Annotated in this window: 51 protein-coding genes (2 of these 51 running past the window's edge); 23 read left to right on the top strand and 28 right to left on the bottom strand. The window is 61.8% G+C overall.

Going from position 1 to position 56,848, the window contains the following annotated elements:
* The 10 genes from ACILSR_RS09835 to ACILSR_RS09790 form a co-directional block, all read right to left on the bottom strand.
* A protein-coding gene (locus tag ACILSR_RS09835; RefSeq protein WP_395749588.1) for a fumarylacetoacetate hydrolase family protein crosses the window boundary here: on the bottom strand, positions 1–692 show its 5' portion. 190 nt of this gene lie to the left of the window's left edge; 692 of the gene's 882 nt are visible here — the first part of the coding sequence; its start codon is at positions 690–692; the stop codon falls past the left edge of the window.
* 278 nt (positions 693–970) lie between these two features.
* A complete protein-coding gene (locus tag ACILSR_RS09830; protein WP_395749587.1) occupies positions 971–2,077 on the bottom strand; it encodes a substrate-binding domain-containing protein in 1,107 nt (368 codons plus the stop codon).
* 24 nt (positions 2,078–2,101) lie between these two features.
* Complete coding sequence (locus ACILSR_RS09825) at positions 2,102–2,656, bottom strand: hypothetical protein (protein WP_395749586.1); 555 nt, start codon at positions 2,654–2,656, stop codon at positions 2,102–2,104.
* Entirely contained in the window at positions 2,653–3,159 is a 507-nt protein-coding gene (locus tag ACILSR_RS09820; RefSeq protein WP_395749585.1) for a hypothetical protein, read from the bottom strand. The genes ACILSR_RS09825 and ACILSR_RS09820 overlap by 4 nt, the downstream gene beginning before the upstream one ends.
* A 30-nt stretch (positions 3,160–3,189) precedes the next feature.
* A complete protein-coding gene (locus ACILSR_RS09815; protein WP_395749584.1) occupies positions 3,190–4,011 on the bottom strand; it encodes an HpcH/HpaI aldolase/citrate lyase family protein in 822 nt (273 codons plus the stop codon).
* Between the two features lie 76 nt (positions 4,012–4,087).
* A complete protein-coding gene (locus tag ACILSR_RS09810; protein WP_395749583.1) occupies positions 4,088–5,335 on the bottom strand; it encodes an MFS transporter in 1,248 nt (415 codons plus the stop codon).
* Positions 5,336–5,627: 292 nt separating this feature from the next.
* Entirely contained in the window at positions 5,628–6,257 is a 630-nt protein-coding gene (locus ACILSR_RS09805; RefSeq protein ID WP_395749582.1) for a hypothetical protein, read from the bottom strand.
* Positions 6,258–6,509: 252 nt separating this feature from the next.
* Positions 6,510–7,853: a DUF1501 domain-containing protein gene (locus ACILSR_RS09800; protein ID WP_395749581.1), complete on the bottom strand. Its 1,344-nt coding sequence runs from the start codon at positions 7,851–7,853 to the stop codon at positions 6,510–6,512.
* Positions 7,854–8,062: 209 nt separating this feature from the next.
* Positions 8,063–8,488: a type II toxin-antitoxin system VapC family toxin gene (locus ACILSR_RS09795; RefSeq protein WP_395749580.1), complete on the bottom strand. Its 426-nt coding sequence runs from the start codon at positions 8,486–8,488 to the stop codon at positions 8,063–8,065.
* 4 nt (positions 8,489–8,492) lie between these two features.
* The gene (locus tag ACILSR_RS09790) at positions 8,493–8,684 is read right to left on the bottom strand and encodes a hypothetical protein (RefSeq protein ID WP_395749579.1); all 192 of its coding nucleotides are present in this window, start codon (positions 8,682–8,684) and stop codon (positions 8,493–8,495) included.
* 124 nt (positions 8,685–8,808) lie between these two features.
* Between ACILSR_RS09790 and ACILSR_RS09785 the strand changes: the two genes are divergently transcribed.
* Together ACILSR_RS09785 and ACILSR_RS09780 are read left to right on the top strand one after the other, a co-directional pair.
* Positions 8,809–9,534 (top strand): sigma-70 family RNA polymerase sigma factor, encoded by a 726-nt coding sequence (locus ACILSR_RS09785; RefSeq protein WP_395749578.1) that lies wholly within the window; start codon positions 8,809–8,811, stop codon positions 9,532–9,534.
* Between the two features lie 53 nt (positions 9,535–9,587).
* Positions 9,588–12,509, top strand: coding sequence for a serine/threonine-protein kinase (locus ACILSR_RS09780; RefSeq protein ID WP_395749577.1), 2,922 nt, complete (start codon positions 9,588–9,590; stop codon positions 12,507–12,509).
* A 166-nt stretch (positions 12,510–12,675) separates the two neighbouring features.
* Here the strand turns inward: ACILSR_RS09780 and ACILSR_RS09775 are convergent, their stop codons facing one another.
* Positions 12,676–13,314, bottom strand: coding sequence for a tetratricopeptide repeat protein (locus tag ACILSR_RS09775; RefSeq protein ID WP_395749576.1), 639 nt, complete (start codon positions 13,312–13,314; stop codon positions 12,676–12,678).
* Positions 13,315–13,386: 72 nt separating this feature from the next.
* Complete coding sequence (locus tag ACILSR_RS09770) at positions 13,387–14,463, bottom strand: hypothetical protein (protein WP_395749575.1); 1,077 nt, start codon at positions 14,461–14,463, stop codon at positions 13,387–13,389.
* Between the two features lie 200 nt (positions 14,464–14,663).
* Between ACILSR_RS09770 and ACILSR_RS09765 the strand changes: the two genes are divergently transcribed.
* From ACILSR_RS09765 to ACILSR_RS09755, 3 genes are all read left to right on the top strand, one after another.
* Positions 14,664–16,430: a dynamin family protein gene (locus ACILSR_RS09765; RefSeq protein WP_395749574.1), complete on the top strand. Its 1,767-nt coding sequence runs from the start codon at positions 14,664–14,666 to the stop codon at positions 16,428–16,430.
* 530 nt (positions 16,431–16,960) lie between these two features.
* Positions 16,961–18,292, top strand: a complete 1,332-nt coding sequence (gene queG / locus ACILSR_RS09760) for a tRNA epoxyqueuosine(34) reductase QueG (protein ID WP_395749573.1) — start codon at positions 16,961–16,963, stop codon at positions 18,290–18,292.
* Between the two features lie 155 nt (positions 18,293–18,447).
* Positions 18,448–18,846 carry a hypothetical protein gene (locus tag ACILSR_RS09755; RefSeq protein ID WP_395749572.1) on the top strand — a complete coding sequence of 133 codons (399 nt, stop codon included), beginning with the start codon at positions 18,448–18,450 and terminating at the stop codon, positions 18,844–18,846.
* A 49-nt stretch (positions 18,847–18,895) separates the two neighbouring features.
* On the opposite strand, the gene ACILSR_RS09750 is transcribed toward ACILSR_RS09755, so the two are convergent.
* The 7 genes from ACILSR_RS09750 to ACILSR_RS09720 all read right to left on the bottom strand — a co-directional run bounded on the left by ACILSR_RS09750 (position 18,896) and on the right by ACILSR_RS09720 (position 25,599).
* A complete protein-coding gene (locus tag ACILSR_RS09750) occupies positions 18,896–20,290 on the bottom strand; it encodes a sensor histidine kinase (protein ID WP_395749571.1) in 1,395 nt (464 codons plus the stop codon).
* The gene (locus ACILSR_RS09745; protein ID WP_395749570.1) at positions 20,287–20,958 is read right to left on the bottom strand and encodes a response regulator; all 672 of its coding nucleotides are present in this window, start codon (positions 20,956–20,958) and stop codon (positions 20,287–20,289) included. The genes ACILSR_RS09750 and ACILSR_RS09745 overlap by 4 nt, the downstream gene beginning before the upstream one ends.
* A gap of 39 nt (positions 20,959–20,997) precedes the next feature.
* Entirely contained in the window at positions 20,998–21,621 is a 624-nt protein-coding gene (locus ACILSR_RS09740) for a hypothetical protein (protein ID WP_395749569.1), read from the bottom strand.
* 67 nt (positions 21,622–21,688) lie between these two features.
* On the bottom strand, positions 21,689–22,945 hold the full coding sequence (locus ACILSR_RS09735) for an NAD(P)/FAD-dependent oxidoreductase (RefSeq protein WP_395749568.1): 1,257 nt from the start codon (positions 22,943–22,945) through the stop codon (positions 21,689–21,691).
* A gap of 34 nt (positions 22,946–22,979) precedes the next feature.
* On the bottom strand, positions 22,980–23,768 hold the full coding sequence (locus ACILSR_RS09730) for an ABC transporter ATP-binding protein (protein WP_395749567.1): 789 nt from the start codon (positions 23,766–23,768) through the stop codon (positions 22,980–22,982).
* Positions 23,755–24,516 (bottom strand): ABC transporter permease, encoded by a 762-nt coding sequence (locus tag ACILSR_RS09725; protein ID WP_395749566.1) that lies wholly within the window; start codon positions 24,514–24,516, stop codon positions 23,755–23,757. The genes ACILSR_RS09730 and ACILSR_RS09725 overlap by 14 nt, the downstream gene beginning before the upstream one ends.
* A 12-nt stretch (positions 24,517–24,528) precedes the next feature.
* Positions 24,529–25,599, bottom strand: a complete 1,071-nt coding sequence (locus ACILSR_RS09720) for an ABC transporter substrate-binding protein (RefSeq protein WP_395749565.1) — start codon at positions 25,597–25,599, stop codon at positions 24,529–24,531.
* 150 nt (positions 25,600–25,749) lie between these two features.
* Here ACILSR_RS09720 and ACILSR_RS09715 point away from each other — a divergent pair, with 150 nt between their 5' ends.
* Positions 25,750–26,730 (top strand): DUF3500 domain-containing protein, encoded by a 981-nt coding sequence (locus ACILSR_RS09715; RefSeq protein WP_395749564.1) that lies wholly within the window; start codon positions 25,750–25,752, stop codon positions 26,728–26,730.
* Here ACILSR_RS09715 and ACILSR_RS09710 read toward each other — a convergent pair whose 3' ends face one another.
* Together ACILSR_RS09710 and ACILSR_RS09705 are read right to left on the bottom strand one after the other, a co-directional pair.
* Positions 26,731–28,113: a neutral/alkaline non-lysosomal ceramidase N-terminal domain-containing protein gene (locus ACILSR_RS09710; protein WP_395749563.1), complete on the bottom strand. Its 1,383-nt coding sequence runs from the start codon at positions 28,111–28,113 to the stop codon at positions 26,731–26,733.
* Between the two features lie 22 nt (positions 28,114–28,135).
* On the bottom strand, positions 28,136–29,590 hold the full coding sequence (locus ACILSR_RS09705) for a sulfatase (RefSeq protein WP_395749562.1): 1,455 nt from the start codon (positions 29,588–29,590) through the stop codon (positions 28,136–28,138).
* A 52-nt stretch (positions 29,591–29,642) separates the two neighbouring features.
* Between ACILSR_RS09705 and ACILSR_RS09700 the strand changes: the two genes are divergently transcribed.
* The 6 genes from ACILSR_RS09700 (at position 29,643) to ACILSR_RS09675 (ending at position 35,859) form a co-directional block, all read left to right on the top strand.
* Complete coding sequence (locus ACILSR_RS09700; protein ID WP_395749561.1) at positions 29,643–30,422, top strand: SDR family NAD(P)-dependent oxidoreductase; 780 nt, start codon at positions 29,643–29,645, stop codon at positions 30,420–30,422.
* 14 nt (positions 30,423–30,436) lie between these two features.
* Positions 30,437–31,513 carry a dihydrodipicolinate synthase family protein gene (locus ACILSR_RS09695; protein ID WP_395749560.1) on the top strand — a complete coding sequence of 359 codons (1,077 nt, stop codon included), beginning with the start codon at positions 30,437–30,439 and terminating at the stop codon, positions 31,511–31,513.
* 82 nt (positions 31,514–31,595) lie between these two features.
* Positions 31,596–32,489, top strand: a complete 894-nt coding sequence (locus tag ACILSR_RS09690; RefSeq protein WP_395749559.1) for an endonuclease/exonuclease/phosphatase family protein — start codon at positions 31,596–31,598, stop codon at positions 32,487–32,489.
* Between the two features lie 24 nt (positions 32,490–32,513).
* Positions 32,514–33,362: an amidohydrolase family protein gene (locus tag ACILSR_RS09685; protein ID WP_395749558.1), complete on the top strand. Its 849-nt coding sequence runs from the start codon at positions 32,514–32,516 to the stop codon at positions 33,360–33,362.
* A 17-nt stretch (positions 33,363–33,379) separates the two neighbouring features.
* Positions 33,380–34,246: a hypothetical protein gene (locus ACILSR_RS09680; protein WP_395749557.1), complete on the top strand. Its 867-nt coding sequence runs from the start codon at positions 33,380–33,382 to the stop codon at positions 34,244–34,246.
* A gap of 83 nt (positions 34,247–34,329) precedes the next feature.
* Entirely contained in the window at positions 34,330–35,859 is a 1,530-nt protein-coding gene (locus ACILSR_RS09675) for a sulfatase (RefSeq protein WP_395749556.1), read from the top strand.
* Here ACILSR_RS09675 and ACILSR_RS09670 read toward each other — a convergent pair whose 3' ends face one another.
* On the bottom strand, positions 35,860–36,696 hold the full coding sequence (locus ACILSR_RS09670; protein WP_395749555.1) for a helix-turn-helix domain-containing protein: 837 nt from the start codon (positions 36,694–36,696) through the stop codon (positions 35,860–35,862).
* 103 nt (positions 36,697–36,799) lie between these two features.
* Here ACILSR_RS09670 and ACILSR_RS09665 point away from each other — a divergent pair, with 103 nt between their 5' ends.
* The gene (locus ACILSR_RS09665; RefSeq protein WP_395749554.1) at positions 36,800–37,768 is read left to right on the top strand and encodes a 3-hydroxy-5-phosphonooxypentane-2,4-dione thiolase; all 969 of its coding nucleotides are present in this window, start codon (positions 36,800–36,802) and stop codon (positions 37,766–37,768) included.
* 90 nt (positions 37,769–37,858) lie between these two features.
* Complete coding sequence (gene dhaL / locus ACILSR_RS09660) at positions 37,859–38,485, top strand: dihydroxyacetone kinase subunit DhaL (protein ID WP_395749553.1); 627 nt, start codon at positions 37,859–37,861, stop codon at positions 38,483–38,485.
* Positions 38,486–38,682: 197 nt separating this feature from the next.
* Here the strand turns inward: dhaL and ACILSR_RS09655 are convergent, their stop codons facing one another.
* Positions 38,683–39,792, bottom strand: a complete 1,110-nt coding sequence (locus ACILSR_RS09655) for a substrate-binding domain-containing protein (RefSeq protein ID WP_395749552.1) — start codon at positions 39,790–39,792, stop codon at positions 38,683–38,685.
* 74 nt (positions 39,793–39,866) lie between these two features.
* Between ACILSR_RS09655 and glpX the strand changes: the two genes are divergently transcribed.
* The 8 genes from glpX to ACILSR_RS09615 all read left to right on the top strand — a co-directional run bounded on the left by glpX (position 39,867) and on the right by ACILSR_RS09615 (position 51,401).
* The gene (glpX, locus tag ACILSR_RS09650) at positions 39,867–40,931 is read left to right on the top strand and encodes a class II fructose-bisphosphatase (protein WP_395749551.1); all 1,065 of its coding nucleotides are present in this window, start codon (positions 39,867–39,869) and stop codon (positions 40,929–40,931) included.
* A 158-nt stretch (positions 40,932–41,089) separates the two neighbouring features.
* Positions 41,090–42,385 (top strand): tetratricopeptide repeat protein, encoded by a 1,296-nt coding sequence (locus ACILSR_RS09645; RefSeq protein WP_395749550.1) that lies wholly within the window; start codon positions 41,090–41,092, stop codon positions 42,383–42,385.
* Positions 42,386–42,556: 171 nt separating this feature from the next.
* Entirely contained in the window at positions 42,557–42,808 is a 252-nt protein-coding gene (locus tag ACILSR_RS09640; RefSeq protein ID WP_395749549.1) for a hypothetical protein, read from the top strand.
* 98 nt (positions 42,809–42,906) lie between these two features.
* Complete coding sequence (locus ACILSR_RS09635; RefSeq protein ID WP_395749548.1) at positions 42,907–43,761, top strand: hypothetical protein; 855 nt, start codon at positions 42,907–42,909, stop codon at positions 43,759–43,761.
* A gap of 16 nt (positions 43,762–43,777) precedes the next feature.
* Positions 43,778–44,617, top strand: a complete 840-nt coding sequence (locus tag ACILSR_RS09630) for an alpha/beta hydrolase (RefSeq protein WP_395749547.1) — start codon at positions 43,778–43,780, stop codon at positions 44,615–44,617.
* A 57-nt stretch (positions 44,618–44,674) separates the two neighbouring features.
* On the top strand, positions 44,675–47,284 hold the full coding sequence (locus ACILSR_RS09625) for a DUF4838 domain-containing protein (RefSeq protein ID WP_395749546.1): 2,610 nt from the start codon (positions 44,675–44,677) through the stop codon (positions 47,282–47,284).
* Positions 47,285–47,332: 48 nt separating this feature from the next.
* Positions 47,333–49,078, top strand: coding sequence for a GDSL-type esterase/lipase family protein (locus tag ACILSR_RS09620; RefSeq protein ID WP_395749545.1), 1,746 nt, complete (start codon positions 47,333–47,335; stop codon positions 49,076–49,078).
* A gap of 100 nt (positions 49,079–49,178) precedes the next feature.
* Positions 49,179–51,401 (top strand): NADP-dependent isocitrate dehydrogenase, encoded by a 2,223-nt coding sequence (locus ACILSR_RS09615; protein WP_395749544.1) that lies wholly within the window; start codon positions 49,179–49,181, stop codon positions 51,399–51,401.
* Positions 51,402–51,538: 137 nt separating this feature from the next.
* On the opposite strand, the gene ACILSR_RS09610 is transcribed toward ACILSR_RS09615, so the two are convergent.
* From ACILSR_RS09610 to ACILSR_RS09590, 5 genes are all read right to left on the bottom strand, one after another.
* Positions 51,539–52,441, bottom strand: a complete 903-nt coding sequence (locus ACILSR_RS09610) for a DUF1963 domain-containing protein (protein WP_395749543.1) — start codon at positions 52,439–52,441, stop codon at positions 51,539–51,541.
* A 32-nt stretch (positions 52,442–52,473) separates the two neighbouring features.
* The gene (locus ACILSR_RS09605; RefSeq protein WP_395749542.1) at positions 52,474–52,917 is read right to left on the bottom strand and encodes a hypothetical protein; all 444 of its coding nucleotides are present in this window, start codon (positions 52,915–52,917) and stop codon (positions 52,474–52,476) included.
* Positions 52,895–53,479 carry a nucleotidyltransferase domain-containing protein gene (locus ACILSR_RS09600; RefSeq protein ID WP_395749541.1) on the bottom strand — a complete coding sequence of 195 codons (585 nt, stop codon included), beginning with the start codon at positions 53,477–53,479 and terminating at the stop codon, positions 52,895–52,897. Before ACILSR_RS09600 ends, ACILSR_RS09605 begins: the two co-directional genes overlap by 23 nt.
* Before the next feature lie 87 nt (positions 53,480–53,566).
* Positions 53,567–54,085, bottom strand: a complete 519-nt coding sequence (locus tag ACILSR_RS09595; protein WP_395749540.1) for an exonuclease — start codon at positions 54,083–54,085, stop codon at positions 53,567–53,569.
* Positions 54,086–54,163: 78 nt separating this feature from the next.
* Positions 54,164–55,723, bottom strand: coding sequence for a hypothetical protein (locus tag ACILSR_RS09590; protein WP_395749539.1), 1,560 nt, complete (start codon positions 55,721–55,723; stop codon positions 54,164–54,166).
* A gap of 150 nt (positions 55,724–55,873) precedes the next feature.
* Between ACILSR_RS09590 and ACILSR_RS09585 the strand changes: the two genes are divergently transcribed.
* Positions 55,874–56,848, top strand: partial view of a hypothetical protein gene (locus ACILSR_RS09585; protein ID WP_395749538.1) — the 5' portion only. The gene runs 459 nt beyond the window's last position; 975 of the gene's 1,434 nt are visible here — the first part of the coding sequence; its start codon is at positions 55,874–55,876; its stop codon lies off the right edge, out of view.

The following is a 56,848-nucleotide window of genomic DNA, read 5'->3' as shown; positions in this document are numbered from 1 at the left end:
CGGCTGATGTAGCTGAGAAGCGTGGCCACGCCGAAGGCCATCTGCCGTGTGCTGCTGTTTTGCAGCAGGCCGCCGTTCACCTTCAGCCACAGGTCGAGATTTTGCGGATCGGCGATCTCATCCGGCGTCACCAGCCAGGGGCCGAGCGGTGCGAAGCTGTCCGCGCTCTTGCCCTTAACCCACTGGCCGCAGCGCTCCAGCTGCCACTCGCGCTCGCTGTAGTCATTGTGCAGCACATAGCCCGCCACATGCTGCATGGCAGCCGCCTCCGACACACGGCGAGCCACCTTGCCGATGACAAAAGCCAGCTCCACCTCCCAGTCTGTTTTCAAAGAATCCTGCGGGATGATGACGGGATCATTGGCACCGCAGAGCGCGGAGGTGGACTTGAAAAACAGCACCGGCTCCTCCGGCAGGCTCACGCCCGATTCCTTCGCATGGTCCGCGTAATTCAGACCCACGCAGATGATCTTGGACGGCCGCGCGATCGGCGGCCCATAGCGCAGCATGCCCGAAAAATGCGGCAGGCTGCTCTGCGTGGCGAGCCATTCGCGCAGCCGTGCGGGGCCATCCGTGGCGAAGAAAGCTTCGTCGTAGTCTTCGCCAAAAGCGCTGACATTGACGGGACCGTCGCGGTCGCTGAGAACACCGGGAATTTCCTGCCCCGGAGGGCCAATGCGGATGAGTTTCATGGAGTGCGTGCATTGAAGCGCAGCGCCGGTGCCGCTCAATCAGCGTCCACTTGTCTGCTGTTCGGACAAGCGGGTCCCTTCTCTTCGTATTGTAGTACCGGCTTTAGCCGGTCCGGATTCCGTGACGTAAACCGAACTTCCAAGTTCGGCCGGAGGGAACGAACTCGGAAGTTCGTTCTACGATCGGGGGCGCGTGGTCACTCGATTACTCATCACTCGGCGCACGCGCCGTGATCGAGGACGAGTTCGAGTCGGAGGACGATGACGATTCAGAGCCCTCACCTCTTCGCCAGCGTCTCCCCCGCCACCAGCGTGGGCATGATCAGATGGCTCTTTGCGACCACACTCTCACCACGCGCCATCTTGAGCACCACCTGGGAAAGCTTCTGCGCGAGCACCAGCGGAGGGATGTGGTAGTGCGTCGGCCGGGGCACCATGAACTCCAGGAAGGATTCGCTGTCCCGCGAGATGACGGACACATCCGCCGGAATGCGCAGGCCGCGGCAGGTGAGGCTGGACATCACGGTGAGCACATGGCGCGCATGGGCGATGAAAAGGCCCGTGGCCGGTGACTCCTTGAGCATGGCATGGATGCAGCGCTGAATGCCCGCAGGCGTGCCATCGTGCTCCAGCAGTTGCAGTGTGGCGCCGGGCGCTTTGGCACAGGCCGCGCGAAAGGCGGCCACCGTGTAGGCATCTCCCGCCCGCACACTTTTGGGAATGACGACGGCGAGCCGCCGGTGACCGCGGCTGAGCAGCTGATTGGCCGCGTGCTGGCCCATCGCATCGTAATCCGCATCCAGAGAAGGCAGCGCGATGCCTGGATGCAGCGAACCCACGAGCACGCAGGGCAGGCCCTGTTTCATGAACCATCTTTGCGCAGCGGCGGGCGCGCTGAAGAGCACCCACAGCGCCATGGTGGAACCCTGCGCCATGGCCGCAAGCGCCTTCTCCGGCTTGCGCGTGAAGCAGGCGGGACTCACCTGCACCTGCAGCTCCAGATGGTGCTTCGCGAGTTGTCCGCGCAGGCCGTCGATGAGCAAAATCGAAGCGCCGTCCATCTGCTCCAGCCGCACAGAGGTCAGCAGAATTACGCCGCGCCGCCTGGGCGTTTTGTTCTGCGTGGCGGGCGTCAGGATGCGCCGCCGCTGGCCCTGGCTGGAGGAGATGAGCTTCTCCTGCCCCAGGATGCCCAGCGCACCACGCAACGTCTCGCGGCTGACCTGAAAGGATTCGCACAGGCTCAGCTCTCCGGGCAGAAACTCCGCCCACACACCGTCGCGGATGCTCTTCCTCAAGATGGTGGCCACTTGATGAATCAGCGATTCGCGTCTCGGCAGCGGGTGCATGCCCGCAGAGGTAGCAGCGGGCGCGGGAATGTCCATGGGTGGTGCCGGGTCGCGCGCAGCTTACGCCGTCGTTTTGTCATCCGGCTCCGTCGCACGCTGATATGTGTCCATCGGCGCATCCCGCACCCATCCAGGGCGCAGGCGGACGTCTTCAGCGCCGCTGAGTTCTCCCGGTGCGCTGGGAGGCGTGGCATCTTCCTCGCGACGCATCTCCCACCAGCACTGGCCGCAGTGGTTGTGCTGATGGTCGATGACAAAGCCCGCCTGCTTCATCATCGGCCCGATCCAGCCCATGCAGTGGTCGCAGTAGTCGGCGTATTGATCCAGCCCGTTGCGCAGGAGAAAGCCTTTGGAAGGACACTCGTGCATGTCGATGCGAAAGGCCGTGTCCGTCACTGTGCGGTGATAAACCGCGCCTTCGTCCGCCAGCGTCGGTCCCCAGTACTCCTTCATGCCTTCAAAGCCCTTCGCAGTGATCAAAGTGCTCGCATGAATCTGCGCGTCCTGGTTGATCGCTTCATCCCAGTACGCCTTCACCAGCTCATGCCCGCCGAGCTGCCGCAGCCATTCAAAGGTCCACTCGTAGTGGCCGCAAAAGTCATAGCATCCGATCATGCGGCCTCCTTGATGTTGTCGAGCTGCTGCCCGGGTTCATTGGCTGACTGTTTCACAAAACGCTGCGTGCAGCTCCCATTCCCGCCGCTGATGCGCACGGTAAGCCCGGCAGGCGCCGCCGTGGCCTCGCTGACGTAATAGCAGTGCTGACAGAGGCAGGGCAGGATCTCGCGCCCATGCTCGCGCAGGTGCTTGATCATGGGGCAGGTGCGCACCTCCAGCCGCACTTCATCCGGGGTGGTTAGCACCTCCACCTCCCCACCCGGTTCCGCCTCGAAAAACGCGCGCCAGTGCGCCGCCACCGCAGGCAGACCGCCCTCCCGCCAGCGCTCGCTCACGGGCTTGTGATAGCTCGTTCCCATGTCCGTCCAGTAACGGCGCAGGGTGTCCAGACCGAAGCGCCTCAAGATGAAGCGGAAGGTCGCATTGATGGCGAAATAAAAATCGGCATGCCCGTGCGGCTTGGTGTCCGTGTAAGGCAGCGGTGAAAGGGTGGATGACATGGGTTCAGATGCAGCAGCGCTGCGATTAGGTCAGTAAACCTTGCCTGCGGGCAGCTCGGAGGGCACCCCGGCGGTTTCATTCAGCAGGGCGTCAAACTGCGCGGAGCATTCGGCCAGGTGCTTGTACAGCCCGCCAAATTCGCTGCCATAGGCCACGAGCTGCGCGCCGAGATCGACAATGACTTTTGCATCCTCGATGCTGCCCACGGGGCGTCCCCAGGCCTTGCCATGTTTCTTGGCCGCCGCAGCCACCTGCTTCTGCACCTCCAGCATTTTGGGATCGTTCACCGCAGCGGTGCAGCCGAGGCGCAGGGACATGTCGCCTGGGCCGAGAAACATCAGGTCTACTCCGGGCACCGCGGCGATGGCATCCACATTGGCCAGCGCCTCCGGTGTCTCGATCTGCACCATGAGGAAGGTCTCGGCATTGGCCTGCGTGGTGTAGTCGTCCGCCTTGCCGACCCAGAAACCGGCATCGCGCCCACCACCGCAAAAGCCACGGTCTCCCAGCGGTGGAAACTTCATGGCCTGCACCAGCGCGCGCGCTTCATCCGCACTGCCCACGTGCGGAATCATGAGCCCTGCCGCACCGTCTTCCAGCAGACGGTAGAGTGAGTTTTTTTCCTTTGTGCACGCGCGGTACAGGCAGTCGATATCTGCCGCGTGGTGCCGCCCGATCATCGCTTCCGCCTCACGCGGCTCCCACACGCGGTGCTCCGCATCCAGCCAGATGCCATCATAGTGAAAGTGCGCCGCGAGCGCGGGAAACATGGCGATGGGCGAGCCGAAGCAGGCCACACGGGCGACTTTGCCAGCACGGATTTTGGCGAGGATTTTGGATTTGCGAAACATGGTATTTTCGAGCGTAGGTGAGGGTGGGGTGTGTTGGGAAGGATGAAGTGAGAAGACAAAAGGTGCATCACGCAAGCTAGCCACGGCGCAGAGGTTTCACGAAGGCCAGCAGGCACGCCGCCACGAGCACGAGCGCAGCCGCTCCGGTGATGAGCCAGCTCAAATCCAGCTTTGCTTCCTGGAGCCAGCCGCCGAGATACGCCGAGCCACCGCCGACGAGGCAGCCCATCAAATTCAGCAGGCCGTAGCCCGTGGCGCGGTGCTGCGGCTGCGCCACCTGGCAGAGGATCGGCATCATGTTGGCATCCAGACAGCCGCGGCCAAAGCCGAAAGCGATGAGTCCTATGACGGCCACCCACAGCAGCGTGGTGTGCGCAGTGAGAAGCACGAGCGGCGCGGCCAGCAGCAGCGCCGTCATCGGCACCCAGGCGCGTGCACGAAGTTGCGTGCGGCTCCAGCGGTCCGCCCAGGCTCCGCCGGCCAGTACGCCTGCAAAAGCCGCGACCTGCATGTAAATCGTCGCCGTAAATCCCGCGTAGGTCTGAGTGAGGTGAAAGTGATCCTTCAAAAACGTCGGCATCCACGTCACAAACGCCCAGCCGGCAAAGCTCAAAGCACCCCACTGCAATGCGATGATCCACATCGCAGGCGTGCTGAACAGGGCGCGCGCCGTCGTCATCACCGGTTCTCGGATCTGCACGGTCCCCGCGGCATGCGGGGAAGGAGCATCCTTCAGAAATTTAAATAATAGCAGACCATAGCACACGCCGATGCATCCGAAGATGAAGAAGCTGGAGGACCAGCCATGATGCTCCGCCACCCAGCCGCCCATGCCGCCCAGCGCCATGCCCGCATACAGCCCGCTCATGTGGATGCCCGTGGCAAACGAGCGTGACTCCGCCTGATGATAGTCCGCGATCATGGCCAGCGCCGCCGGGATGTAGCAGGCCTCGCTCACGCCCATCAGCACGCGTGTGGCCAGCAGCTGGTGAAACGTCTGCACATAAGATGTGGCCCAGGTGACCAGCGACCACACCACCAGGCTCAGCAAAATGACGCGCCGCCGGCTGAAGCGGTCCGCAAACCAGCCGCCCACCGGACTGAGCAGCCCATACACCACCAGAAACGCCGTCGTCAGCATGCCAAAGTCGTCATCGCCCATCGGCACCGCCGCCTTGATAGAATCCCGCATCGTGGTCAGCATCACTCGGTCCAGGTAGTTCAGGCAGCCCACGCCCCACAGCAGCCCCACCACCAGCCATGCCCCACGCACCGGGCTGCTGGCCACGGGGATGTCGGCAAAGGAAGAGGTGCTGGCAGGCATGATCTGCCCTTAAAAGGCCAGAGATGCCCTTTCTATCAATGGCACTGATCTTGTCTGGCGGGCGGACAAGTGGAGTTCGAGATGCCGACAGGCTTCGTGAGAAAGAGTCGTCTTGATTTCTTGCATCGGTCCCGGTCCGCGGTGTCGTGCAGGGGACCAAGATGGTCCCCCTCCTGCCAGAGTTTCCGCGAACGGAGCGCAGTCTCAGGAGGGGGATCACCTTGAGCCCTCAACGCCCCGCAACATCGGGTGCTTTCTGGCGTGAAACAGTCTGCCAGCCGGATCTGCGGTTTCATTTTGCGATGATGCCCACCTGGCACTCGCACACCGTCACTTTTCCCGGCGCATTGGGATCAAGGCTGACCACCACCTCATTCCACCCACGCCGCAGGTCATGCGCCGCATCCAGCCGCAGCATCAGATAAGCCGTCGCCGTATCCTTACGCGTCTGCGGCGCTGAGCGGACGAGTGCGCCGCCCGTGAGCGCATGACCATTTAGTGTGACATTCACCAGCGCCGCCTGCTTCACATTGCGCACTCCCAGCCGCAGCGTGGCCTGCACCGGCATTGCAGCCACGTCTTCACCCACATACAGCCGCAGCGTCTCCGCACCTCCCACCGCCACTGTCACAGGCAGCTGCTTGCGATATTGAAACGAATCCTCCCGATCATTGAAGTACCCATGCGTCACCTCATAGACGCGCTGCGCCTTGGGCGGTCCCACAGGCGCGGCGTGCTGGCTGGCGATGGCGCGATGCAGCACCACCAGAGGCAGACGGTAGTTGTACATTTGGAAACCGGCGGCACCCATGGCGCGGTAGTTTTCACGAGCACCGGCAAGCAGCGCGGGAGTGACCATGCGCGTCATCGGCGGCAGGTTTTTGGATGCGCGCGCATCGCCTGCAAAGGGCCACTCCGGCACGGCGTGGTCATACAGCGCACACCACGCCGTCCAGTCCTAGAGGGACGCATAAATCTGGCAGCCCGGACTCCCGCAAGTTTCCCGGACTGGAAAACACACCCTACCGCGCATTGCGAAAGTGCTGACTGAATCAGTCCCGCAGCGGAACTCCGTGCGGCATCAGCCGCACGCAGGTCGCCGAAGCGGCGCGAACCCCGTTGGGAAATCTCAAAGAGACCCGTGCTGAAGTCATCGCCAAACGGCCCAAGCCGTTTACGCAATGACTTCCTGGATCAGCCTTCCGCCGTTCACGATGTCCACCGGACGCACATTCTCCACCACGATGCGCTTGCTCGCATTGATGCCCAGCAGCCGGTACATCGTCCGCGCAAGATCTTCAGGCCCCACGGGATTCTCATCAGGCTCGCCGCCGAGGGCGTCGGACTTGCCATAGACAAAACCCTTCTTCACACCGCCGCCCGCCATCGCCACGGAGAAGACGCGCGGGTAGTGGTCACGTCCATTGGTGCTGTTGATGCGCGGCGTGCGGCCGAATTCCGAACTCACGAGCACCAGTGTGGTGTCCAGCATGCCCCGTTCATCCAGGTCTTTGATCAGACGCGAGAAGGCGATGTCAAACTGCGGAGCCTGTCCTTCAAAGGCTCCCTTGATGTTGGAGTGGTGGTCCCAGCCCCCATAATTCACCGACACCATGCGCACTCCCGCTTCAACAAGTCGGCGCGACAGCAGGAAGCGCTGTCCCGCCGCATTGCGGCCATACTCGTCGCGCAGCTTGTCCGGTTCCGCATTCAAATTGAAAGCTTCGCGCGCCTTGTCAGAGCTGATGAGCTTGTACGCGGCCTGGTAGAAATTGTCCATCGCGCTGAGCCCGTCCGACTTCTCCGTCGTGCGGAAGTGCTCGTCCACGGCGGAGAGCAGATTGCGGCGGCGGTCAAAGCGCTTCGGATCAATCTCCTTCGGCGATGCGAGGTCGCGCACGGTGAATCCTTTGTCCGCGGGATCGCTGCCCAGCGCAAACGGTCCATACGCACTGCTCATGTATCCGCTGCCCTGCTCAGGAGCGATCATGCCGGGCACCGCCACATACGGCGGCAGGTTGTTGCGCGGCCCTTGCTCGTGGGAGATGATCGAGCCAAAGCTCGGAAACTTGATCGCCGGGCTGGGACGATAACCGGTAAACATGTTGTGCGTACCACGCTCATGCGCCGCCTCTCCATGCGTCACCGAGCGGATCAGCGTGATCTTGTCCAAAATCTTCGCGATGTTTGCAAACTGCCCGCCCACGTACTCGCCCGTCACCCCTTTGACCGGAGAGAACGGCCCGCGATAATCCGGCGAGGCAAACGGCTTGGGATCCCACGACTCATGCTGCGCCATCCCGCCTGGCAGGTAGATGTGGATGATCGAAGTCGCGATGGGCTTGTAACTCTCCACCGCCGGCATCGCCAGCGTCTGCTCCGCCGCCTGCAGCTTCAGCAGATTCGGCAGCGTCAGCCCCAGCCCAGCCATCGCCCCCACCTGCAAAAAGTCACGCCGACCCTGGGCGGTGGTGAAGAGGTTGCTGTGATTGCCGGAGCAGAGACGATGCATTTTCATGGTGCGGATAGAGTGGATTTCACCAAAACCTACCATGCAACCATCACCCATGTTGCGCTCACACCCCACTATGCCAAGACCAGCGCAATGATGCGCAAGGGAGGCGCAGGAGGGCCTGATCTGGGGAAACGAAACACAGGAGATTTTTCGTGACGCGCAGGACAGGTGGATGCCGTCAAAACAGCCGCCCATGGCCTTTGCCTCGCAATTTAGTCCAGCCAGTTTTCCACCCGCAACCCTGGTACCCTGTGGAAATGAATCAGGTTTCGAGTCAGGACGGTAGCATCATGCGCGAGACCAATGGCCGCGATCTTCAGATCTTGCGTGCCTGCCTGTGGCATTTGTTTACGCAAGTCACGAAAGACTGCTGCAGCCTGTTCATCGAAGGGGAGCAGGGTAAGCTCCATGAGGAGTTCCAGGCTGTGCTGGAACTGTGCGTAGCCGTGAACTTGCTTTTCGCTGCCTGCCTTTTGTTTGCGGATAAAGGCACTCCATCCTTCGCACACCTCCTGGGCGGTGACGACTGTGGTTAACACTTCTGAGCGGTGTGTTTGAAACCGTTGTTTCAGTCGTTCGCTGCGGGCTGTGCCGTGCACAAGCTCAGCAAAGTGGTTGGTATCGAGCACCACGAACATGGCACTACCAATTTTCCTGGTTCGCCTGTTTCCGCCATTTGGCACCCAGGCGCATGGCTTCGGCGAAGTGTTGGTCATCCTTTGCCGCACCCGCTATCTTCTTCCACCCGCCACGCGAACCACTCATGTTGGCTTCGATCTTGGCCACACGACGTTTGAGGTCTGAAATCGACTGTTCGATAACCTTGCTGCTCATGATCAATCCTGCCACCATTCGGCAATCTTCGCAAGCTGCCTGTGCAAAGGCGCGGTTCTGTCGCGCCATTCCCCCCGCAACGATTGCCTTCCGATCCGTCAGGGAAACGGTTATGCTCTCCGCGATGTCTCCGCCTTCCCCCGCCTCCTCGCACTTCAACACCACGCGCTGGAGCCGCGTGGTGCTGGCGCGGGATCCTTCCACCGAAGGGCGTGAGGCGCTCCAGCAGCTCTGCGCCACCTACTATGCGCCGGTCATTGCTTTTCTACGTCGGGAAGGACGCACCGAAGAACTGGCCCGTGAGCTCGCGCATGATTTCTTCGCGACCGTTCTGGCAGGCGGCTCCATCGCGCAGGCGGAGCAGTCGTGGGGACGCTTCCGCTCCTACCTTCTGGGCGCGGTTAAGCATTTCCTCTCTCACCGGCGCCAGGCGGCGCTGCGCCTGCGCCGCGGCGGCGGAGAGACGCCTCTGTCCATCGATGACGACGAAGCGCCCATCGCCGTGGCAGATTCCAGCCAGCTCTCTCCAGATGCGGCCTTTGACCGCGAGTGGGCGCTCACGGTGATCAGCCGCTCAATGGAGGCGCTGCGCCTGGAGCAGACCGCCGAAGGCCGGGGCGAGGAATTCGCACGCCTGCAGCCCTGGCTGAGCGGCGAGGCCGCGCATGGAGACCAGGCCGCGCTGGCGGCCTCCCTCGGCATGAACGTGAACACGCTCAAGGCCGCCACACACCGCCTTCGGCAGCGCTTCCGCACCCTCGTGCGTTCGGAGATCGCCGCCACGCTGGAAGACGAGTCCACTGTGGATGAGGAGATGCAGGTGCTCTTTGCCGCTCTGAGAAATCGCTGAAGAAAAAATGCTTTTTTCACAACCGTTTGCACTGCGCACGTCAGGCATCCCGCATGAGTGAGACTTCCCCCACCCCAAGCTCCCAATGCACCCGCTGCGGCGATGCGCTGCCCCCCGGCTACCAGCCCGGTCTCTGCCCCGTGTGCCTGATGGACTTGGCCATGCGCCCGACCCACGATGACACGCTGCCCGTCGCCCCGCCGCAGAAGCCGCTCTCGCCCGAGGAATTGGCCCCACACTTCCCGCAGCTCGAAATCATGGAATGCATCGGCCGAGGTGGCATGGGCGTGGTGTATAAAGCCCGGCAGAAAACGCTCGACCGTCTCGTGGCGCTGAAGCTGCTGGCGCCGGAGCAGAAAAAGGACGCCGCCTTCGCCGAGCGCTTCGCCCATGAGGCACGCGCCCTCGCCGCGCTAAATCATCCCAGCATCGTCACCGTGCATGACTTCGGCGAGTCCGGCGGTTTCTTCTACCTCCTCATGGAATACGTGGACGGGGTGAACCTCCGCCAGGCCATGCGCGGTTCCCACCTCAGCGCCGAGCAGGCGCTCGCCATCGTGCCGCCCATTTGCCAAGCGCTGCAATACGCTCATGAGCACGGCATCGTGCACCGCGACATCAAGCCGGAAAACCTGCTGCTGGACAAAGGCGGCCGCGTCATGATCGCCGACTTCGGCATCGCCAAAATGATGGGCGGTGGAAAAACGGTGGCGGAAGAAACTCAGTCCGGCACCGCCCCCCACAGCACCATGGTGGCCGGCACGCCCGAGTACATGGCGCCGGAGCAGCGCACCGCCTCGGCCACCGCGGATCACCGCGCGGACATTTATTCCCTCGGCGTGGTCTTGTATGAACTGCTCACCGGCAAGCGCCCGCCCAGCACGCTCGAACTCCCCCTCCAGGAGGCCGGCACCAAAACCCTGCTGGACGAGATCGTCCGCCGCGCGCTGCAGGTGGACCCCGCCCAGCGCTACCAGACCGTCGCCGAGCTCCAGCAGCATCTCGCCACGCTTTCAAACCCTCCGGCGGAGATGACGGTGCATCCACGCGAGACCTACCAGCGCTGGTTCTGCTGGCTGCTGCGCGCAGCGGGCGTCGTGTGCGCCTGTTACGGCGTTACCCGGTTGGTGAAGACCGAGGTCATGCGCAGGTCTGTTGTCATCCCTCCATGGCTGAACCTTTCGCTGCTGTTCTTCATCGCCGCAGGGGTGCTCATTGTCCACGCCCGCTGGCTCACGCGCATCAGCTACCGGCCGCTCCTTCTGACGCCACGCGTGCACACAGAAGTTGCCGGTCTGGCGCTCCGCCTCGCAGGCCTCTTTGGCGTGGGAAAGGCCCTGGCCATGCTGCGGATTTCCTGGCTTCAGAGCGACCTCATCAGCCTGATTTTGGGAGTGCTGCTGCTCGGCCTCAGTCTCGCGCTCTTCCGCTTTGAGCATGCCCTGGCTCCCATGGCCTACGCCATCCCATCCTGGAGGCCCCTGCCCTATGCCGACACCCCGCGCAGACGCCACATCTCCGGCCATGCGATGGTCGGCGCCCTGCTGCTGACCTACCTGCTGGTGTTGTTCTCCGCCTTCATAAAGCTGCTGCACCGCAAGGTCGGTTATGAGGCAGGCATGGATCTGAGCGTCGGCCTGCTGCAAACACTGGCCTTCTGGGGCTGCGTCACCGCCATGGCCAGCACTCTGGGCTGGGCGGCGGTGAATCTCATCCGCGGCTCGGCAGGTCGTCTCTACGGCCTGGGACTCGCGTGCGCCGTCGCTCTAGCTCTGCCGCTCTACCTTGGTTTCATCCTCCTTGTCTTCCTCGTTTACAGGACCGCGACGAATCTCTCCCTCTCCTTCATCACCCTCCCGGATGGCAGCGTGGTGGAGGATTTGTCACGACATCCCGCCATGCTGGCCGCCGCCGTTGCCGTCGCACTGGCCGCTTGCCTCGCGTGCTGGTTGTGGGTCTGGAAAAAACTGCGCGCCTTGCCCCGCCCGCTGCCAGGCGGCCCGCTCCGTCCGCGCACCGCCTTTTCCTTCGCCGGCGGTCTCGCCTTCGCCACCCTGCTCGTGGCCATGTACTCGCTCACCACGCGCATGCTTCCGCCGCCTCCCAAAATCGCCGAACCTTCCAGCCCCGCCATGTCCCCGGCGCAGGCGCCGGTTCCGGCTACGGGCAGTTCCTTCAGCAAGCCTCAGCCCAACACCCCGCTGCCTCCCTATGAGCCCCGCTTTGCCCGGCACGTGGAGCGTCAGCTAAACCTCCGCCTCTTCATCCACGGCTACAGTCACACGCTGCCCCAGGGCTCGCTAAAGCTGCCACCCGACCGCCGCATGATGACCCTGAAACTCCCCAACCTCAGGGACGACGAAGGCCGCCACACGCTCAATGGCTCCCTGCTCCTCTCCCGCAATGAAGAGTCACTCCTCGTCATGAGCGAAAAAGCCATGCCAGAGATGCGCTTCACCGTCTCCCAGCGGACCGAGGAAGCTTTGCCCAAAGAAATGGTGATTCCCATTCCCCAGGCAGGCACCCGCTGCCTCGGCAGCCTGTTCGGCGGCTATCTCATCGAGTCTTCCGCAGACCTGCAGCAGCACCTCCAAACTCACCCCGACACCCTCACCGCCGAAGACACCACCTGGCTGCGCCAGCACCACGCAGACCTCATGGTGCAGGCAAATGAAGACGGCACCATGGCCCTGCGCATCTTCGGTGGCAGCGCCGTCCCCGTGCTTCATACCCTCCCCGCAAACTCCGACTGGCTCCAGCTCTCCGACCGCGAATTCGCCAAGTCACTCGTCAAAGCCTACGCCTCCATCCCCGCCGAAGGAAGCTCCGCTCTCGTCCGCGAGCAATCACCCGCCCTCCTCGCCTTCGCCACCCGCACCCACTGCGGCCTCATGGAAAACCTCGGCCCATCCAAGCCCGGAGCCAAAGACGCCCGCATCCGCTACGTACGCCTCACCTTCAATCCCTTCCGCTAAGGAAACGCTGAACAATTCAGCATCGCAGTTCTGAAGCGAGGCGAAAGCAGCCGAAGGCAACATGAATAATCGTAGAGCCTTGATTCAAAAGGTCTTCTCTGCGGTCTTCTAATCTCTTGCGGTGTTAAATCAGTGTTTCCCTAAAGCCCCTCGCTGTGCGGTCTCTTTACTCCCACCCGCGCAGCTTCACATGCACCTGCGCCACTCGGCCCATGTAGTGGTCCATCGAAAAATCCTTCGCCGCCTTCAGCATGTGCGCCTTCGCCTTCACATCATCACCCGTCGCTTCGAAATACAGCCCCAGATACAAATGCGCGAAGCAGCGGTGGTTGCGCAGCCGCTCACCCGCGCCCTCCTCCGCCGCCTTCAGCACCGCCTCCTCGCTCCCCTTCCCCGCAAACAGCTCATGCACCTCCTTCATCGGGATCCGGCTGTCTCCCTCGATGGGAATGAAGACCTTTCTTGCTGCCTCCACACCCTCCCCTTTGGCGATGCACAGGAAATGCCACGCCGCATTCTCCACATCATTCCCGTTCACTGTTTGATGCACTTCAAACTGCTCGCGCCCGCCCTTGAAATCACCCGCATAGTACAGCGCCAGCCCCCGCTGCCATAATTGCGGCTTTGCGTCCGGCACCAGCGTGATGAGCTTGTCAAACGCCGCCACCGATTCCTTCGGCTTCGCCGCAAAGAACAGCTCCACCCCCTGCTGAAACAGCGCATCAGGCGTTTCATTTTTCTCCTGCGCGACGGCATGGGAGAGCAGAGCAGTCAGCAGCAGTGGGAGGGAAAGCAGGCGTTTCATGGTATGCAACATACGTGGGCCGCGGCGCAGTTCTGCGCAAGGCCGAGATCAGCACCGGAATCTCCAGCCTGGCTATGCCACATGAAAATACTGCCGCAGCGCTGCGAGGCACTCCGGCATCCACACCAGCGGGAGCGGCAGGATCAGCGCCAGATCTGCCAGCACCCGATAGGCGTCCGCAGACACCCGCCTGTGCCATCCATACACCAGATAATTCAGCGTCATCACACCACAGCCCGCATAGATCATGAGCAGCCCGCGCAGGCTCTGCTCCACCACACCGCCGCTCACCAGCACCAGCAAGGTCATGAAGCACGCCAGCGTGCCGGCCAGCATCAGCGGCTCCCTTGACCTGCCAGTCACACTCGCACTTCCGGCCCCTCTCTCCTCCTCCGCCTCATGCCTCGAGATCATCTGCAGATTGCACGCAAACAGCAGCGCCAGCAGCATGCACTCCAGCACCGGCTCCTTGATCGTCTCCGGCATCGCAAAAAACCGCGTGCTCGTCGTGCACCCCATCGCAAACAGCAGCGCCGCCGTCAGCTCCTTCGGCAGCACATGCCCCATGCGCACATCCAGCTGCCGCAGAAAGGACAGCACCATCACCCCCAGCACCAGCAAACTCAGCACCAGCCGCGATCCGCTCGGCAGCGGCATCCGTGACACCAGCATGATGCCCCCCAGCCCCGCACAGCACACAAACACATCCCGCACGATGCGGCTGCCCTGCGCCGACCATGACGCCAGATACAGCGCCACCAGCAGCGCCAGCCCCACCGCCTGCCATAGCACGCCTTCCGGGATCACCCACAGCGCCAGCCAACCCAGCGCCACGAGGGCCAGCGGGATCACACCCCACAGCAGCACGCGCCGGTGGCGGTGGTAAAACTGGTGCCGCACATCCAGCTCCGCCACATTCTTCACCGCATACGTGTCCAGCGTGCGGTCCAGCAGGTACACCACCCAGCACGCCAGCCCCAGCCCCACACTCAGCATCGGCGTCAGCCGGATGCCATGCGCATGCGCCAGCGCCGCCTGCCACAGCACCGCCACCAGCGGCGCCTCGAGGCTCAGCACATGCGGCCACAGCCACCACGGCGTGGGCTTCGCAGCAGGCGCATTCTCACTGTCTGGGGTCTCGGCAGTCAAGACCTGCTCTTTAGTGCGCCACAGATGAAGTGGAAAGGGAAAAACAGATTCCTGGAACAGAGAACTGCGCGTTCCCCCAAATCTGCCGCCCACTTCAAACTTGAGACCTAAAACTTGAAACTTTTCCCCTAATCTTCCCTCCCCATCCGAAGTGAGGTTGCCATGCGAACCGCACGCGACACCTTGCGCCACCCCCACTCATGATTGGCGACGACTACTTCGAACTCCGTTCCCGCATCGGCACAGACCTCCTTGCTCTCGCCGCCGCTCAGCGCGAGGCCGGCGGCGATCCCGAGTCTGCCGCCATCCTCGACAATCTCATCGCCTCCCTCAAGGAGCCCTTCGTCTTCGTCGTCGTTGGCGAGGTCAATGTCGGCAAGTCCACCTTCCTCAATGCCCTCTTCGGCCAGGACTTCTCCAGCACCGGAGTCGTCCCCACCACCGGCAAGATCCTCTTCTTCCGCCACGGCCCCGAGCACAGCGTCGTCCCCGTCACCCCCACGCTCGATGAAGTTTACGCCCCGGTGGACTTCCTCCGCGACTTCCACATCGTCGACACTCCCGGCACCAACTCCGTCGAAAACGAGCACCAGCTCATCACCGAGCGCTTCGTCCCCATCGCGGACCTCGTCATCTTCGTCTTCTCCGCCATGAACCCCTGGGGCGCCTCCGCCTGGCAGTTCCTGGAAAAAGTTCACCGCGAGTGGATGCGACACGTCATCTTTGTCCTTCAGCAAAGCGACCTCCGCAGCCCCGAAGAGATCCAGGTCATCACAGACTACATGGGCCAGCTCACCCGCCAGCGCTTCGGCCGCGATTTCCCCCTCTTCGCAGTCTCCGCCAAGAAAGCCTTCCTCGCCCGCGGCGCCGGCATCGAGCGCGAGCGCCTTCTCCAGGACTCCGGCTTTCACGCCCTGGAGGCCCACATCTCCTCCATCGTCCGGCACAATGCCGCCCGCCTCAACAAGCTCGCCAGCACCATGCGCCTCGCACGCCAGATCCTGGACAGCATGAAAGAGCGCTTCATCGCCGGCATGCAGCTCTCCAAGCGCAAGATCGTCGTCCTCCAGGATCTCCAAAACGAGCGCGAGCTCCAGGTTGACCGCACCCTCAAAAAAATACTCCCCGCCCTAGACGCCACCGAGCGCGACTACCACGAGTCCGTCATGCGCGTCGCCGGCCTCGCCCAGGACGCCCTCGCCACCCGCAAAGCCTTCCAGCGTAAAGACGCCGAAGACGAAGACACCAGCGACTCCGCCCCCCGCCCCCAGAGCCTGGACCACCGCCTCTTCCAGGAGCTTCAGCACCGCACCGGCGACCGCTGGCGCCAGGTCTCCCTCGTCCTCGAAGAAGACGTCCACCAGTTCGAGCGCTTCCTCTACGCCCAGGGCCGCGGCATCCTCTTCCCCACAGACGTCACCCTCCCCTCCCACGACTACGGCGAAGAAGACAGCGAGCTCCGCCGCCGCTTCGGCACCCATGTAGACTCCTCTCTCCGCCGCTTCGTCATCGGCCTCAAGCTCGACGAAGACATCGAGCCCGGCCTTGAAAACGCCCGCGTCACCGCCCGCTGGCTGCCCCGCCTCATCCTCCCAGTCATCCTCGCAACCGGCCTCAGCGGCTGGTTTGACGGCCCCATCAGCGCCGCCATCGCCCTCGGTGCCGGCCTCCTCCTGCTTGCCGTCGTTTACCTCCTCACCCAGGTCCGCCTTGCCAACGCCCGCAACGCCATCCTCGACAAACTAGAGGAATCCTCCGTCAAGCTCCGCGAAATGCTCTCAAAGCAGGTCACCGACGACGTCACCACCGCCTTCACCAAGTTCCTCGACACCCTCAACCCCGCCCAGGCCACCGCCGCCCACATCGAACGCGAGCAGTCCGCCCAAGTCGAGCGCCTCCGCCTCCTCGCCGACTCCTTCGACGTCCTCGACCACCAGATCCGCGTCCTCACCCCCGCAGGGAAGTAGAGTTGACGATAGTTTACAGTCGTTGACCGTTGTTGACAGTAGTTGGCCGGAAGCAGAGACGCCCTCGGCACCTGGGAAAATCGTGTCCTCAGCCCTCCTCGCACCCTCTGGATTCCCCAAACAACCGTCAACCACTGTAAACTCCGGCCCTCCCCATCCCCCTTTCCGTTTATTCCGTGTCTTCCGTAGGCACTCAAATCTGGAAAATCTCTGCGTTCTCCAAATCTTTGCGGTGCAAATCTCCGGCCATCCCTTTGCAAAAACCAACGCCCTCTTTCCCACACAAATTCTTCCGGCACCCTCCGTTCCACAATCAAGCACCTTGAGTTCCGGTCCTCTGCGTTTTTCCAATCTCTCGCGGTGTAAAAAATCAGCCCCTTCCCACTCCCCCACCCCCCTTAGCTCCCCGTCCCCCAAACTTTTTTCCCCTCTTTCCCCTCTTTCGGCCATCCCCCTCCGGAAACTCCGGCAAACAACGGTTCAGCCACCGTCAACAACCGTCAACCACTGTAAACTTCCCCCTTCTTCCCGTGTCCCCCTCGGAGCTCAAGACCGCCCTCATCGCCCAGGCCCGTGCCCTCGGCTTTGACGACTGCCGCATCGCCCCCGCGCAGCCCGCCGCCCATCGCGCCCTCTTTGAGCAATGGATCGCCGAAGGCAAGCACGGCGACATGGCATGGCTCGCCCGCAATCCCGAACGCCGCACCGACCCGACCCTCGTCCTCCCCGGCGCCAAAAGCGTCATCGTCCTCGCCCTCAACTACTACCAAGGCGGCAGCGCCTATCCTTCCTCTGAATTGGATGGCCGCAAAGAGGCGCAAAGAGGCGCAAAAGAAGAATCCACCACCGTCCCCGTAGCAGACGCCCCGCCATCTCCCACCGCCCCCATTCCGTACTGGGAGCGCCGGTATCCTACCGGCTCCGAAACCCCCGCCACATCCCCCAGCTCCGAACCAAATAGCCACCAGGAGCCGCCCCCAGCCTCCGGCCAACCACCGTCAACCACCGTCAACAACGGTCAACCACCGTCAACCCCGTTCCGAATAGCGCGCTACGCCTGGAACAACGACTACCACGACCTCATCGAAGCCAAGCTCCGCACCCTCTCCGACTTCCTCACCGCCCACGGCGGCACCCAGCGCCCCTACGTCGATACCGGCCCCGTCCTCGAGCGCGACTTCGCCAGCGAATCCGGCCTCGGCTGGGGCGGCAAAAGCACCATGCAGATCCACCGCCACCTCGGCACCTGGTTCTTCCTCGCAGACATCCTCACCACCCTCGATCTCCCCCCGGACACCCCCGCCACAGATCACTGCGGCAAATGCACCCGCTGCATCACCGCCTGCCCCACCCAGGCCATCACCGCCCCGCGTCGCATGGACGCCCGCCGCTGCATCTCCTACCTCACCATCGAGAGCAAAGGCCCCATCCCCCTCGAGTTCCGCCACGCCATCGGAGATCGCATCTACGGCTGCGACACCTGCCTCGACGCCTGCCCCTGGAACCGCCACGCCCAGGCCTCCAATGAGGCCACCTTCCAGGCCCGCACCACCATATTTGCGCACACCCTCCGCGACTTCCTCACCCTCACCGACGACACCTTCCGCGCCCTCTTCGCCAAATCCCCCATCAAGCGCATCAAACGCCCCGCCTTCCTCCGCAACGTCTGCGTCGCCCTCGGCAACACCGGCACCCCCGCCGACCTCCCCGCCCTCCAGCAAGCCGCCACCGACGTACACCCTCTCATCTCCGAACACGCCCAATGGGCCATTCAGGAGATACAGACGCGAGCAGAGTCCGGCTGCCACCCCCCACAAGCCTCCCCCAAGGCCATCCAGGAACCCCATGCCCACCACCCGTAATCGCAGCATTTTTGCCCCTCCGGAATCCCGCACCCAGCGGCGTTTTGCAGTCCCGGCTTCCCCGAACTTTATAGCCTAGGCGCAAAAGGAAAGCCGCTCCGGAACCCAGCGCCTCACAAGCGTGGCCCGCAATCTGCATCCCCCACCCTGCAACCATGCCCCTCCTCCGCTACCTCCGTCACCTCTCCACCGCCCGCATCATCCTCTGGTGCTACTTCATCTGGTGGGTCGTCAGCATCATCCATCACTTTGATTCCACCCCGCGCATCTGGCTCACCTCCCTCGGCCTCAGCGCCATCATCGGCGCCGCTCTCATTCTCAGCACACGCCCGTCCTCCGGCACCGCCGCCACCCAAACCGACCCCTGGGTCATCTTCCGGCTGTTCCTCATGCCCTTCTGCGTGTCCAGCTTCGCCGCACTCGTCAAAGACGCCGGCTACATCCTCATCTTCCCTCCATCCCTCCAGGAAAACGCTGTCGGCATCACCTTGATCCTCATCTTCCTCCTCACCGTCCGCATCATTCAAAAACACACGCCACGCGCTGCTCCGTAGTGGTGCGGGCACTCCTGCCCTCACCTCGCCAAAGCCCGGCGTTCCCCCCTCACGCCTCCGGCAGCCGCACCACAAACACACTCCCCTTCCCCACCTCGCTCCTCACGCTCACGCCACCGCCGTGTGCTTCCACCAGCGCCTTCACGATCGACAGCCCCAGCCCGCTCCCCCCATGCGCCCGCGAGCGCGCTTTATCCACGCGATAAAATCTCTCAAACAAATGCGGCAGATGTTCCGCGGAAATGCCTCCCCCTGTGTCGATCACCTCGATCTCGATCCACGGCCGCAGCTGGGACACCCGCACCGTCACACTCTCCCCTGCCGGCGTGTAGCGCAGCGCGTTTTCGATCAGGTTCAGCATCACCCGGTCCAGCGCCATCCGGTCCCCGTTCACACTCAGCGGCCCCTCGCTCCCGTCTTCATGCCGCAGCAGGATGCGCCGCTCCTCCGCCAGCGCCTGCAGCTTCGCCACCACGCCGCTGCACAGCTCGCTCACGTTCACCAGCTCCCGCTGCGCCAGCGCCTCCCCCACGTCCACATGCGCCAGCGCCAGCATGTTCTCCGTGAGGCGTGAGAGCCGCTCGATCTCCTCCCGGTTGCTCACCAATACTTCGCGATACTCCTCCGCAGTCCGCGGCTTCCGCAGCGCCACCTCGATCTCCCCCCGCAGCACGGTCAGCGGTGTGCGCAGTTCGTGGGATGCATCCGCGGTGAACCGCTGCTGCGCCGCATGCGCCCCCTCCAGCCGGTCCAGCAGTTGGTTGAAGGACGCCGCCAGCGCGGCCAGCTCCGCATCATCCGCAGGCACAAACAACCGGCGCAGGCCCAGCTCCGCGCTGCTGAGTCCGCGTGCCGCTTCCTCCAGATTTGCCACCGAGCGCAGCCACTGCCGGCTCAGGTGCCACGCCGCCACACCTCCAGCCGCCAGCACCACCATACCACACCCTACCAGCCACGCCAGGAGCCGCCTTTCACGGGCGTGCACGCTGTCCAGCGGGATGAGCGCCTGCGCATACAGCGCCACCGGATCCCCCCACAGCTCACGCCGCGGATGCGTCGCCACTCGATAGGCACGCCCATCGGCATGCAGCGTCTCGATCACCGCATTCCCGGCAGGATGCTCCGAGCGGCGCGCCTCATCGCTCAGCGGAATCGCTTGCGCGAGATTGCTCGACTTGCCCGCAAAGCTCCCGTCCGCCGCAAAGACCTGCAGCATGAAGTGCCGCTCCTGAACCTGCACCTCCTGCTCGATCCACGGCTCAATCCGGTTCCTCACCGGCGCTACCAGCCTTCCAAGCAGCGTCGCTTTGGAGCGCAGGAAATCATCCAGATCATTCGTCATCGCCTCCCGCGCCACCAGCCACACGATGACACCAAATACCAGCAACGCCGCCGCCAGCAACGCCGTGAAACCAACGAACAGCCTGGCGCGGAGAGATCTCATGTCGATTGCAGCAGGTAGCCCGCGCCACGCACGGTTTGGATCAGCGCCGGGGAGAAGCCACGGTCGAGCTTCTCCCTCAGATGGTAAACCGTGACTTCGATCACATTGCTCGGCGTGTTCGGCAGATCTTCCCACACCGTTTCCGCCAGTTCCGCCCGCGTCACCACATTCCCTGCACGCCTCAGCAGATGCGCCAGCACCCCGAATTCCTTGGAGGAAAGCGTCACGAGCTTCCCACCGCGCGTCACGCGCCGCGCCCGCAGATCCACCTGCACGTCCGCCGCATGCAGCAGCGCACACTCTTCCGTAATGCTCCGCCGCAGCAGCGCACGCACGCGCGCCAGCAGTTCCGCAAAGGCAAAAGGCTTCACCAGGTAATCATCCGCTCCGAGGTCGAGCCCCTGCACGCGGTCGCCCACGCCATCACGCGCCGTGAGCATCAGCACCCGTGTGGACATTCCCCCACCCCTCAGTTCTCGCAGCACGGAGAATCCATCCCGCAGCGGCAGCATCACATCCAGGATGATGAGGTCAAAGCCTCCCGCACGCGCCTTTGCCAGTCCAGCCTCTCCATCTGCCGCCGTCTCCACGCTGAAGCCCTCCTCCCGCAGCCCGCGTTCAATGAAGCGGGCCACTTTGGTTTCATCTTCGATGACGAGGAGGCGCATGCAGTCCAAGAAACGCGGCGATGCCGGTCATGAAAACCGTTATTTCTTCTCCAGCACCATAAGGAACTGCCCGGCCTGCGGGTTCGTTTGCAGCTTGGTGGGGCGGCTGGAGTTCGGATTGTCGTTCGCCGAGCACCATTTCAAGGTCTTGCTGTCGAGGTCAAAGATGCCCTCATACTTTTTACCGGCAAACTGCCCTTCCGTGCCAGTGGCGTCGATTCGCTTGCCCGAGATCTTGTACGTTCCCGCACCCATCTCTCGATTCCCCTGCGGATTGGAAGCGGTGATTTTATCCGCCGTGATTACCAGCCGGATGTCCCCATGCTTCGAGCCATCGCTGTCCGCCATGAAGCCATCCCATGTGCCAATGAGCTGTTTCTTCACATCGTCCTTGTCCGATCCTTTCTCATCCGCCTTCGCCGCCGCAGGCTTTGTGGCAGCCGCCCCCTGCTCTTTGACAAAGGTCTGATCAGCCTCGCTCAGGCGTGCCAGTGGCAGCTGCAGCGTGCCGCCATTTCCCGTGCGCACCACCACCGCACTTCCCTGCACACTGATAAAATCACCCTCCAATGTTCGGCCCGTCTGCGCCTCCGTCCAGGTGCGGGACTGAAGACTCGACAGGGCGCAAAAATAGAGGCTGACGTGAAGCAGAAGCGTTTTCATGACGGTGCGAAGAAGGTTCCCCACCCCCATGCATCGCGATAATTAAAATCACTTCATCTTCCTCCACTCACGCCGCCATCGGCACCCCATAGGGCAGGATGTCGGGTATCGGGGAGAACTCTCGGATCTTCGTCCACAGGGATGAGTAGTCCTTGTTCACATCGCCAGACAGGCAGTCGGTGATCTCGTCACCGGCGTCCGGATATTTCATCACCACATCCTTGAAGGAAAAATTCGGATTGTAGAAGGCATACACCAGCTTGCGCATGTTATCGATGCCCTGGCGCATGAGCTCGGCGTATTCGGCAAAGCGCTCCGGCGAAAGATCACCCGCCACCAGGGCCTCGTGCACCGCCTCTCCCGCCAGCACGCCGCTCTTCAATGCCAGCATCACACCGCTGCTGAACACCGGATCCAGAAACGCAAACGCATCCCCCACCAGCAGCAGGCCCGGCGAGGCGCCGTACTTCGAGTGGCGTGAATACTCGCTCGTGATCCAGTATTCGCCCGTGGAAACCCCCGTCGAAAGGTGATCCTTGATCCACTGGTTCTCACCAATCTCACGTTCAAACATCGCCTTCGGGTCCTTCACGCCTCCGCGGCTCAGATACTTGCCCTCGGCAACGACGCCGACGCTCACCATGTCATCATGCATCGGAATGTGCCAGAACCAGCCCTTGTCCGGCACGAAAGCGATCGTCGTCGCCCCTTCATCCAGGCCTGCTTCGCGCTTCGAGCCCTTGTAGTAAGTCCACACTGCCACCTTGTTGAGATAGGGGTCACCCACACGCCAGCCCTCGCGTACGGAGGCAAAGGCTTCCTTGCCCGAGGCATCGATCACCAGCTTGGCCAGCAGGTGCTCCTTGCTGCCGTCCTTGTTCTGCACCGCCACGCCGATTACCCGGCCGCTGTCATCCTTGAGCAGTTGCGTCACCGTCGTCTCCTCGCGCACCGTGGCACCCTTGCCGCGCGCGTGCTCCATCAGCATCTGGTCAAACTCCGAGCGCATCACCTGCCACGTCTGCGCCACCGTCTCCCGGTCATAGCGGTTGTAAAAATAAAAGGGCTGCGAGCGCCGACCATCAGGCTGCACAAAGCTCACGCTGAACTTCTTCATGAAGTGCGACTTCTTCATCGTCGGAATCAAACCCAGCCGCTCCAGCGGTCCAAAGGTGAACGGAATCAACGACTCCCCCACATGATAGCGCGGAAACTTCTCCCGCTCCAGCACCAGCACTTTATGGCCGTATTCCGCAAGAATGGCTGCAGTGCTCGTTCCGGCCGGACCGCCGCCGATGATGATGACTTCGTGGGTGCTGTTCATGGTTCGTAGGAATACGTAGTTAATACAACAAGAGTTACTTCAAATCACCCGCACCGCCACCATGCACGTCCATGCCCATGATGGCAAAAATGCGGTCACGCGCTGAAAGATAGCCGGGAGAATCCAGGTCACGCGGCCGCGGCAGGTCCACCCTGACCTCCTCGGCCACAGTGGCCGGGCGCCTGCTCATCACCACCACGCGGTCCGCCAGCTGCACCGCTTCCTCGATGTCATGAGTCACGAACAAGATCGTCTTCTTCTCCGCCTGCCAGATGCGGATGAGGTCCGCACGCATCTTCAAACGCGTGATGAAATCCAGCGCCCCAAACGGTTCATCCATGTAAAGGACATCCGCATCCGCTGCCAAAGCACGGGCGATCTCCACCCGCTGCCGCATGCCGCCTGACACCTCACGTGGGTAGGATTTCTCAAATCCTGTCAGGCCCACCATTCCAATGTAGTGCGCCACCCGCTCGGCACGTTCCGCAGCCGGCCGCGACATGAGCCCAAAACCAATGTTGTCCTCCACCGTCAGCCACGGAAACACCCCGTTTTCCTGAAACACAAAGATGCGGCGCGGATCAGGCCCGTTCACCGTCTCTCCCGCCACCTTCACCTCCCCCTGCGTCTCTTTGAAAAAGCCACCGATGATGTTCAGCAGCGTCGATTTGCCACAGCCAGAAGGGCCCACAACACAGACGAACTCGCCTGCGTTCACATCCAGATTCACGCGCTCCAGCACATGCACCTGTTCGCCAGATTTCTTGCCCGGGAATGACTTCCAGCAGTCCCGCACGTGGATGAGTGATTTATCTTTGTCCATAGCCCCATTTCACCTCGTCAAATTTTTCCAGCTGCCGGATCAGCAGGTCCAGCACCAGTCCGATCAAACCAATCATCACCATGCCTGCAACCACCAGGTCGTAGCGTTTGCCGGCGTTACGCGCATCGATGATGAGATAACCCAGCCCGCTGTTCACGGCGATCATTTCCGCCGCCACCACCACCAGCCAGGCGATGCCCAGGGCAATGCGAATCCCGGTGATGATCTGCGGCAGCGCGGCAGGCAGAATCACCCGCCGGAACAGCTGCGGCCCCTTGATGCCAAAGTTCTGTGCCGCACGCAGGTAAACGAGCTGCATGTTCTGCACCGCCGCCATCGATGACACCGTGATCGGAAACACACTCGCCAGGAAAATCAGGAAAACGGGAGCCGTGTCATCAATCCCAAACCAAAGAATTGCCACGGGAATCCACGCAATGGGCGAGATCGGACGCAAAATCTGGATCATCGGATTCAGCGCCTGAAACGCCGGCTTGAACCAGCCGAGGATCAAACCCAGCGGCACCCCCACCAGTACGGCAAGCCCGAAACCCCAGCTCACACGAAAGAGCGAAGCCACGATGTATTTGAGCAGCAGTCCTTTCTCGAACAGCTCTTGGATGCCCTTTACCACCTCCATGGGTGTCGGAAAAAGATCACTGCCAGACAGGCGGACGAGCGAGTGCCACACGATCAGAAAAATCACCGCAGTGGTCAGCGGCAGGAGGACGGAAGAAAAACGCTTCATGCTTGGGTCAGTTTATTTCCTCGGCGGCACTTCTCCACCTTTCAGCCCCTCATAGGAGGACGCTTTCACCTGCGCATCATCCGGCACAAAAGAGGCGTCTGTGTAGTCTTCAAAAATCACATCTTTTTGAATGACCCCCGCCTCGAGCGCCAGTGCCTCGATCTCCTCAAAGTCCGCCTTCCGCAGCGCCAGATTCGTGTATTTTACGCGGTCCGGCGGCTTGCTCAGCACAAACTCCAGCAGGCGCGGGTGCTGGTTGTAGTAGTTCTTCGCCACAAACTTCGCTGCATCCATGCGGTGGTCCATTGTCTGGTCCAGCCACTTGCCGCTGCTCGCGATGCCATCCACCAGACGTTGCACCGTCTCACGGTCATTCTGGATGAAATCCTCCCGCACCGCCAGCACGCAGGAGATGAAGTTTGGCCACACATCCTTCGTCAGGTAAAGCACGCGGCCATACCCGTCGATCTCCGTCTGCCCCATGAAAGGCTCTCCGCTCGTCACCGCATCCACCGCCTTGGAGTAAAGCGCCGCAGGCATGTCCGGCGGCGGCATCTCCACCAGCTCCACGTCATTGATCGTCATCCCCGCCTGCTTCAGCGCACGAAAAATCAGCAGCCGTTGGTTCGAGTAGCGGTTCGGCACCGCAATCTTTTTGCCACGCAGATCCTCAAAGCGGAAAATCTGCGAATCCTTGTGCACCATCATCGCCGTGCCGTCCCGATGCCCCAGATAAACAATCTTCAGCGGCACCCCCTGCTCCCGCAGCGCCATCGCCATCGGTGCCAGGATGAATGTGGCAGGTGTGTAACCGGAAAGAAACGCCTCCTTCAGTTCCGGCCAGCCGCTGAACCTCACCGGCTCGAACGTGCTCTGTCCCTCGACCTGCTGATTGATGAAATCCGTGACCGGGCATGTCAGGTGGCACGTCACCGGCAGAAACCCGATGCGAAACTTGTCGCCCGTTTTGGATGTGCTCGCCACTTTCGGTGCGAACCACTTCAGGTTCAGCGAACCATGCATGGTCGTGATCAGCGCCAGCCAGAGCGCGCCGCAGATGAATGTAGTTCCAAGAAGTTTCACTTCATACTCTACACCCCATTCGCTCCATATCCAAAATACCCATTCAGCATCTCTTCCATGCCGTTTGGCTATGGATCAGCCGCTTCCAAACGCTGGCGGGATGACAAAACAAAACTTTCCACTTTCTCCCCCGTTTGATAAAAACCAGCCATGAAAACGCCCCTCATTTCTTCGGCCGGCCGCCGTGATTTCATCACCCGCAGTGCGCAAGCCGCCGCCGCGGGCCTCCTCGGCTCCGCCTTCGGCGCTACTTCCCCCGCCACCTCGGAGACCCTCGTCCAGCAGCTCTACGGCAGCATGGACGAAGCCCAGCGCAAAACCCTCTGCTTTGCCTGGAGCGATCCCCGCCGCCTCAAGGTGGACAACAACTGGCACATCACCCCGCAGAAAATCCGCGACGTCCTCAAGCCCGACCAGCAGGAACTCGTGCGCGAGATCTTCGACAAGCTCCACAGCGACGAATACAAATCCGAAGTCTGGCGTCAGTTCGATCAGGACAACAAAGGCGACGGCGGTTTCGGCAGCGCCTCCATCGCCCTCTTCGGCCAGCCCGGCACCAGTCAGTTCGAGTTCGTCCTCACCGGCCGCCACTGCACCCGCCGCTGCGATGGCGACAGCGAAAAAGGCGCAGCCTTCGGCGGCCCCATCTTCTACGGCCACGCCGCCCAGGGCTTCAATGAAAAGCCCGACCACCCCGGCAACGCCTACTGGTATCAGGCCAAGCGCGCCAACGAAGTCTTCAAGGCCCTCGATGGCAAGCAGCGCGAGCTTGCCCTCCTCGGCGAATCCCGCGACGAAGACGGCAACGACACCGTCAAGCTCACCGGCAAAACCAAAGGCCTCGAAGGCATCCCACTCACCGAACTCAGCGCCGACCAGAAAGACCTCGTCAAAAAAGTCATCGCCGACCTCCTCAAACCCTTCCGCCAGTCCGAACGCGAAGAGTCCATGAAATACATCGAAGCCGGCGGCTACGACAATCTCCACATGGCCTTCTTCAAAAACCAGGACGTCGGCAAAGACGGCATCTGGGACGTCTGGCAGATCGAAGGCCCCAACATGGTCTGGTTCTTCCGCGGCGACCCTCATGTGCACTGCTGGGCGCATATCCGCGCGCCGAAGGTGGGGTGATCATTTCCCCGCCTTCACCTCACCCAGCAGCCGCAGCGCCACCTCCACCAGCTTCTCGCCGCTCCCCACTTCATTCCGCGCACTCACCACCTCATAGTTCCCCTGCGGATAAGCCTCACGGTTCGGCACATACCCAATGCTTCCATTCGCCAGCTCGGCGATGAGCGTGGTCTTGAAAGGAGAGGCCTTCTTCAGCGCCAGCCCCAGTTCCACAAAAATCTCTCCTGGCAGCGCCACGATGGCGAGGTCGTCGCTCAGCGCGATCACCTGCACCTCGGCCAGCAGCGGGATGTTTTTCTCCTGCTTCTCCACCGTCTCCAAAATGCATACTGTCTCCGCCATGGGCACGGTGCCGAAGTTTTTCGTAAACATGTTCGCGGCCATGTCCTTCGCCTTGGCGATCTGCTCAGGCGTGTAGCTGCGGCGCTGCAGCGTCACCTGCTCCGAGCGCACGCGGGGCGCGTAGGCGGTGGTGGGCTGCAGCCTGGCCCACGCGGCATCTGAGGCATCCGCCAGCGCAGTACCCAGCTCCAGCGTGGTGCGGCGCTTGCCGGTGATGTAGTCGCCGTGGTTGATGTTCCCACAGCAGCCGTTGGCAAACACAGAGATCATGCCCAGGCCGTGGCGCTCGGTGACGAGCTTCGTAAACACGCCTGGATAATCCGCCGAGATCTTTGTGCCGCCGCCCACGGAGGTGGGATGCATGGCAAAGTTCAGAAACGAAGCCAGCGGCACGGCATCCGCACCTGCGCCATGAAAAGCCACCACACCCACATCGGGATCAATCGGCCCCGCCGGCTTGTCCGTGGCAGGGTTCAGCTTCTGCGGCTGCCAGATCGCCTCCTTCACTCCCTCCCTCAGCACGCGCCGGTTGAAGCTGATGCCCTCCGCTTTCCCCACCGCCACCGAGGCCTTCGCAGGCGTCAGCTTCGCCTTCGCCTCCTTCACCGACTGCGCCACGAGGCCCGGCAGCGCGCTGATGTAGGACACTCCGGCGGGCGAGTTCACCTTCGTGATGTCATCCATCAGCGTGCCACGCGGCTGCTGCGGCCCGGAATGCGTGTGCGTGCCGGAGATCATCACATTATCTCCCTCGATGCCGCACTGCTCCTGGATGACCTTCCGCATCTCCTCCACCAGCGGCCGCACCGTGCCCGAGAGATCCAGCACCACGACGACCGCATGCACGCCATCTTTTTCAAACACCAGCGTCTTCGCATACAGCGGGTCCAGCACGCTCTCCGAACCACGAAACTTGTAATAGCCTCCCAGCGGCGTCCCGTTCTTTGGCGTGATGTCCACCTGCGCGGCTCCCACACGGAAATCGCCGGCTTGGATTTGAGAAACGAAAAGCAGGCAGCAGGCGAGGAGGCGTGTGGTCATGGCACATGTACGCGCCGCCGACTCATTTCTTGGCCCAATCCGGCGTGCCAAACCAGGCGTCCATCTCCTGGGCAAACGGCGCGATGACCTCCGGTGCTTCGGGCATGGCACCGAGATCGCCAGTCTCGATGATCCAAGTGTCCAAAGCTGCACGCAGCCGCTGCAGCGCCTCACGATGTTCGGCCTGGGTCGAATCGGCCAGATTGAAGATTTCGTCCCGGTCCGCCTGCGTGTCATACAGCTCCTCGCAGGGGCCGCTGCGCTGCATCAGCTGCAGCGGCGGGCCTTTGAGCTCGCCTCGTGCCTGCATCTCACGCATCAGCGGCAGGATGGGAAAGCACTTCTCCTTGTAGCGGTTGAGAGAGGCAAAGGTGGGCCCTTTTGTATAAGTACGGATGTAATGAAAGCGCGCGTCATGCACCGAGCGGATGCGCTGCACCGTTTCATCAATGCGGTCCCGCGCCGAAAAAGCGTAGGTGCGCGGCGCCTCCGCATGCGGCCCCACGATCACACGCCCCTGCATCAGCCGTGGCTTGGCGATCCCCGCAAAATCCAGCGTCGTCGCCGTCACATCGATCAGGCTCACGATTCGCTCATTCACACTCCCCGCCGCACAGCCCTCTGGAGCCGGATAGTTCTTCGGCCACCTGATGATCAATGGCACGCGCAATCCGCTGTCATAGCACCAGTGAATGCCGCGCGGCTCCAGCCGCCCGTTGTCAGCAAAGAAAACAACGATGGTGTCGTCCTCCAGCCCGTCTTTGCGCAGCTGCTCCAGCACCCAGCCAATGCGCACATCCATGCCAGAAACCGAGTTCAGATAGCGCGCCCACTCCTCGCGCACCAGCGGATGGTCGGGGTAGTACGGCGGTATTGTCACGTTTTCCGGCGTGGCATGCTTCACGTGCTCGCGCTCGCCCACCCACTCCACGCGTGCCTTCTTGGCGCTCTGGCGGTCGTAGATGTCATACTCCACCTCATGTGAATTGATCTGTGCAAAGAACGGCTGCTTTGCCTTCAGCGCGCTCCATCCATCGGTCTGATAAATGGGCCCCTCGTTCACAAAGTTCAGGTCCAGCTTGCCGGTGCCCACTGGCTTTCCTTCGATGGTCTTGAGGTTCGTCGTTGTGTAGCCCGCATCCTGCAGGCGGTGTGTCATTGGCCGCACCCCCGGCGGCAGTTTGAAATCATCCGTGCGATGGGAGCGCATGTGGTGCGTGTCCGTCGTCGTCTGATACATTCCCAGCATAAAGGCGCTGCGGCTCGGTGCGCAGGCCGGGTTCGTCGAAAAAACATTCGTGAACCGCACACCTTCCTTCGCCAGCCGGTCCAGATTCGGCGTGTGGACGTTCTTCGCTCCATAACAACCAAGATCATGCGAGAGGTTCTCACCCACGAGCCACAGAATGTTGGGGTTTCGGGCATGCAGGTTTGAAATCAGCCCCAAAAACAGCATCGGAAAAATGAATCGACTCATGCCGGGAGGAAACGTCTGAAAGAGTCGTTTCACTCCGCCGATTCTTTGTTCCATGCCAATCCTTGATCGCTTCAATCTCACCGGCCGACGCGCCCTCATCACCGGCGGTTCACGCGGCCTCGGCCTCGAGATGGCGCGTGCACTCGGTGAAGCCGGAGCGGAACTCATCATCGCCGGCTCCGATGAAACGCACCTGCAAAACGCACGTGCCGCTCTGCAGGCCTCAGGATTGACCGTGACGACCCTCCAGGCCGACCTCTCCAAACCCGAAGAAGCCGAACGCCTCTGCGATGTCCTTCTGCGTGATCACCCGCCCATCGACATCCTTATCAACAACGTCGGCGGCCGCCGCATCAACACACCCACCGAAGACCTCGCGCTCGAAGACTGGCAGCGCATCCTCGATCTCAATCTCACCCAGGCCTTCATCCTCACCAAGCGCATCGGCGGCGCGATGATTCCGCGCAAGTGGGGCCGCATCATCAACATCTCCTCCATCAATGCCCTCTGGCCCGGCAAGGCCATGCGTGGTCGCAGCTACGAAACCTCCAAAGGCGCGCTGACCATGTTCACCAAAGCCGTCGCCGCCGACTGGGCCGCCCACGGCATCACGGTCAACGCCATTGCCCCCGGCCCCTTCCTCACCGACGCCAACAAACGCTGGATCGGCGAGCGCCCCGAGTTCGAAGGCGAAGTCGCCACCAGCATCCCCATGGGCCGCTGGGGCAGCCCCGAGGAAATCGGCCCCCTCGCCCTCTACCTCGCCAGCGAAGCCAGCAGCTACATGACCGGCAGCGTCCTCGTCATCGACGGCGGCAGGCTGCTCTGGTGAATTCTCAACCCAACATGACTTCATCCAAACACGAACTCCACGGCGTCCTCCCCGTCTTCCAAACCCCTTGGCTCGAAAACGAAACGCTCGACCTCGAAACTCTCGAACGCGAAATCTCTTGGCTCTACGACTGCGGTGCCCACGGCATCGTCATGGCCATGGTCTCCGAAACCCTGCGGCTCGACAGCGAAGAACGCGAACAACTCGCGGCCGCCGCCTGCCGTTTCGGCAAAGATCGCGGCGCTGTCATCATCAGCGTCGGCGCAGAATCCTCGAAAGTGGCCGAGCGTTATGCCAAACACGCCGAAAGCGTCGGCGCTGATGCCGTCATGGCCATCCCACCCGTCTCCATCGGCATCGGCGAAAGCGAACTGCTCGCCTACTACACCCGCATCATCCACGCCATCCAGATTCCCGTCATCGTGCAGGACGCCAGCGGTTACGTCGGCAAGCCCATGCCCATCGCCATGCAGGCCAAACTGCTCGCCGAGTTCGGCCCCGATCGCGTTCAATACAAACCCGAAGCTTCCCCCATCGGGCCCAAGCTCAGCGAACTCCGCGATGCCACCCAGGGCCGCGCCCGCGTCTTCGAAGGCACCGGCGGCATCGCCCTCGTCGATTCCTTCAAGCGCGGCGTAGTGGGCACCATGCCTGGCGCAGATCTCATTCGCGGCCTCGTCCCGCTGTGGAACGCTCTGAAATCTGGCGACACCGAAAAAGCCGACCGCATCCACGGCCCCCTCTCCGCCCTCATCTCCATGCAGACCAGTCTCGATGGCTTTCTCGCCGTCGAAAAGCATCTCCTCGTCCGCCAGGGCATCTTCAAAAACACCCTCGTTCGCGGCCCCGTCGGCTTCAAACTCGATGACGAAACCAAATGCGAAGTGGAGCGGCAGTTTGATCGCATGCTCGCAGCCGCAGAATCAGCCCCGGCCGGCAAGCCAGCAGCCACATGGCAGGTCTGTCGTACCGACGACAACGGCAACGACTTCGTCATGTGCGACGCCACCACCGAAACCGAAGCCCGCCAACTTGTCGATGAATTCACCCATCGCGGCCACAAGCAGCACTACTGGCTGCGTCAAAAGTAGCCATCTCGCTCCGTCGAGATGAGCACCACGCCCGCAGACACGGACCTTGACCTTGCCCCCAAATCTCCCCGCCCTTCCCTTCATGAAGCGCTGGCTCAAACGCCTCTTCATTATCCTCCTCGTTTCGGCCCTCATGCTGTCCGCGGCAATGACCTGGAATGTCTACCACACTTCCGTCCCAGAGCCATCACACTTCGCCACCTTCACTCCACCTCCCACATTCCAGCCGCTGCGCCTCCGTGTCGTCACGTGGAATCTCTGGGGCATCTTCGGCTTCACACCACGCCGCGCCGAGCGCATGCAAATCATCGCACGCGAGATCGTAAAACTTAAGCCCGACATCGTCGGCTTTCAGGAAGTCTTCGTCCAGGCCGACCGCAACCTCCTCACCACCGCCCTGCGTGAGGCCGGCCTCCCTCATTCCCGGTACTTCCCCAGCGGCCTCGTCGGCAGCGGCCTCCTCCTCGTCAGCCGCTATCCCTTCGAGTCCGAAGGCTTCATCCGCTACGCCGAGAATGGCCGCCCCGAAGCCGTGCACCATGGCGACTGGTGGGCTGGCAAAGGCCTCTCCCTCTCCGCCATGCGGCTTCCAGACGGCACACTCCTCTACGTCGCCAATACCCACATGCACGCCCGCTATCGCGGCCAGTATCTCGCCACCCAGCTCGCTCAGGGCCGCCAGTTGATCCCTTGGGCCGCCCGCGTGAAGGACACTGGCTCACCCGCCCTCTGGCTTGGCGACTGGAACAGCAAACCAGACAGCGACATCCTTGCTCCTCTCATCGCATCCGGCGGCTGGCAGCATCTCACCGGGGACAAAGCCGCCATCGACCACATCTTCGGCAGCGGCACAGCCTGGCAGTGGCATGTCCTCTCCCTCGGCAAGCTCACCGGCCTCCTGAGCGCCGACCCCAAAATCCCCTGGAGCGACCACGCCGCCCGCTGGATCGAAGTCGAACTGCGCAGACGCCCCTGAACTGCTCTCCCTTATTCTCCTCCCATGATCATCGACGTCCACTCCCACGCCTGGAACTTTCCCTCCGACTTTTCCTCCGATTTCATCCACCAGGCAGGTCGTGCACGCCCAGGCCACGTGGTGGACATGAGCGCCACCTATGAAGCCTACCGCGCCACCGCACCCGCAGACACCCGCACCATCGTTTTCGGTGGCAAGGCCAGGCTCAGCGGCCTCTGGGTGAGTGACCAGACCGTCGCAGACTACGTCGCGCGCGATCCCGCACGCCTCATCGGTTTCATGTCCCTCGATCCCACTCAGGAAAGCTGGCAGCTCGAAATGCAGATCGGCCATGAAGAACTCGGCCTCCGTGGCATCAAGCTGCTGCCCATGTACGCTGGCTTCAGCCCGGACGATGCAAGTCTGGAACCTCTGTGGTCCTACGCGGAAAAGCACGGCCTGCCCGTTCTGCTGCACATGGGCACCACCTTCATCGCCCAGGCCCCGCTGGCCTTCACCCTGCCGCGTCTCATCGAGCCCGTCGCCCTGAAACACCCCGGCCTCAAAATCATCCTCGCCCATCTCGGTCATCCCTATGAAGGCGAATGCCTCGTCACCATCCGCAAGCACGACAACGTCTTCGCCGACGTCAGCGCCCTCCATTACCGCCCCTGGCAGCTCTACAACTCCCTCATGCTCGCCCAGGAGTACGGCGTCTGGCACAAGCTCCTCTTCGGCACCGACTTCCCCTTCACCACCGTCAACGCCTCCATCGACGGCATCCGCAAGCTCAACGACATGCTCGAAGGCACGAAACTCCCGCGTCTCGATGCCGCTCAAATCGAAGCCATGATCCACCGCGACAGCTTGACTCTGCTGGGGCTGAATCACTGACCCATGCGCGACAAACCATGAAACGGCTTCTCCACCATTTGCGATTTCCAGCGCTCGCTTTCGCGGCACTGATCATCGTAGGCAGCTGCGCGAACCGCGTGCCGGCCTTGCCGGTGCCCAAGGATGTCCTCAAACGCACCGAAAAGCTCGTCCTGCAGGGCAGTGAGGTTCCCGTGGATTTTTATCTGCCGCGGAGCGTCGGCAAAGCGCCAGTCGTCATTGTTGCGCATGGGTTCACCCGCAATCGCCGGGTCATGGCGGGCTGGGGGAATCTGCTGGCACAAAACGGCATGATCGCCGTCGTGCCCAATCTGCCGTTCTTCACCCATCACACCCGCAATGCCCGCGCGATCAATGATTTGATCACCCTGGTCCACACGCCCGGCCATCTTACTCAACCGGCACCCAGCGATGCGGTGGCGATCATGGGCCACTCGGCGGGCGGTTACGCCGCAGTGCTCGCCGCTTCCCATGAAAAGCACCTGCGTTGCTGGATCGGTCTCGATCCCGTGGATTTTGACGATCATGGCCAAAAGGCCCTGGCCTCAGTCCAGAGCCCCGGCCTCATGCTGCTCGCCGAGCCCGGAGCCTGGAACCGGCAGGCCAATGCCGAGCCCTGGTTGAATCATGCCGCCGCTCCGCTCAAGGCCTTGCGCATTCAACATTCCACCCATTGCGATCCAGAAAACCCTTCCACCCCGCTTGCCAGATTCGTCTGCGGCGCAACGGACCCCGGACGCCTTGCCATCTATGAAAAGTACGCCCTCGCCATGCTCAGACACCACTTGTTCGGCGATGCGGCGTCGGCCGAAGTGCTGAAACAAGCAGCGGATGACAAACACGTCAGCGTGCTCACCGCCCCCGGCGCCAAAAAGGCGGACTGATCCATTTCGGTGCCAAGCAGGGAGGCTCGCTGTGAATCACCTGCCTGCAACAACCAGCTTCATGCACCGTTTGGGATCACCTCATGAAACGCCTGCTGCTGATCCTCACCGCCCTCGCCTCGCAGCTCTTTGCCGCCGCTCCGCCAAACATCGTCGTCATGCTCGTCGATGACATGGGCGTCATGGACACCTCGCTTCCCTTTCTCACCGATGCTGCAGGCAAGCCGAAGCGCTACCCGCTCAATGAATACTACCGCACGCCCAACATGGAGCGCCTCGCGGCCAAGGGCGTCCGCTTCAACAACTTCTGCGCCATGAGCGTTTGCTCGCCCACGCGCATCAGCATCATGACCGGGCAGAACGCCGCACGCCACCGCACCACCAACTGGATCAACCCCGACAACGACAACGCCGGCCCCCAGGGCCCGCCAGAGTGGAACTGGAAAGGCCTCAAGCCCGGCGACGTCACACTCGCCGGACTTCTGGAAGGCGCGGGCTACCGCACCATCCACGTCGGCAAAGGTCACTTCGCCCCGCGTTCCTTTGAGGCGGCTGATCCTTCAAAAATCGGCTTCGACATCAACGTGGCTGGCGGCTCCATCGGCGCCCCGGGCAGCTATTACGGCAAACAAAACTTCGACCGCCCTGCCAAAGGCAAAGAGCAGGCCAAGCGCGGCAGCCACGCCGTCCCAGGCCTGGAGAAATACCACGGGCAGGACATCTTCCTCACCGAAGCTCTCACGCTCGAAGCCAAGGACCGCCTCAGCACCGCCGTGCAGGAAAAGAAGCCCTTCTTCCTCTACTTCGCCCAGTATGCCGTGCATGCTCCCTTCGATTCCGATCCCCGTTTCGCCGACCACTACAAGGACAGCGGCAAACCTCCCCAGGCGCAGGCCTTCGCCACGCTCATCGAAGGCATGGACAAGTCCCTCGGCGACATCCTGGATCATCTCGAAACTCTCGGCGTCGCGGACAACACCCTCGTCCTCTTCCTCGGAGACAATGGCAGCGACGCCCCTCTGGGCCACGAACACGCCGTCGCCTGCGCCGCTCCGCTCCGCGGCAAAAAGGGCTCTCACTACGAAGGCGGCATGCGCGTGCCCTTCATCGCCGCATGGGCAAAACCCGACGCTGCCAGCCCGCATCAGCAGCGCCTGCCCATCGCCGTGAACGCCATCCAGAGCCAGCAAGCCGCCGTGTATGATCTCTTCCCCACCCTCCTCCGCCTCGCCGATGTCAAAGCTCCCGCTCAACACGCCCTCGATGGCCGCCCGCTCGACACCCTGCTCACCGGCAAACCCGACAGCAGCCGCGATGAAAAGTTCCTCATGCACTACCCGCATGCGCCGCATCGCACCCATTACTTCACCTCCTTCCGCGATGGCGGGTGGAAGGTCATCTACCACTACTTCCCCACCGAAGTCTCCGAAGGCAGCCACTACCAGCTTTTCAATCTGAAAGATGACCCCTTCGAGCAGAACAACCTCGCCTCCACCCACCCCGCTGAATTGAAACGCCTCATGCAAGGCCTCATCGAAGGCCTCGAAGCCCAGCACGCCGTCTATCCCGTCGAAAAAGGCACCACCACCCCGGTGAAGCCGCAGCTCCCCTGATCAACCCCAGCTCTCGTCCCGATACATCGCCGGCGAAGTATTCCGGTACTGCCGCAGCATCCGGCTGAAGTAGTACCGGTTCGTCAGCCCGCACTGCTCGGAGATCGTTTCGATGCTGTCCTGCGTATGCCGCAGCCGGCGGCAGGCCTCGTCCAGCCGGTAGTCCAGCAGCACCCGCATGGGCGACTGCTGCAGCTCCTGCTGAAACAGGTGGTTCAGGTTTCGCAGGCTCAGCCCCGCATGCCGCGCCACCTGCTCCGCCGTCAGCTTCAGCCCCAGGTGCTGGTGCATGAACTCCATCGCCCGCAGCACTCGCGCGTCCAGATGCTGCTTTTCCCACACACTCTCCGGCAGGCACTCCACCGCCGCGATCACCAGTTGAATCGTCGGCCACGGGAACCGCACCGGCACCTTCTCCTTGCTCATCTTCATCAGTCCCGGGATCAGGCCCTGCATCAGTGCCGTGGTGGGAAACTTGTGGATCCCCGGCGCCACCCGGTCCGCCACCGGCCCCAGGTTAAAATGCGCATACCACTTGCTAAACGGCCTCGTCGTCGTCGTGCTGAAAGTCGTGTGTGGCGGAATCAGATACATAAACCCCGGCTCCAGCGCCGTCTTTTTCCCGTCAATTTCCACCACCCCTCCCGGACTCACCGGCCAGTACAATCTCCAGTACGGATCATTCAGCCGCCGCAGCTCCCACTGCCGCAGTTCGATCTTGCGCGTGGTCAGGATGTCCACCGCCACTCCCGGCAGCGCCACCGTTCGCTCCCCCTGCACCCGATGCTGGGAGCCGGAGGGCACGAGACTGAGTATGCTGTTCTTTTTTGCCTGCATGGAGTGCCATTGCGAAATCCGACACAAATCTGGCGAGCCCGGGCATGGACGGCAAGCCGGGAATGTTTATGGATTCACGCTCAACCCGTACCCTAGAAACATCATGGCCGACATCCAAACCAGCGCTGCAGACAAGAAGGAAAAGGAATTCTTCACCGACGTCCCCCAGGAAGCCCCCGGCTTCTTCCTCAAGGGCTGCCACCAGTACGACTGGGGTCTCAAAAACCGCCTCTCCAAAGTCTTCAATCCCAAGGATGGCCGCACCGTCATGCTCGCCTTTGACCACGGTTATTTCCAAGGCCCCACCACCGGCCTGGAACGCGTGGACCAGACCATTCTCCCCCTGGCCCCTTATGCAGACTGCCTCATGCTCACCCGTGGCATCCAGCGCTCAGTGATCCCAGCCTCCACCACCAAGGCCATCGCCCTGCGTGCCTCCGGCGGCACCTCGATGATCAGCCCCATGGAAGAGTGGGAAGGCGAGATCGACGGCAAGAAGGCCAAGTTCGGCCGCCCCGGCTTTGAGCCCCTCTCCAACGAAAGCACCGCTCTCAACATCGAAGAAGCCATCCGCCTCAATGCCAGCGTGCTCGCCGTCCAGGTCTTCATCGGCAGCGCCTACGAGCGCCAGTCCCTCAAGAACCTCACCGACCTCGTGGACGCCGCCAGCCGCTACGGCATCGCCGTCATGGGCGTGACTGCCGTGGGCCGTGCCATGGCCCGCACGCCGCAGTACTTCCGCCTGGCCACTCGCATCATGGCAGAACTCGGCGCCAATGTGGTGAAGTGCTACTACACCGAGAAGGAATTCGACACAGTGACGAGCTGCTGCCCCGTGCCGATCGTGATCGCCGGTGGCAAGAAGCTCCCCGAACTCGACGCCCTCAAGATGTGCGCCAACGCCATCAAGCAAGGCGCCAGCGGCGTGGACATGGGCCGCAACATCTTCCAGAGCGACGCGCCCGTCTCCATGATGCAGGCGGTGCACGGCGTGGTGCACGGCGGCCTCAATGCCAGCAAGGCCTTTGAGCTCTACAACGACCTCAAGAAAAAGGAGCTGAAGAAGAAGTAAGCCTTCGAGCCACCAAACGCATTCACAGGAGGGGGATCATCTCGATCCCCCTTCTTCCATCCACCACTCATTTCCCTTTTCGTCTCAACCATGGAACTCAAACCCAACCAAGTGCGCCTCATGATGCTGCAAGTGGCCGACGCCATCATCGCCGCCGAACCCATGCTTTCACAAGCCGACCGCGATCTCGGCGATGGCGACCACGGCCTTGGCATGAAGCGCGGCATGGAGGCGGTGAAGGCCCAGCTTGAGCCGATGGACCCCGCCAGCGTGGAGCAGGTTTTTGTCACCACCGGCACCGCCATGATGACCAGCATGGGCGGCGCTTCCGGTGCCCTCTTCGGCACCGTCTATCGCGCCGGCGGCAAAGCCCTCGCAGGCCTCCCGGCCTTCGACGCCGAAGGCCTCTCTCTCCTTCTCAATGCAGCCCTTGAAGGCGTCATGAAACGCGGCGGTGCCAAGCCCGGCGACAAAACCATGATCGACGCCCTCGCCCCCGCCGCCGAAAAAGCCCGCGAGGCCGCCGCCCTCTCGCTCACCGAAGCCCTCACCGCTGTGGCCGCAGCCGCAGAGTCCGGCAAGGAAGCCAGCAAAAACATGATCGCCCAGTTCGGCCGCGCCAAAACCCTCGGCGAGGCCTGCCTCGGCTTCCCCGACGCCGGCGCCTGCTCCGTCGTGGTCATGCTGAACACAATGCGGGATTTTGTGACGGTGTGAGGAACGCAACCCTTCAAGGTTGATACGGGTTCATCATCGGTGAAGGCCACTTCTTCAGTGGCGGCTGTGATCGACTTTCCAGATCACCTCCACAAGGACGAGATCGCGCGAGTCGCTCAACCCCTCACTGCCGTCGGCTGGCAAGGCTGCCAAGCCTGTCGCTGCACGTTTTCAAAAATGAGTTTTATGCGCCAGCCTTACCGGCACGCACCCACGGACTCCCATGGTGCATACGTGGGTGTCAGACGCAGTGTTTTGGGAGAGGCGGTACCGGTGTCCACGATCTGGCGGAAGGAGGCGCAGATGGCGCCTGCCAGCTTGTCTGCCTGAATATCGTAGCGCGCCACGGGCGGCACGATGGTTTCGAGGATGGGATCGTTGTCCCGCGAGACGACAGAGACGTCTTCCGGAATGCGCTTCCCACGCCTCAGCAGGTGCATCATCACCGTCAGCACCTGGGCTGCGTTGCACACGACGTAGGCGGTCGGGGGTGCGGGGCTGCGCAAGGCTTTGTCGATGACCGCGCAGACGTTCTCCGTACTGCCGTCATGCCGCAGGGGGATGATGGTGACTGTCTCCTTGCGTGGAGCGATGGCGTCCATGAGGCCCTGTTCGCTGGCCACGTCTCCGGGGTAGTTGCGGTCCAGCACCACGAAGGCGATGCGGCGGTGGCCTTTGCGCATGAGCATGCCGCCTGCATGGTGGCTTGTGGCGTAGTAGTCCGTGTCCACCGAAGGAAGATCGATTCCTTCCGCGCAGGAGCCAAGGATGAGGCAGGGGATGCGCTTGTCGCGAAACCAGCGCTGCATTGGCTCGCGCGAGCGCAGGAGGATCCACCCCGTTGCCGGATGGTCGGCGAGAAAAGCTGTGAGCGCTTTGCCAGGTGCTCTGGCATGGTAGCAGGCCGCATTGAAATGAAAGTGAACCGCGTAGCCGTCTGCCGCCAGGCGGTTGCGCAGGCTGTCCAGCACAAACGCCAGCCGCGAGGGCACGGTGAGCAAAGACGAAGGCATGAGCACGCCGATGCGCTTCTTCATCGCACCCGCATCGCGCACGCGGCCGCGGGTCGGCTTGATGCGCCTCTTCTGCTGGCCCGAGGTTGCGATCCAGCCCTTGCGCTCCAGTTCTTCCAAAGCGGAGCGCATGGTGCGCCGGCTCACCTGCAGGTGCTCGCAGAGGTCGCGCTCGCTCGGCAGGTGATTCTGCCAGAAGCCGTTCTGAATACCTTCGCAGAGGCTTTCCACCGTCTGCACGACGAGGAAACGGCGCTTCGGAAGCTTGGGCGGCGGAGGTGCTTCAGACTTCATCGTGGTTACCGAATGATACCACCGGTATTAGCTCGTCCTGGACGTCTCTGCAATCCTATCTGTGCGGCACTTCCATGAGCCGCCCCCCTCCTAAAAAATCCGCACCGCTGCGCGCTGACGATCTGGAGCGCACGCTCGAGTTTGACTTCGTACGCGCCACCGAAAATGCCGCCCTCAATTCCCTGCCCTGGCTCGGACGCGGAGACAAAAACAGCGCCGACCAGGCCGCATGCGACGCAATCTACGGCGTGCTCGATCACACTCACTGCTGCGGCACCGTCATCATCGGCGAGGGCATCAAGGACGCCGCTCCCGGCATCTTTGTGGGTGAGCGACTCGGACGCTGGACCAAAGGCAGCCCGCATTTCGACATCGCGGTGGATCCCATCGACGGCACCACCAACATTGCTTATGGCCTGCCCAATTCGCTCTCTGTGATCGCGGCAAGCGCCACGGATGGCAGAACACACCACATGCGCCACCTGCCCTCGTTCTACGTGGAAAAGCTGGCCTGGGGTCCTGGTGTCACCGCAGCGCTGGCGCAGGGCATGGCGCCACTGACGCTGGATCTACCCATCGAGCAGACGCTGGGAGCCGTCGCCTCCGCTTTGAATCTGCCGGTTTCCCAGCTCGTGGTCTGCGTGCTCAAACGCTCGCGGCATGACGAGCTGATACGGCGCATCCGCCAGTGCGGTGCAGCGCTGCGGCTGATCACCGATGGCGACATCACTGCGGCGCTGGCGCCCTCCATGCCGGGATCGGGCATCGATCTCTATTTGGGCATTGGCGGTGCCACGGAGGCCGTGCTGACGGCTGCCGCTCTCAAGACCCTCGGCGGTGGGATGCTGGTGCGAATGTGGCCGCGTGATGAGGCTGAAAAAACCGCCCTGCTGCAAGAGTGCGGCGAGCGCGAGCTGAGCCGCGTCTTTGGAATCGATGATCTGGTCTGCGGCACGAGCGCCATTTTTTGCGCCACTGGCATCAGCGACAGCCCGCTGCTGCCGGGCATCAAGGTCGAAAACGGCAGGGTCGTCACCACCTCCATCCTGCTGCGCGCCAGCAGCCGTACCGTGCGCTACATGCGCACGCTGCATGATCTGAAGCACAAGCAGGTGCGGCTGCGCAGCAAGTCAGGGTAGCGCGGGCATCCATTTCGGAGCTGCGGTGGTGGATCTTGGGGCCATGCATGCCGGTTTTAAATTACCCGGTGAAAATAGCAGTGGAGGAACTTCTTGAGCCATCTAAAGGAGCAGGCTGAATCAAAGCGATCCCTCTACGTGTTTTGTTCATCCGGCTCATGAAAATTCTCCTGTTAGTGCTGTTTGCTGCTTCGTCCCTCTCTGCTGCGCCGCCAGCGGCTAGGAGCCTGCAGGACACACGGGCGCAGGCGGAGGAGGGAGACGCCGCGGCACAGTATGACCTGGGCCTGCGCCACGCCAAAGGGGATGGCCTGCCCGAGGACGCCACGGAGGCGGCGAAGTGGTTTCTCAAAGCCGCGGAGCAGGGCCATGCTGAAGCGCAGACGAAAACTGGCATGTGCCTCCTGCGCGGGAATGGCGTGCCCAAAGATGCCGCCGCCGCCGTCCAATGGCTGCGCAAGGCGGCGGAGCAGAAGAACCTCGCGGCGATGAAACAGCTCGGCGCCTGCTACAGCCTGGGCTCCGATGTCAAAAAGGACACTGCCGAAGGCGCGAAGTGGTTTCGGCTGGCCGCGGAGCAGGGCGATACTGATGCACAAATGGAACTGGGGCTGGCCTACCTGGATGGTGAAGGCGTGACACAGAATGCCGAGGAAGCCATGAAGTGGTTCACCAAGGCGGCTGAAAAGGGAGACCTCAATGCCCAGAAAGCCCTGGCCACCGCCTACGCGCTGGGGGAGCGTGTGAAGCAGGACCTCAAAACTGCCATGGTGTGGTTCCGCAAAGCAGCGGAGCAGGGAGATCCGGAGGCGCAGTTGAAACTGGGCCTGGCCTACTCGCTGGGCACTGGCGTCCCGCTGGATGCGAAACTTTCGCTCCGGTGGATCGACAAAGCGATCGCGCAGGAGTACGCGCCCGCGATGGTGGAGCTGGGGGTAAGCTATATGGTCGGCTCCAGCGTGCCCGTGGATGCTGCGAAGGGGGTCGAGTGGTTCCGCAAAGCGGCGGAGAAAGGAGATGCCGCCGGCCAGATGAAGCTCGGCCTGGCCTATCTCACCGGCACGGGCGTGGCGAAGAATTCCGCAGAGGCCCTTCTCTGGCTCCGCAAGGCGGTGGATCAAAACTACGCGCCTGCCCTCGTCGCACTGGGTGGCTGCTACCTCACGGGAGATAGCGTCTCCGAGGATGTGGCTGAGGCCGTACGTTTGTTTCGCGGGGCGGCGGATCGTGGTGACTCCAGCGGGCAGTTCGCGCTGAGCCTCCAGTATGAGAGAGGCGCCGGAGTGGAGCAGAATCTGGTCGAGGCCCTGAAGTGGTGCCGGATCGCCATGGCGCAGGGCCATGAAATCGCGGGGGCACATCTGGCCACGCTGGAGGCCTCCATGACGCGCGAACAAATCTACGAAGGTGTCCGCCTGGCGCGTGAGTGGAAGACAGTGACTTCAGCGAAGTAGCGTCCCGTGCCTCCGGCGCTGCGTGGACCTGAGGGAGATTGAGTGGAATCTTTATATTTCGGAAGGTTGAAGGAATTGGGCGCGTTTAAGGCCCATTGTTTCACAGCGATTCCCTTGCCACGCAGGCAAGGCCCTTGCCTCCCTAATCCCAACCATTCACGCCTCACAACCATGAGCGAAGATCCCCATGATCTCAGGAGAGAGGAGCTGCCCACGCACATCCCCACGCCGGACCAGAACGCCGGCAGCAGCAGCTCCTTTGGCGCGATCCTGTCCTTTCTCGGAGTGGTGCTGCTGGCTTTGATCCTGCGTCTGGCTGTGCCCAGGGAGGACAACGCCTTTGAGCTCGGTCTCCTGCTCATCGCGGTGGGCTTCGCGCAGATCTGGCTTATCTTCAATATGCTGAAGTCGTTTCGAAAATAACCGCGCGACGGTGTTTCGGACGATTGCGCCTAAAGGAGGCACGGCGAGCGCGTAGTGTGTGGCGCATGTTTGTCTCCCCACGCCTTTTCGCCCTCGCCATGGTCTTTGCACTCGCGGCACCAGCCTCTGGCAAAGAACCCTTCAAGCCCAACCTCGGCCCCGAGCTGCCACGCATCATCGTGACCTGTGGCGATGTGACGCTGCTGCTGCGCCAGGCCACGCAGTGGACGCCCGGGCGGATCGACTTCCGCGGCAAGGCGATGACCACCGAGAGCAGCGCCTACGGCACGGTGTTTTCCTTTCCCGATGTCGGCTTCATCGGCACCGCTCATCTGGAAAACGAGCCCGAGAAGCTGCAGTCGCTCAAATTCTTTCTCGATGGAATACGCATCGCGGACCCCACGGCGGAGCTCACGGGCGGGAGCTTTCGTCTGGAGCGCAAGTCACGCATCCGCGCTTTTGATCTGACCAACGTCATCGAGGTCCGGGACAACCGCCTCTATGAGACCACCACCGTGCACACGGCGGAGGCTGTGCCGCTGAAGCTGGTGTATCATTTCATGCACGCGTGGCGGCCCACGGTTTCCGGCTTTCTTGCGGGGAAGGATGCCGCGCCTGACAAGGTCATCTCCGGTGCGCTGCGCGATGACGCAGAGGTACTGCGGAAGTTTTACATCAACGAAAACGTGGACTGGATGGCCGTGCATGAGCCGCAGAGCGGGCAGTTTGCTGTATGCCGCCTGCTGCAGGTCCCTGCGGAGGGCGGGCACATCTCCACGATCTGGAACGTGCCGCCCACCTACCGGAAGTATTACCTGAAGTGCTTTGAGGGAAAGACCGTGCCCGCAGGCTTCACCGGCACCTGGCGCATGGTCACCGCCTTTGGCGGCAGCAGCCCGGAAACTTGGGAGGCAGACGCACGTTCACTGGCATCTGAGCTCAAGCCCCGATAAAATGACACTCCTTCCCATGACTCAGCTGCTCCGCTTTTTCACTCTCGCATTTCTCTCCGCCAGCCTCGCTGCAGCCGCGGACAAGTCTGATCTGATCAATCTGCCCTACAAGAGTGGCGACTCGCTCAGCAGCTATGAAAAGCAGCGCTGCCTGCTGGATGTGTACCTGCCAAAGGAAAGCAAAGACTTTGCCACGCTGGTGTGGTTTCACGGCGGTGGTCTGACGGGTGGGAACAAAGATGCGGACAGCACCAAAAAAGTGGCGCAGGGGCTCGCGCAGTCGGGCGTGGCGGTGGTGGTGCCAAATTATCGTCTCAGCCCGCAGGCGAAGTATCCGGCCTACATCGAAGATGCCACGGCGGCGGTGGCCTGGACGCTGCAAAACATCGGAAAACATGGCGGCGACACGCAACGCGTGTTTGTGGGAGGGCATTCAGCGGGTGCTTATCTCACGCTCATGGTCGGCATGGATGCGCATTACCTCGCCGCCTTTGGCTTGAAGCCGCAGCAGCTCGCCGGACTCATCCCTGTGAGCGCACAGGTGATGACGCACTACACGGTGAGGCAGGAGCGCGGCATTTCGAAATTCAGCGTCACCGCCGATGAAGCCGCCCCTGTGCGCTATGCCGACGTGAAGAACCTGCCGCCCATCCTCGTGCTCTGCGCTGACAAGGACATGCCCGCACGCGCCGAGGAGAACGTCTATCTTGTTGCCTTGATGAAGGGTGCGGGAAACAAGCGCGTGACGTTGCAGGTCATCGCAGACCGGAATCACGGCAGCGTGGGAAACAACATCGCGAATGAAGGAGATCCGGCGCGGGAGGCGATTCTAAAGTTCATGGAAGTGAAGAAGTAAAAAGGGCCGATGGGAGATGAGGGCATTCAGCGTATGAAAGTGTCCAACCTTTCTCGAATGAAACTCACTCTCCTCACCGCTTTGCTGGCGGGTTCTCTTTCGGCTGCGGATCTGACCCTTCTCGAAAGCGGCAAGTCGGATTACCAAATCGTCGTTCCAGCAAAGCTCGAGACGCCCGCGCTGGCCGCGTGCCTGGAGCAGACGGCGCGGCTGCTGCAGACGGCCTTCAAGGCTGGCGGCGCGGAGATCAGCGTGGTGAGCGAGGCGGAGCGGGATGCCTCCAAGCCCGCGCTGCTGCTGGGAAACACCCGCTTTGCGCAGGAGCATGGCTTTGCCCCAGCGCAGCTGCGTGACTGGAGCTACGTGCATCGCGTCATCGGCAGAGACGTCATCATCGCGGGAAACGATCAGCCTTCCAAAACACCGAGTGACAATTCGCGACGGCCGAACTGGGACCGCGTGGGCACTGCCAAGGCAGCGGTGGATTTCGCGCGGCAGTACCTCGGCGTGCGATTTCTCTATCCTGACCTGCCAGGCTACACACCCGTGAGTGGAGCGTCGAAGATCGATCTCATGAACTCGCCGGCCATCGAGTTTGTGCCGCAGAAGACCGCCACTCTGCCGGACACGCTGAATGTGACGAAGACGCCGCTGCTGCGAGTGAACACCGCGCATCCCGCAGGCGCGTCGTTTTACGATCTGGCGCACAACCGCTTTCCACGCGTGGACGAGATGTTTGGCGGCCACACCTGGGAGCGTGCCATCCCTGCGGAGAACTTTGAAAAACATCCCGAGTACTTTGCGCTGATCAGCGGGTCGCGGTCGAAGCCGGAGGGCGGCAGAGCGCAGTACTGCCTCTCGAATCCCGAAGTGCAGGATCTGATCTATCGCGACCTCACGAAGTGGCTCGACAAAGGCTATCTCAGCGTGGATCTCGGCCAGCCGGATGGTTTCCGTGAATGCCAGTGCGAGAAATGCAAGGCGCTCTACGGCACGGGCAAGGACTGGTCTGAGAAGATCTGGATCTTCAACCGCAAGACCGCCGAGCGTGTGGAGAAGTCGCACCCCGGCAGGCAGGTCACGATGATGAGCTACATCCTCACGGCCGCACCGCCGAAGTCCTTCACGCAGTTTCCCGCCAATACCTGCATCATGCTCACCGGCACAAACGAGGAGGACATCATCCCATGGCGTGGCATCGAAGTGCCGCGCGGCTTCACCGGCTATGTTTACAACTGGTGCCCGAACCTCGGCACACGCTACACACCCATGCGCACGCCGGGCTACATCGAGCTGCAGGCGCAGCGCCTCGCGCAGAACCGCATCCAGTCCCTCTACCGCGACGGACCGGGGCAGCTCTTTGGTCTGGAGGGGCCGGTGTATTACACCATGGGCCGCATGTTTGACGATCCCGCAAACCTGCACGCCCGCGACCTCATTGTGGAATACTGTGATGCGGCGTTTGGAAACAAGAGCATTGCCTTCTACATGCGTGCCTTTTACGAGGACCTTTACAACGGCATCGCGCTTTACTCGGACCACATCGGCACCCGCACAGATGTGTGGACTTTCAAGCCGCTGCCCACGGATACACGCGGACGCAAGACGGTCACCGATCCCTTTCAGCTCATCGCCTTTCTATATCCGCCGAAGCTGCTCGCTTCTCTGGAGTCCAGCCTCAAGCAGTCTGAGAAGCTTGCCACCGCGCCGAAGGTGAAGACGCGCCTGGCGCTGGTGCGCTGCGAGTTTGACTATCTGAAGCATTTCGCCCGCGTGGTGCATCTGCATCAGGCTTACCAGATGATGCCGGACGCGGGCTCGGTGAACCGTCTGCTCGATGCCATCGATGCGCGGAACGCCTTTCTGACCACGCTGTATGCGAAGGGGCACCAGAAGGAATGGAGCCACGTGCTTTTTCCCTTCAACGGCCACGACATCAATCATCTCCGGCTGGCCCACGACGGCTATCAGGAGCCCTATGCCAGCAGTTGCTTCAATTGGGACACGAAACAGATGCGCAATGCGCCGCCGCCGGGACAAAAGAAGCTGAACGTGGCCAGGACGAATGCCAAGCTCACGCTCGACTCGCCCGAATGGCAAAGCGCCGCCGCGCATGAACTCACGCTGCTGCCACCATTACGCACGCTGCCGCGCAAGACGACGATCCGCCTGCTCCATGACGACCAGGCTCTTCACATCCGTGCCGAGGCTGAGATCGGCGAGGACGGAAAGTTTGCCGCCTACAATCGCGACCGGCTGCTGACAAATCAGGAGGCGTTTGATGTGTATCTCGCGCCGCAGCCCGCGCAGGCGTTGTACTACCGCATCACCCAAGGCGCGAATGCGGCCAGCAAATACGATGCACTCAACGGCCGCATCTCCGACGTCATGGATCCGCGCCACGGCAAGGACGATCCCACCTGGAATGGAGAATGGAGCAGCAGCACGCGCGTGGATGCCGCTGGCAAACGGTGGTATGCACACCTTGTCATTCCTTACAGCGTTCTCGGCGTCGAGGCGCCCGCCAAGGGCACCGCGTGGCGTGCCAACTTCGGGCGCAACCACGCGCTGCCGCGCGAACAAATCGACCACGCGATCTGGTCCTCCTCCCTCAGCAGCCTGAGCATGGATGATCCGGAAATCATGGGCGACATCGTTTTTGAATAGGTCCCGCGAAGCCACGCAATCACTCACAGCTTTTCTTTCTTTCCCTCCATGCAACGCTCATTGTCCAGCTTTCTGCTGCTCCTGACCAGCGCCGCCTTCGCCGCAGACTCACCCACGCTGCACCCGAAGGCAGCGGCGCTGCCATTCACGCATCAGGGTCCTTTTGTCTCCACGGCAGACGGCGGAGTGCTATGCATCGATGCCAAGAACGCTCTGCGCAGCACGGATGAAGGCCGCACCTGGAGCAATACGCCGCTGTTTGCCGATGAAAAAGCGTTCACCGTGAGCAACGAGCGCGCACTGCTGCGAACGCGGGAGGGCGTCATCATCTCTGCTTGGATGAACAGCGCGGAACGCAAGGAGCCCAAAGGCTGGCACTGGGGCGAGCCGGGCGTGGACTGGAAGGCCTTTGTGCTGCCTACCTACTCCTGCCGCAGCATGGACGATGGCAAAACGTGGGAGGCACCTGTGCAGCTCAGCACTCCGTGGTGCGGCTGCATTCACTCAATGATTCAGATGAAGTCCGGGCGCATCGTGCTGGTGGGGCAGGAGATCATCCCGCAGTGGCGGCATGCCACGGTCATGTGGGTCTCGGATGACCTGGGGAAAAGCTGGCAGCGCGGCGATGTGCTGGACTACGGCGTGGGCGCGCATGATCACGCGGGCTCCATCGAAGGCAGCGTGGTGGAGCGCAAGGACGGCTCGCTCTACCTGCTGCTGCGCACGGAGTCCGGCTTTTTGTGGGAGGCCACTTCACGCGATGGTTTGAAGTGGACCGGATTGCAGGCGACCAAGATCGCCTCTGTCACCTGCTGCCCGCAGATGGCACGTTTGAGCGATGGCCGCATCGCCCTGCTGTGGAATGCGCCTCCACGGCATGATCCGAAGAGCGGCTCCAGCCGCGTGGAGCTGTCGCTGGCGTTTTCGGACGATGAAACCGCCACGTGGTCCAAGCCGGTGATCGTGGCGGCGAATTATGTGCCGGGCGGCCGTGTGTCCTACCCATATCTGTATGAGCGCAAACCCGGCGAGCTGTGGATCACCACGATGCAGGGTGGATTGCGGATGAAGGTGAATGCGGCCGATCTCGGCGCGGGGGAGATTCCCCTCTTTGTGCCGCCGCCGAAGCCGGTGCCAAAGCCAGGCGGCATCATCATGTTTGGAGACTCCACCACGGCTCCACGCGGCAGCCTCAAGGTGTATGCCACGCGGGTGGAGGCTGCGCTGCAGAGTGCGGGCGGAACGACGAGCGTCTTTAATGCTGGCATCCCAGGAAACACCACGAGAGATGGCCTGAAGCGTTTGCAGACCGATGTGCTGCAGTACAAGCCGCGCCTCATCGTCATGCAGTTCGGCATCAATGATTCCGCCATGGATGTGTGGAAAAATCCGCCCGCCACCACGCCCCGCGTACCTCTTGCGGAATACCTCGTCAACCTGCGCCGCATGGTGGCCGCCGCACAGACGCAGGGCGCCAAGGTCATCCTCATGACCACCAACCCTTTGCGCTGGACCTCAAAGCTGCGCGAGCTCTACGGCAAACCGCCCTACGACCCCGCGGCAGAGGACGGATTTGATTCCGCCACCCTGGCCGGGTACAACGACGCCCTGCGCAAACTGGCCGCCGAGCTGAAAGTGCCGCTGGTGGACGTCCGCGCCGCCTACCCTCAGTTTGCCACCCAGCACCAGACCACCGTGGACGGCATGCTGCTCGATGGCATGCACCCGAATGACCTGGGCCAGCAGCTTGTGGCCGAATTGCTCCTGCCGGCGATCCGTGCTGCGATGCGCTAAGCTTGTTTTCAGTGCGCCAGACACAGAAGCCGCGCACCTTGGGATTGCGCAAGAGCGGGGTCGCGTTTAGCTCTAACGCTCTCAATTCCCCTCCAAAATCATGTCCGCGAAGATCATCTACACCCTGACCGACGAAGCTCCCCTGCTGGCCACTTTTTCCTTCCTGCCCATCGTTCAGGCTTTCACCAAGCCCGCCGGCATCACGATCGAAACGCGCGACATCTCACTGGCAGGCCGCATTTTGGCCAACTTCCCCGATTTCCTCACCGACGCGCAGAAGCAGTCCGATGACCTCGCCTACCTTGGCAAGCTCTGCCTGGAGCCGACCACGAACATCATCAAACTGCCGAACATCTCCGCCTCCCAGCCCCAGCTGAAGGCCGCCATCGCTGAGCTGCAGGGCAAGGGCTACGCGGTGCCAAATTTGCCTGAAAACCCGCAGACCGATGCCGAGAAGGACATCAAGGCCCGCTACGCCAAGGTCATGGGCAGCGCCGTAAACCCCGTGCTGCGCGAGGGCAACAGCGACCGCCGCGCGCCGAAGGCCGTGAAAGACTACGCCAAAGCCCACCCCCATTCCATGGGCAAGTGGAGCGCTGATTCGAAGACCAGTGTGGGCACCATGGGCGGCAAAGGCGACTTCTTCTCCAATGAAAAATCCGTCTGCGTGGATGAAGCCACGGACGTGAAAATCGAGTTCGTCGGTGCAGACGGCAGCACCAAGGTGCTCAAAGAAAGCACCCCGCTGAAAGCAGGCGAAATCATTGACGGCACCTTCTTGAGCAAGGCGGCCCTCGTGAGCTTCCTCGCTGAGCAGATCGCCCAGGCGAAGAAGGACGGCGTCCTCTTCTCCCTGCACATGAAGGCCACCATGATGAAGGTCAGCGACCCCATCATTTTTGGCCGCGCCGTGGAGGTCTTCTTCAAGGACCTCATCGCCAAGCACGCCGCCACCCTCAAGGAGCTCGGCGTGGACTTCCGCAACGGCTTCGGCGACCTCGTGGCCAAGATTGAAAAACTTCCCGCTGACAAGAAGGCGGAGATCGAGGCGGACATCAAAGCCGCTTATGAAAACGGCCCTGCCCTTTCCATGGTGAACAGCGACAAGGGCATCACCAATCTCCATGTGCCGAGCGACGTCATCGTGGACGCCTCCATGCCCGCCATGATCCGCGCCGGCGGCAAAGTGTGGGACGCCAAGGGCCAGACCGGCGATACCCTCGCCGTGATCCCGGACAGCAGCTACGCCGGTGTGTACCAGGCCGTGATCGACTTCTGCAAAAAGAACGGCGCGCTCGACCCCAAGACTATGGGCAGCGTGCCCAACGTCGGCCTCATGGCCCAGGCCGCCGAAGAGTACGGCAGCCACAACAAGACCTTCGAAATTCCTGGCAAAGGCACCGTCAAAGTCACTGACAAGAGCGGCAAGGTGCTCCTCTCCCACGAAGTGGAAGAAGGCGACATCTGGCGCGCCTGCCAGACCAAGGACGCCCCCATCCAGGACTGGGTGAAGCTGGCCGTCAAACGCGCCCGCGCCTCCGGCACGCCCGCCATCTTCTGGCTCGACAAGGCCCGCGCCCACGACGCCCAGATCATCGCCAAGGTGGAGAAGTATCTCAAGGATCACGACACCACCGGCCTGGACATCCGCATCATGACGCCTGCGGACGCTTGCACCTTCTCCCTGGAGCGCATCGTCAAAGGTGAGGACACCATCTCCGTCACCGGCAACGTGCTGCGCGACTACAACACCGACCTCTTCCCCATCCTCGAAGTCGGCACCTCCGCCAAGATGCTCTCCATCGTCCCGCTCATGAATGGCGGCGGCCTGTTTGAAACCGGCGCCGGCGGCTCCGCGCCGAAGCACGTGCAGCAGTTCCTCGAAGAAAACTACCTTCGCTGGGACAGCCTCGGCGAGTTCTTCGCCCTCGCCCCCAGCTTCGAGCACATCGCCGAAAACTTCAGCCTGCCCAAGGCCAAAGTGCTCGCCGATACCCTCGACGCCGCCACCGGCAAATTCCTGGAAAACGACCGCAGCCCCGGCCGCAAACTCGGCACCATCGACAACCGCGGCAGCCACTTCTACCTCGCCCTCTACTGGGCCCAAGCCCTCGCCGCCCAAACCACCGATGCCGAGCTGCAGGCCAAGTTCAAGCCCATCGCCGAAGAACTCACCGCCAACGAAACCAAGATCGTCTCCGAACTTCTCGCCGTCCAAGGCAACCCCGTCGAAGTCGGCGGCTACTACAAGCCCGACCTTGCGAAGGCCGATGCCGCGCTGAGGCCGAGCGCGACGTTTAATGCGGTGCTGGCAAAGGTTTAAAAGTCTGATGTCATTGACTAGATGAGGTGTGGGATGAGTCTGTGAGGGCACAGGCTCGTCTTATGCTTCTGAGGCTGAGCGATTTCCAAGGCCGATCGTTCCAGCCCTCCGGACTTAGAGACGGGTTCACGGCCTCCTTAACATGTCTCCAGGAGGGCGTGTGACTTTGCGAAGTCGCGCTTAGCTAGGTCTGAATGGCGTAGCATCACTTGGTAGGACCCTGCATCCCAGATGTTGAAGCCCACCTGAAAGTTGGAGTCTATATGCAAAAGCTGGCACCATCTGTTCATCTCTTCTTCGATCTTATCAGGCGAGTCTGCATAGGCTTCTTCAGTTGCCTTCAAACGTTCCCAGGCATCATGGCCCACTGCTGACAGTGGTTTGGAGTCGCTTGAACTCAAGGAGAGCAGAGCCATGCATTCGAGAGGGCCATTCTTCTCTCGGGATTGATAGCCAAAGAGCTTCCCTGCAGTGCCTTCTGGATCGGAAACGCCTTTCAAAAGGGACTCAAACCTGGAGATCAAGTCACTGGAATCATCTCGTTCGTAGCAATCCAAACCAAAGAGATCCCAGATGGGAACATCGACTCCATGTACGATCCTGATGGCATGCGGGACAAGGTCATCGCCGTGCATCCTTGGCATAGGCGGCTGCTTTGCGGTCTGAAGAGCCGAGATGTCTTCCACCCAGATGAGCTTGTGCATCACATTCTTTGCAAGTTCATCATCCTCGACAAAAAAGTAGAGCATACCGCAGTCGGGCATGCAATAGGGGAGAGTCCCACCGGCGGCATCAAGCCGCAGCTGCATTACAAACAAGAGCGCTCCATGACGGCCTTGCGGCCAGGCCATGCCTTGGGGCAAATCAGGCAGACCACCCATTCTGCTGCTGCCCATTGTATCACAATCGTCTTTTATGACCTGGAGATACCAACACTCGGCCGCCTCTTTTCGTATGACTTCGCAATCGGATTCCGAGAATTCGCATGTTTTGAGAGCATACTTGAGCAGTTCTAGGAGAGGAACGGACAGTGAACTCATAAGCATATGCCGCGTTTCTGATATGCAGGGCTTCAGTTCTTCAGCAGGTTGGGATGATGTTCGGCAAGCCAACTGCAAACATCATCGCGCAATGATTCTGCAAACGCCCTGAGCTCTTCCGCCTCTGACTCAGTGACGCAGCCAGCCACGTCATACTCGGCCGTGTTGCGCTTGGCACGGCATGCGTCCAGATAGTCAGCATCGTCATTGCGGCTGCTTCCGAGGATGAGTGGCAGAGCCTGGAGGGTGCGGTAATGCGCGAGATTTTTCTCCGGGCGATACCCGCTGGCATAGAGGAGGATGGTGCAGAGCTTCAGTGCTGCATTGTAGGCGATGCCGAACTGCCAGTCTGAGGAGACGCTGCTCCGTGCATCCGCCAAATCACGCACGACGATGGCCAGCAGGTCGGTGACCTGCTGCCTGTTCGTCTGGTGCGGGCGCAGCCAGCCGTTTTTAGCCCAGCCTTCCAAGCTCATCGTCGCCACCTTTCAGCCAGAGTCGGGGTTCGCTCAACAGGCGATTCACAAAGACATCCCTGCCCGCCATCTTCTGCTGCCATTCGCCGGGTGTCATGCAGCGGGGATTGATCTCGTATCCCAGCCGATTCGAAACCTCACGCATAGCAGGTGCCACTTTGCGTAAACCAGTGCTGCCGATGATTAAAACATCGACGTCACTTCCGGCTTTGTCTGTTCCGGCGGCGACCGAACCAAAAATGAAAGCCAGATCAATGCCTGTGACATTAGACAGAGCCTGCTTTAACTCCGCAGCAATACCCGTCGTCTTCACTACCAGGCTGTGAAGTTCGGGATAGACCGGATGAGTTGTGTCAGCTTGAAAATAAAGCCGGTTTCCACTCCGCCGACTGCAGACCAGCCCGATCTCGCTCAGGAAAGCCAATTCCTTCTGCATGGCGGCAGGCGTCAGACTTGCCAGCCGTGCCAGATCCCGCAAATGAATCTCTCGGGCCTGCCCGTTAAAAAGCAGCCGAAGCGTCTCGGCGCGCGCTTTGGGAAACAAGGCAGTTAAAGTATTCATTGTTCATATAAAGTTAACGATTGTTCGCTTTTAGTAAACATCCAATCTCGCTCGGAGTCCATACCTGAAACCTTTTACCGCGAATGATCAAAGTCTGATCTTCAGCCCCATCTCATCCTTCATCGTCAGCAGCGCCTCCGCGTTCCCCTTCGCATCATCCACCGGATGATGCGTATGCTTCGTACTGCGCAGGTGTTTGAACGTCTGAAACGTGTCCTTCACCATCCCTTTGTACAAGCTGCCCAGATTCATGGACGAGAAGCCGAAGGGATTCGCTCCGGTGAAGTGGTGGAAGTACCAATTGATGAACTGCCAGTCGAAACCGTTGTTGTCGGCGACGAAGATAAGGCGGTCCTTGGAGATGCTGCGCAGCCATTCGGCAAAGCTGAGCATCACTCCAGCGGGCTCGGGAAACTGCAGGGTCTGCTCCCGCGTGAAGCCGCTGACGGCCAGCGCCTGCGGAATGAAGCGCTCCGAAATGGGACGCAGCTGCCCGTAAAACGTGCGGCTCAGCCCCGGCTCCACCACCACCGCACCAAAACAAATCATCGAGAAATCTCCCGGAATCGGACCGTCCGACTCCACATCAACCATTATGTAGCTCATAAAATATTAGTAACGCCGCCACTCATGCCACAGCTCGCCGGGAAATGCACGCGGTTTCAAAAACTCCACAGGGCTGCTTTACTCAAACTTCAGCGCATACAAATCTGCATCCTTCAGCATGAAGCGCAGGCGCACGACCTTGCCCGCCAGAGCGCTCACGTCGGTGCCGCCTTTCCACGTCACGGTACGGGCGATGGCATCGCCAAACACGGGCTGTGAATCTTCCAGCGTGAAACCTGGCAGCGGCTTGCCATCCGCATCCTGGATCTCCACCTGAATACCGCCGGCAGCCGAGGAAGCAAAATTCAACGTGAGAGCCTTTCCTGCAAACGTGAGCGGCTTCGTGATCAGCTCCCCGCCGCTCATGGGCGCGTGGATGGAAACAAAGCCATCGAGGCGCAGCGTGTAGCGGCGCAGCGCGCTGCTCTTGTCCGTCCAGTAGCTTTCGGTGGCGTAGAAGCTGAGCTCATTCGGCGCGCCCTCCAGTGCGGACTTCGTCTCAACCGGATGCCACGCGATGTACTGATGGCCGTAGTTCCAGGTGCCGGGGCGTTCGATGCCGGGCGGCAGGAAGGCGTCGTTCCAGCGTTTGAATTTCACACCGTCGCGGCTGCTCATGAACAAACCTTCGGTAATGGCCATGCCATAGCGGTCGCTGGCCTTGGAGCGCCATTCGCGGTGCTCGCGCTCTGGCAGCGCGCGCATGCTGTCTGACCAGCCGCGCTCGGTGTAGCGCGTGGGAAAGCCGACGAGCAGATGCGGTGCGCGGTGGTAGGGCTTCACCTGGTTGGTGTAAAGCTGCTCGCTGGGTGAATCGACGTAGCTGAGGTCCTGCTGGTTTTCCCAATGGAGAAAATCCTTCGAAGTCGCGGTGCGAATGGCGCGATCACCGGAAGGCTTCCAGTTCTTTTCATCCGTGGTGCCCCCGGTGAAGTAGCGCCAGTAGGCGCGATACTGGCCGCTGTGTGCATCCCAAAACGCGAGGTTCTGCGAATCAAACGCGCCATCCGTGATGACAGGCGCATCCGCCATCGGTGACCAGCGCAAGCCGTCGGGCGATTTCAGCGCGAGCAGTCCCTTCGGTGAATTCGAGCGCACAATGGCTTTGTACTTCGCATCCCCAGGCGCGGCGGGATTCTCATCTTTAAACACTGCGGGATGCCCGCCGTCCGGATTCACCTTTCCCATCATGCCGTGGGGGATGACGATATTGTTGGCCTTTGAGCCTTTGAACTCATGCAGGCCCAGCTCCGGCTTGCGCCAGTGGATGCCGTCGTCGCTCTCCGCGTAGCAGGTGAAGAGCGGGTGCTCACCGGTGTTCACCTTGCCCGGGGCTGTGACGGTGAGCTGCCAGCTCTTGTAGTACATGCGGTATTTGTCCCCGTCTTTGAAGACGCTGTGGTAGCCGCTGCCGCTGCCCTCCCAAGGAGCATCGTGCGTCACCACAATCTCCTGGATCTGGGGCTGGTGCAGGCGCTGCTCCGCTTTGCCGGTGAGCTGGCCGATGAGGAAATCATCCACAAACAATTCACGGCGCGAGCCGATTCCGATGGCGCTGTCGGCGGCAAAGAGTGATGAAAATGCGGTGAGACCGAAAGCGAGGGCGGTGACAGGAAGGCGGCGGCGACAGGTCATCATGTTCTAAATTACGTGCCGGTCCCGGGCGCTTTCGCGGCAACTTCGTGGTCTGAAAACCGCACCAGTGTCCAGGCTTTTCGCTTCCTTGCATTGCGGATGCTGATTCATGACACGATGAAAGTTGGAGGCCCGCCGTGCCTTTGATGTGTGATGCCTGAACTCTCCCGCACCGAAGATCCCACGCCGCAAAGCCGGAGCCGCTTTGCGCTCTCTTGGTGTGACATCACCCCACCGGCAAACATCTACCACCGCATGTGGGGCGCGGCAAAGCACGAACGCGCCACCGGAATACACCGGCCGCTGCGCGCCACGGTGGCGATGTTTGCGGACATGCAGGGAAAGCAGCGGCAGATCCTCCTGGCGCTGGATCATTGCGTGATGGGAGCCACGGAGCACGCGCAGCTCGTGGCACAGGCGGCGGAGATCGGTGGTGTGGCTCAGGAGGAGGTGCTGGTCGTCTTTTCGCACACTCACGGCGCGGGGCTGATGGGCCTGGACCGTGCCACGTTGCCGGGCGGCGATTTGATACCGCCCTACCTGCACTCACTGGGGGAGCGTGCAGGGCGGCTGGTGAAGCAATGCCTCGCCTCGCTGGCACCAGCGGGCATCGTCTATGGCCGTGGCCGGTGCAGCCTGGCCACGCAGCGCGATTTTTGGGACGGCACGCAGTACATCTGCGGTCACAATCCCGGTGCTCCTGCGGATGACAGCGTGATCGTGGCGCGTGTGACGGCGGATGACGGGAAGACACTGGCCAGCATCGTAAACTACGCCTGCCATCCCACCACGCTGGCATGGGAGAACACGTTGATCAGTCCCGACTACATCGGCGCGATGCGCGAGGTGGTGGAGCGCGAGACCGCTGCGCCCTGCCTTTTTCTGCAAGGTGCCAGCGGTGAACTGGGTCCGCGCGAAGGCTTCGTCGGCGACACCGCCGTCGCGGATCGCAATGGTCGCGAGCTGGGTTACGCGGCGCTCTCCGCCCTCACCGCGCTGCCTGCGGCAGGCACGACCTTTGTTTATCAAGGAGCTGTCGTCTCCGGTGCAACATTGGGCGCGTGGAAACACGAGAAGATGAATGTGGAAGCCAAGGCAGATTGGAAACTGCAGCGCTGGCATGAACCG

This window comes from Prosthecobacter sp., assembly GCF_044222565.1.
Taxonomy (GTDB): Bacteria; Verrucomicrobiota; Verrucomicrobiia; order Verrucomicrobiales; family Verrucomicrobiaceae; genus Prosthecobacter.
This window is presented reverse-complemented; position numbering and strand designations above follow the sequence as displayed.

Excerpts from the sequence above, each read along its gene's own strand:
- ACILSR_RS09830 (WP_395749587.1), bottom strand. The coding sequence starts at position 2,077 with ATGGACATTCCCGCGCCCGCTGCTACCTCTGCGGGCATGCACCCGCTG.
- ACILSR_RS09825 (WP_395749586.1), bottom strand. The coding sequence starts at position 2,656 with ATGATCGGATGCTATGACTTTTGCGGCCACTACGAGTGGACCTTTGAA.
- ACILSR_RS09820 (WP_395749585.1), bottom strand. The coding sequence starts at position 3,159 with ATGTCATCCACCCTTTCACCGCTGCCTTACACGGACACCAAGCCGCAC.
- ACILSR_RS09815 (WP_395749584.1), bottom strand. The coding sequence starts at position 4,011 with ATGTTTCGCAAATCCAAAATCCTCGCCAAAATCCGTGCTGGCAAAGTC.
- ACILSR_RS09810 (WP_395749583.1), bottom strand. The coding sequence starts at position 5,335 with ATGCCTGCCAGCACCTCTTCCTTTGCCGACATCCCCGTGGCCAGCAGC.
- ACILSR_RS09800 (WP_395749581.1), bottom strand. The coding sequence starts at position 7,853 with ATGAAAATGCATCGTCTCTGCTCCGGCAATCACAGCAACCTCTTCACC.
- ACILSR_RS09795 (WP_395749580.1), bottom strand. The coding sequence starts at position 8,488 with ATGTTCGTGGTGCTCGATACCAACCACTTTGCTGAGCTTGTGCACGGC.
- ACILSR_RS09790 (WP_395749579.1), bottom strand. The coding sequence starts at position 8,684 with ATGAGCAGCAAGGTTATCGAACAGTCGATTTCAGACCTCAAACGTCGT.
- ACILSR_RS09785 (WP_395749578.1), top strand. The coding sequence starts at position 8,809 with ATGTCTCCGCCTTCCCCCGCCTCCTCGCACTTCAACACCACGCGCTGG.
- ACILSR_RS09780 (WP_395749577.1), top strand. The coding sequence starts at position 9,588 with ATGAGTGAGACTTCCCCCACCCCAAGCTCCCAATGCACCCGCTGCGGC.
- ACILSR_RS09775 (WP_395749576.1), bottom strand. The coding sequence starts at position 13,314 with ATGAAACGCCTGCTTTCCCTCCCACTGCTGCTGACTGCTCTGCTCTCC.
- ACILSR_RS09765 (WP_395749574.1), top strand. The coding sequence starts at position 14,664 with ATGATTGGCGACGACTACTTCGAACTCCGTTCCCGCATCGGCACAGAC.
- ACILSR_RS09755 (WP_395749572.1), top strand. The coding sequence starts at position 18,448 with ATGCCCCTCCTCCGCTACCTCCGTCACCTCTCCACCGCCCGCATCATC.
- ACILSR_RS09750 (WP_395749571.1), bottom strand. The coding sequence starts at position 20,290 with ATGAGATCTCTCCGCGCCAGGCTGTTCGTTGGTTTCACGGCGTTGCTG.
- ACILSR_RS09745 (WP_395749570.1), bottom strand. The coding sequence starts at position 20,958 with ATGCGCCTCCTCGTCATCGAAGATGAAACCAAAGTGGCCCGCTTCATT.
- ACILSR_RS09740 (WP_395749569.1), bottom strand. The coding sequence starts at position 21,621 with ATGAAAACGCTTCTGCTTCACGTCAGCCTCTATTTTTGCGCCCTGTCG.
- ACILSR_RS09735 (WP_395749568.1), bottom strand. The coding sequence starts at position 22,945 with ATGAACAGCACCCACGAAGTCATCATCATCGGCGGCGGTCCGGCCGGA.
- ACILSR_RS09730 (WP_395749567.1), bottom strand. The coding sequence starts at position 23,768 with ATGGACAAAGATAAATCACTCATCCACGTGCGGGACTGCTGGAAGTCA.
- ACILSR_RS09725 (WP_395749566.1), bottom strand. The coding sequence starts at position 24,516 with ATGAAGCGTTTTTCTTCCGTCCTCCTGCCGCTGACCACTGCGGTGATT.
- ACILSR_RS09715 (WP_395749564.1), top strand. The coding sequence starts at position 25,750 with ATGAAAACGCCCCTCATTTCTTCGGCCGGCCGCCGTGATTTCATCACC.
- ACILSR_RS09710 (WP_395749563.1), bottom strand. The coding sequence starts at position 28,113 with ATGACCACACGCCTCCTCGCCTGCTGCCTGCTTTTCGTTTCTCAAATC.
- ACILSR_RS09705 (WP_395749562.1), bottom strand. The coding sequence starts at position 29,590 with ATGAGTCGATTCATTTTTCCGATGCTGTTTTTGGGGCTGATTTCAAAC.
- ACILSR_RS09700 (WP_395749561.1), top strand. The coding sequence starts at position 29,643 with ATGCCAATCCTTGATCGCTTCAATCTCACCGGCCGACGCGCCCTCATC.
- ACILSR_RS09695 (WP_395749560.1), top strand. The coding sequence starts at position 30,437 with ATGACTTCATCCAAACACGAACTCCACGGCGTCCTCCCCGTCTTCCAA.
- ACILSR_RS09690 (WP_395749559.1), top strand. The coding sequence starts at position 31,596 with ATGAAGCGCTGGCTCAAACGCCTCTTCATTATCCTCCTCGTTTCGGCC.
- ACILSR_RS09685 (WP_395749558.1), top strand. The coding sequence starts at position 32,514 with ATGATCATCGACGTCCACTCCCACGCCTGGAACTTTCCCTCCGACTTT.
- ACILSR_RS09680 (WP_395749557.1), top strand. The coding sequence starts at position 33,380 with ATGAAACGGCTTCTCCACCATTTGCGATTTCCAGCGCTCGCTTTCGCG.
- ACILSR_RS09675 (WP_395749556.1), top strand. The coding sequence starts at position 34,330 with ATGAAACGCCTGCTGCTGATCCTCACCGCCCTCGCCTCGCAGCTCTTT.
- ACILSR_RS09670 (WP_395749555.1), bottom strand. The coding sequence starts at position 36,696 with ATGCAGGCAAAAAAGAACAGCATACTCAGTCTCGTGCCCTCCGGCTCC.
- ACILSR_RS09665 (WP_395749554.1), top strand. The coding sequence starts at position 36,800 with ATGGCCGACATCCAAACCAGCGCTGCAGACAAGAAGGAAAAGGAATTC.
- dhaL (WP_395749553.1), top strand. The coding sequence starts at position 37,859 with ATGGAACTCAAACCCAACCAAGTGCGCCTCATGATGCTGCAAGTGGCC.
- ACILSR_RS09655 (WP_395749552.1), bottom strand. The coding sequence starts at position 39,792 with ATGAAGTCTGAAGCACCTCCGCCGCCCAAGCTTCCGAAGCGCCGTTTC.
- glpX (WP_395749551.1), top strand. The coding sequence starts at position 39,867 with ATGAGCCGCCCCCCTCCTAAAAAATCCGCACCGCTGCGCGCTGACGAT.
- ACILSR_RS09645 (WP_395749550.1), top strand. The coding sequence starts at position 41,090 with ATGAAAATTCTCCTGTTAGTGCTGTTTGCTGCTTCGTCCCTCTCTGCT.
- ACILSR_RS09640 (WP_395749549.1), top strand. The coding sequence starts at position 42,557 with ATGAGCGAAGATCCCCATGATCTCAGGAGAGAGGAGCTGCCCACGCAC.
- ACILSR_RS09635 (WP_395749548.1), top strand. The coding sequence starts at position 42,907 with ATGGTCTTTGCACTCGCGGCACCAGCCTCTGGCAAAGAACCCTTCAAG.
- ACILSR_RS09630 (WP_395749547.1), top strand. The coding sequence starts at position 43,778 with ATGACTCAGCTGCTCCGCTTTTTCACTCTCGCATTTCTCTCCGCCAGC.
- ACILSR_RS09625 (WP_395749546.1), top strand. The coding sequence starts at position 44,675 with ATGAAACTCACTCTCCTCACCGCTTTGCTGGCGGGTTCTCTTTCGGCT.
- ACILSR_RS09620 (WP_395749545.1), top strand. The coding sequence starts at position 47,333 with ATGCAACGCTCATTGTCCAGCTTTCTGCTGCTCCTGACCAGCGCCGCC.
- ACILSR_RS09615 (WP_395749544.1), top strand. The coding sequence starts at position 49,179 with ATGTCCGCGAAGATCATCTACACCCTGACCGACGAAGCTCCCCTGCTG.
- ACILSR_RS09610 (WP_395749543.1), bottom strand. The coding sequence starts at position 52,441 with ATGAGTTCACTGTCCGTTCCTCTCCTAGAACTGCTCAAGTATGCTCTC.
- ACILSR_RS09605 (WP_395749542.1), bottom strand. The coding sequence starts at position 52,917 with ATGAGCTTGGAAGGCTGGGCTAAAAACGGCTGGCTGCGCCCGCACCAG.
- ACILSR_RS09600 (WP_395749541.1), bottom strand. The coding sequence starts at position 53,479 with ATGAATACTTTAACTGCCTTGTTTCCCAAAGCGCGCGCCGAGACGCTT.
- ACILSR_RS09595 (WP_395749540.1), bottom strand. The coding sequence starts at position 54,085 with ATGAGCTACATAATGGTTGATGTGGAGTCGGACGGTCCGATTCCGGGA.
- ACILSR_RS09590 (WP_395749539.1), bottom strand. The coding sequence starts at position 55,723 with ATGATGACCTGTCGCCGCCGCCTTCCTGTCACCGCCCTCGCTTTCGGT.